This is a genomic window from Oceanobacillus kimchii X50, from assembly GCF_000340475.1.
GTDB classification, from domain to species: Bacteria; Bacillota; Bacilli; order Bacillales; family Amphibacillaceae; genus Oceanobacillus; species Oceanobacillus kimchii.
Map to the genome: position 1 here is coordinate 1,196,330 of NZ_CM001792.1, position 57,671 is coordinate 1,254,000.

The 57,671-nt window shown below is 34.1% G+C and carries 58 protein-coding genes and 1 other annotated feature (2 of these 59 running past the window's edge); of the genes, 38 read left to right on the top strand and 20 right to left on the bottom strand.

The window, feature by feature from the left end; genetic code table 11:
- Positions 1-333: the 3' portion of a thioredoxin family protein gene (locus C794_RS06375; protein WP_017796296.1), read on the top strand. Its footprint begins 138 nt before the window's first position; the window shows 333 of its 471 coding nt (coding positions 139-471); its start codon lies beyond the left edge, outside the window; it ends in the stop codon at positions 331-333.
- A gap of 417 nt (positions 334-750) precedes the next feature.
- Here C794_RS06375 and C794_RS06380 read toward each other — a convergent pair whose 3' ends face one another.
- Positions 751-1,248, bottom strand: coding sequence for an antibiotic biosynthesis monooxygenase family protein (locus C794_RS06380; RefSeq protein ID WP_017796297.1), 498 nt, complete (start codon positions 1,246-1,248; stop codon positions 751-753).
- Between the two features lie 164 nt (positions 1,249-1,412).
- On the opposite strand from C794_RS06380, the gene C794_RS06385 reads away from it, so the two are divergent.
- From C794_RS06385 to C794_RS06405, 5 genes are all read left to right on the top strand, one after another.
- Positions 1,413-3,578 (top strand): transglycosylase domain-containing protein, encoded by a 2,166-nt coding sequence (locus C794_RS06385; protein ID WP_017796298.1) that lies wholly within the window; start codon positions 1,413-1,415, stop codon positions 3,576-3,578.
- A 103-nt stretch (positions 3,579-3,681) separates the two neighbouring features.
- Positions 3,682-4,719 carry a uroporphyrinogen decarboxylase gene (gene hemE / locus C794_RS06390; RefSeq protein WP_017796299.1) on the top strand — a complete coding sequence of 346 codons (1,038 nt, stop codon included), beginning with the start codon at positions 3,682-3,684 and terminating at the stop codon, positions 4,717-4,719.
- Positions 4,720-4,742: 23 nt separating this feature from the next.
- Complete coding sequence (gene hemH, locus C794_RS06395; RefSeq protein WP_017796300.1) at positions 4,743-5,681, top strand: ferrochelatase; 939 nt, start codon at positions 4,743-4,745, stop codon at positions 5,679-5,681.
- Complete coding sequence (gene hemY / locus C794_RS06400) at positions 5,678-7,084, top strand: protoporphyrinogen oxidase (RefSeq protein WP_017796301.1); 1,407 nt, start codon at positions 5,678-5,680, stop codon at positions 7,082-7,084. The genes hemH and hemY overlap by 4 nt, the downstream gene beginning before the upstream one ends.
- 158 nt (positions 7,085-7,242) lie before the next feature.
- Positions 7,243-7,791, top strand: a complete 549-nt coding sequence (locus C794_RS06405) for a GNAT family N-acetyltransferase (protein WP_017796302.1) — start codon at positions 7,243-7,245, stop codon at positions 7,789-7,791.
- 82 nt (positions 7,792-7,873) lie between these two features.
- Here C794_RS06405 and pepF (C794_RS06410) read toward each other — a convergent pair whose 3' ends face one another.
- Positions 7,874-9,691, bottom strand: coding sequence for an oligoendopeptidase F (gene pepF / locus C794_RS06410; RefSeq protein WP_017796303.1), 1,818 nt, complete (start codon positions 9,689-9,691; stop codon positions 7,874-7,876).
- A 159-nt stretch (positions 9,692-9,850) separates the two neighbouring features.
- On the bottom strand, positions 9,851-9,982 hold the full coding sequence (yhfH, locus tag C794_RS20350; protein ID WP_017796304.1) for a protein YhfH: 132 nt from the start codon (positions 9,980-9,982) through the stop codon (positions 9,851-9,853).
- 117 nt (positions 9,983-10,099) lie between these two features.
- Here yhfH and C794_RS06420 point away from each other — a divergent pair, with 117 nt between their 5' ends.
- From C794_RS06420 to C794_RS06440, 5 genes are all read left to right on the top strand, one after another.
- Entirely contained in the window at positions 10,100-10,834 is a 735-nt protein-coding gene (locus tag C794_RS06420) for an MBL fold metallo-hydrolase (RefSeq protein WP_017796305.1), read from the top strand.
- A gap of 87 nt (positions 10,835-10,921) precedes the next feature.
- Positions 10,922-11,917, top strand: coding sequence for a lipoate--protein ligase (locus C794_RS06425; RefSeq protein WP_017796306.1), 996 nt, complete (start codon positions 10,922-10,924; stop codon positions 11,915-11,917).
- A 222-nt stretch (positions 11,918-12,139) separates the two neighbouring features.
- The gene (locus C794_RS06430; protein ID WP_017796307.1) at positions 12,140-13,081 is read left to right on the top strand and encodes an aminoglycoside phosphotransferase family protein; all 942 of its coding nucleotides are present in this window, start codon (positions 12,140-12,142) and stop codon (positions 13,079-13,081) included.
- Positions 13,082-13,264: 183 nt separating this feature from the next.
- On the top strand, positions 13,265-14,812 hold the full coding sequence (locus C794_RS06435; protein WP_017796308.1) for a fatty acid--CoA ligase family protein: 1,548 nt from the start codon (positions 13,265-13,267) through the stop codon (positions 14,810-14,812).
- Between the two features lie 154 nt (positions 14,813-14,966).
- Positions 14,967-15,473: a competence protein ComK gene (locus tag C794_RS06440; protein ID WP_017796309.1), complete on the top strand. Its 507-nt coding sequence runs from the start codon at positions 14,967-14,969 to the stop codon at positions 15,471-15,473.
- Here the strand turns inward: C794_RS06440 and C794_RS06445 are convergent.
- Entirely contained in the window at positions 15,424-15,816 is a 393-nt protein-coding gene (locus C794_RS06445; RefSeq protein WP_017796310.1) for a YhjD family protein, read from the bottom strand. The two genes, C794_RS06440 and C794_RS06445, sit on opposite strands and share 50 nt — an antisense overlap.
- A 184-nt stretch (positions 15,817-16,000) precedes the next feature.
- On the opposite strand from C794_RS06445, the gene C794_RS06450 reads away from it, so the two are divergent.
- From C794_RS06450 to C794_RS06480, 7 genes are all read left to right on the top strand, one after another.
- Positions 16,001-16,639, top strand: a complete 639-nt coding sequence (locus tag C794_RS06450; RefSeq protein ID WP_017796311.1) for a TVP38/TMEM64 family protein — start codon at positions 16,001-16,003, stop codon at positions 16,637-16,639.
- 72 nt (positions 16,640-16,711) lie between these two features.
- Complete coding sequence (lepB, locus tag C794_RS06455) at positions 16,712-17,254, top strand: signal peptidase I (protein ID WP_017796312.1); 543 nt, start codon at positions 16,712-16,714, stop codon at positions 17,252-17,254.
- A 91-nt stretch (positions 17,255-17,345) separates the two neighbouring features.
- The gene (gene addB, locus C794_RS06460; RefSeq protein WP_017796313.1) at positions 17,346-20,846 is read left to right on the top strand and encodes a helicase-exonuclease AddAB subunit AddB; all 3,501 of its coding nucleotides are present in this window, start codon (positions 17,346-17,348) and stop codon (positions 20,844-20,846) included.
- A complete protein-coding gene (gene addA, locus C794_RS06465; protein WP_017796314.1) occupies positions 20,839-24,570 on the top strand; it encodes a helicase-exonuclease AddAB subunit AddA in 3,732 nt (1,243 codons plus the stop codon). The genes addB and addA overlap by 8 nt, the downstream gene beginning before the upstream one ends.
- Positions 24,571-24,583: 13 nt before the next feature.
- The gene (locus tag C794_RS06470; protein ID WP_017796315.1) at positions 24,584-25,753 is read left to right on the top strand and encodes a DUF418 domain-containing protein; all 1,170 of its coding nucleotides are present in this window, start codon (positions 24,584-24,586) and stop codon (positions 25,751-25,753) included.
- A 101-nt stretch (positions 25,754-25,854) separates the two neighbouring features.
- A complete protein-coding gene (locus C794_RS06475) occupies positions 25,855-26,232 on the top strand; it encodes a YisL family protein (protein WP_017796316.1) in 378 nt (125 codons plus the stop codon).
- A gap of 372 nt (positions 26,233-26,604) precedes the next feature.
- Positions 26,605-28,104: an alpha-amylase family glycosyl hydrolase gene (locus C794_RS06480; protein ID WP_017796317.1), complete on the top strand. Its 1,500-nt coding sequence runs from the start codon at positions 26,605-26,607 to the stop codon at positions 28,102-28,104.
- A 101-nt stretch (positions 28,105-28,205) separates the two neighbouring features.
- Here C794_RS06480 and C794_RS06485 read toward each other — a convergent pair whose 3' ends face one another.
- From C794_RS06485 to C794_RS06495, 3 genes are all read right to left on the bottom strand, one after another.
- Positions 28,206-29,078: an SDR family oxidoreductase gene (locus C794_RS06485; RefSeq protein ID WP_017796318.1), complete on the bottom strand. Its 873-nt coding sequence runs from the start codon at positions 29,076-29,078 to the stop codon at positions 28,206-28,208.
- A gap of 224 nt (positions 29,079-29,302) precedes the next feature.
- Positions 29,303-29,491 carry a YppF family protein gene (locus tag C794_RS06490; RefSeq protein ID WP_017796319.1) on the bottom strand — a complete coding sequence of 63 codons (189 nt, stop codon included), beginning with the start codon at positions 29,489-29,491 and terminating at the stop codon, positions 29,303-29,305.
- Positions 29,492-29,671: 180 nt separating this feature from the next.
- Positions 29,672-30,538, bottom strand: a complete 867-nt coding sequence (locus C794_RS06495; protein ID WP_017796320.1) for a DegV family protein — start codon at positions 30,536-30,538, stop codon at positions 29,672-29,674.
- A gap of 107 nt (positions 30,539-30,645) precedes the next feature.
- On the opposite strand from C794_RS06495, the gene C794_RS06500 reads away from it, so the two are divergent.
- The 5 genes from C794_RS06500 to C794_RS06520 all read left to right on the top strand — a co-directional run bounded on the left by C794_RS06500 (position 30,646) and on the right by C794_RS06520 (position 33,332).
- Positions 30,646-31,488, top strand: coding sequence for a YitT family protein (locus tag C794_RS06500; RefSeq protein ID WP_017796321.1), 843 nt, complete (start codon positions 30,646-30,648; stop codon positions 31,486-31,488).
- Between the two features lie 17 nt (positions 31,489-31,505).
- Positions 31,506-31,925: a hypothetical protein gene (locus C794_RS06505; protein WP_017796322.1), complete on the top strand. Its 420-nt coding sequence runs from the start codon at positions 31,506-31,508 to the stop codon at positions 31,923-31,925.
- Between the two features lie 177 nt (positions 31,926-32,102).
- Positions 32,103-32,693 (top strand): TetR/AcrR family transcriptional regulator, encoded by a 591-nt coding sequence (locus C794_RS06510; RefSeq protein WP_017796323.1) that lies wholly within the window; start codon positions 32,103-32,105, stop codon positions 32,691-32,693.
- Positions 32,686-33,021, top strand: coding sequence for a DMT family transporter (locus C794_RS06515; protein WP_017796324.1), 336 nt, complete (start codon positions 32,686-32,688; stop codon positions 33,019-33,021). The genes C794_RS06510 and C794_RS06515 overlap by 8 nt, the downstream gene beginning before the upstream one ends.
- A complete protein-coding gene (locus tag C794_RS06520; RefSeq protein WP_017796325.1) occupies positions 33,021-33,332 on the top strand; it encodes a DMT family transporter in 312 nt (103 codons plus the stop codon). The genes C794_RS06515 and C794_RS06520 overlap by 1 nt, the downstream gene beginning before the upstream one ends.
- 317 nt (positions 33,333-33,649) lie before the next feature.
- Here C794_RS06520 and C794_RS06525 read toward each other — a convergent pair whose 3' ends face one another.
- From C794_RS06525 to C794_RS06540, 4 genes are all read right to left on the bottom strand, one after another.
- Complete coding sequence (locus C794_RS06525) at positions 33,650-33,913, bottom strand: NifU N-terminal domain-containing protein (RefSeq protein WP_017796326.1); 264 nt, start codon at positions 33,911-33,913, stop codon at positions 33,650-33,652.
- A gap of 128 nt (positions 33,914-34,041) precedes the next feature.
- Positions 34,042-34,233: a DUF3813 family protein gene (locus tag C794_RS06530; RefSeq protein WP_017796327.1), complete on the bottom strand. Its 192-nt coding sequence runs from the start codon at positions 34,231-34,233 to the stop codon at positions 34,042-34,044.
- Positions 34,234-34,383: a hypothetical protein gene (locus C794_RS20820; RefSeq protein WP_017796328.1), complete on the bottom strand. Its 150-nt coding sequence runs from the start codon at positions 34,381-34,383 to the stop codon at positions 34,234-34,236. It lies immediately after the preceding gene.
- Between the two features lie 121 nt (positions 34,384-34,504).
- On the bottom strand, positions 34,505-35,341 hold the full coding sequence (locus tag C794_RS06540; protein ID WP_017796329.1) for a Cof-type HAD-IIB family hydrolase: 837 nt from the start codon (positions 35,339-35,341) through the stop codon (positions 34,505-34,507).
- Between the two features lie 135 nt (positions 35,342-35,476).
- On the opposite strand from C794_RS06540, the gene C794_RS06545 reads away from it, so the two are divergent.
- Positions 35,477-36,241, top strand: a complete 765-nt coding sequence (locus C794_RS06545; RefSeq protein ID WP_017796330.1) for a prolyl oligopeptidase family serine peptidase — start codon at positions 35,477-35,479, stop codon at positions 36,239-36,241.
- Between the two features lie 62 nt (positions 36,242-36,303).
- Positions 36,304-36,615 carry a metal-sulfur cluster assembly factor gene (locus tag C794_RS06550; RefSeq protein ID WP_017796331.1) on the top strand — a complete coding sequence of 104 codons (312 nt, stop codon included), beginning with the start codon at positions 36,304-36,306 and terminating at the stop codon, positions 36,613-36,615.
- Positions 36,616-36,676: 61 nt separating this feature from the next.
- On the opposite strand, the gene C794_RS06555 is transcribed toward C794_RS06550, so the two are convergent.
- The 3 genes from C794_RS06555 to C794_RS06565 form a co-directional block, all read right to left on the bottom strand.
- Positions 36,677-37,867, bottom strand: a complete 1,191-nt coding sequence (locus C794_RS06555; RefSeq protein ID WP_017796332.1) for an MFS transporter — start codon at positions 37,865-37,867, stop codon at positions 36,677-36,679.
- A gap of 4 nt (positions 37,868-37,871) precedes the next feature.
- Complete coding sequence (locus C794_RS06560; RefSeq protein ID WP_017796333.1) at positions 37,872-38,291, bottom strand: MarR family winged helix-turn-helix transcriptional regulator; 420 nt, start codon at positions 38,289-38,291, stop codon at positions 37,872-37,874.
- 196 nt (positions 38,292-38,487) lie between these two features.
- Entirely contained in the window at positions 38,488-39,315 is an 828-nt protein-coding gene (locus C794_RS06565; RefSeq protein WP_017796334.1) for an undecaprenyl-diphosphate phosphatase, read from the bottom strand.
- A gap of 85 nt (positions 39,316-39,400) precedes the next feature.
- Here C794_RS06565 and C794_RS06570 point away from each other — a divergent pair, with 85 nt between their 5' ends.
- Positions 39,401-39,706 (top strand): hypothetical protein, encoded by a 306-nt coding sequence (locus C794_RS06570; RefSeq protein WP_017796335.1) that lies wholly within the window; start codon positions 39,401-39,403, stop codon positions 39,704-39,706.
- 49 nt (positions 39,707-39,755) lie between these two features.
- Here the strand turns inward: C794_RS06570 and C794_RS20355 are convergent, their stop codons facing one another.
- A complete protein-coding gene (locus tag C794_RS20355; protein ID WP_017796336.1) occupies positions 39,756-39,932 on the bottom strand; it encodes a YjzD family protein in 177 nt (58 codons plus the stop codon).
- Between the two features lie 150 nt (positions 39,933-40,082).
- On the opposite strand from C794_RS20355, the gene C794_RS06580 reads away from it, so the two are divergent.
- The 6 genes from C794_RS06580 (at position 40,083) to C794_RS06605 (ending at position 45,253) form a co-directional block, all read left to right on the top strand.
- Positions 40,083-40,688, top strand: a complete 606-nt coding sequence (locus tag C794_RS06580) for a hypothetical protein (RefSeq protein ID WP_017796337.1) — start codon at positions 40,083-40,085, stop codon at positions 40,686-40,688.
- A 28-nt stretch (positions 40,689-40,716) separates the two neighbouring features.
- Positions 40,717-41,682: a BMP family ABC transporter substrate-binding protein gene (locus tag C794_RS06585; RefSeq protein WP_230199321.1), complete on the top strand. Its 966-nt coding sequence runs from the start codon at positions 40,717-40,719 to the stop codon at positions 41,680-41,682.
- 178 nt (positions 41,683-41,860) lie between these two features.
- The gene (locus C794_RS06590) at positions 41,861-42,799 is read left to right on the top strand and encodes a beta-ketoacyl-ACP synthase III (protein ID WP_017796339.1); all 939 of its coding nucleotides are present in this window, start codon (positions 41,861-41,863) and stop codon (positions 42,797-42,799) included.
- A gap of 30 nt (positions 42,800-42,829) precedes the next feature.
- Entirely contained in the window at positions 42,830-44,068 is a 1,239-nt protein-coding gene (fabF, locus tag C794_RS06595; protein WP_017796340.1) for a beta-ketoacyl-ACP synthase II, read from the top strand.
- A gap of 142 nt (positions 44,069-44,210) precedes the next feature.
- Entirely contained in the window at positions 44,211-44,411 is a 201-nt protein-coding gene (locus tag C794_RS06600) for a YuzI family membrane protein (RefSeq protein ID WP_017796341.1), read from the top strand.
- A gap of 80 nt (positions 44,412-44,491) precedes the next feature.
- The gene (locus C794_RS06605; protein WP_017796342.1) at positions 44,492-45,253 is read left to right on the top strand and encodes a YjbA family protein; all 762 of its coding nucleotides are present in this window, start codon (positions 44,492-44,494) and stop codon (positions 45,251-45,253) included.
- Positions 45,254-45,337: 84 nt separating this feature from the next.
- Here C794_RS06605 and trpS read toward each other — a convergent pair whose 3' ends face one another.
- The gene (gene trpS, locus C794_RS06610; protein WP_026133742.1) at positions 45,338-46,321 is read right to left on the bottom strand and encodes a tryptophan--tRNA ligase; all 984 of its coding nucleotides are present in this window, start codon (positions 46,319-46,321) and stop codon (positions 45,338-45,340) included.
- A gap of 51 nt (positions 46,322-46,372) precedes the next feature.
- Positions 46,373-46,545, bottom strand: a binding site (T-box leader).
- Between the two features lie 347 nt (positions 46,546-46,892).
- Between trpS and C794_RS06615 the strand changes: the two genes are divergently transcribed.
- Both C794_RS06615 and C794_RS06620 read left to right on the top strand, forming a co-directional pair.
- A complete protein-coding gene (locus C794_RS06615; protein WP_017796344.1) occupies positions 46,893-48,116 on the top strand; it encodes a putative glycoside hydrolase in 1,224 nt (407 codons plus the stop codon).
- Positions 48,117-48,302: 186 nt separating this feature from the next.
- A complete protein-coding gene (locus tag C794_RS06620; RefSeq protein ID WP_017796345.1) occupies positions 48,303-48,896 on the top strand; it encodes a GNAT family N-acetyltransferase in 594 nt (197 codons plus the stop codon).
- A 66-nt stretch (positions 48,897-48,962) separates the two neighbouring features.
- Here the strand turns inward: C794_RS06620 and C794_RS06625 are convergent, their stop codons facing one another.
- Both C794_RS06625 and C794_RS06630 read right to left on the bottom strand, forming a co-directional pair.
- Entirely contained in the window at positions 48,963-50,333 is a 1,371-nt protein-coding gene (locus tag C794_RS06625) for an ammonium transporter (RefSeq protein WP_017796346.1), read from the bottom strand.
- Positions 50,334-50,357: 24 nt separating this feature from the next.
- The gene (locus C794_RS06630; RefSeq protein WP_017796347.1) at positions 50,358-50,699 is read right to left on the bottom strand and encodes a P-II family nitrogen regulator; all 342 of its coding nucleotides are present in this window, start codon (positions 50,697-50,699) and stop codon (positions 50,358-50,360) included.
- A gap of 362 nt (positions 50,700-51,061) precedes the next feature.
- On the opposite strand from C794_RS06630, the gene spxA reads away from it, so the two are divergent.
- From spxA to pepF (C794_RS06650), 4 genes are all read left to right on the top strand, one after another.
- Complete coding sequence (gene spxA, locus C794_RS06635; protein ID WP_011065612.1) at positions 51,062-51,457, top strand: transcriptional regulator SpxA; 396 nt, start codon at positions 51,062-51,064, stop codon at positions 51,455-51,457.
- A 786-nt stretch (positions 51,458-52,243) separates the two neighbouring features.
- A complete protein-coding gene (gene mecA, locus C794_RS06640; RefSeq protein WP_017796348.1) occupies positions 52,244-52,945 on the top strand; it encodes an adaptor protein MecA in 702 nt (233 codons plus the stop codon).
- A gap of 93 nt (positions 52,946-53,038) precedes the next feature.
- Positions 53,039-54,211, top strand: coding sequence for a competence protein CoiA family protein (locus C794_RS06645; protein WP_017796349.1), 1,173 nt, complete (start codon positions 53,039-53,041; stop codon positions 54,209-54,211).
- 69 nt (positions 54,212-54,280) lie between these two features.
- Positions 54,281-56,080 (top strand): oligoendopeptidase F, encoded by a 1,800-nt coding sequence (gene pepF / locus C794_RS06650; protein WP_017796350.1) that lies wholly within the window; start codon positions 54,281-54,283, stop codon positions 56,078-56,080.
- A 548-nt stretch (positions 56,081-56,628) separates the two neighbouring features.
- Here pepF (C794_RS06650) and C794_RS06655 read toward each other — a convergent pair.
- Together C794_RS06655 and C794_RS06660 are read right to left on the bottom strand one after the other, a co-directional pair.
- On the bottom strand, positions 56,629-57,534 hold the full coding sequence (locus C794_RS06655) for a ClpXP adapter SpxH family protein (RefSeq protein WP_017796351.1): 906 nt from the start codon (positions 57,532-57,534) through the stop codon (positions 56,629-56,631).
- A gap of 18 nt (positions 57,535-57,552) precedes the next feature.
- Positions 57,553-57,671, bottom strand: partial view of a globin domain-containing protein gene (locus C794_RS06660; RefSeq protein ID WP_017796352.1) — the 3' portion only. It continues 268 nt past the right edge of the window; only the last 119 of its 387 coding nucleotides appear in the window; the start codon falls outside the window, past its right edge — the gene reads right to left on this strand; it ends in the stop codon at positions 57,553-57,555.

Here is a 57,671-nt window from a genome sequence, read left to right on the forward strand (position 1 = left end):
GATCAATTAGATAATCCACTTTATCAAAATCAAATAATGCCGGATAATCTAAGTCAACAAATAGAGGACGGTGAATCAGTAACAGTTTATTTCTACAGTCCAGTTTGTGTTTATTGTCAAAATACAACTCCGTACTTAGTGCCATTAGCAGAAGATATGAATGTGGATATGAAGAAATTAAACTTGTATGAATTTGAAGCAGCTTGGGGAACTTTTTCTGTAGATTCCACTCCAACATTAGTACATTATGAGGATGGGGAAGAAGTTGCAAGGCTTATCGGACAAAAACCAGAAGAAGAATATAGAGCATTTTTCGAAGAATATGTAAATTAAAAACATACTAAGTGACAAGCGGGAAAGTCCAGTGCTAAATGATCTTTCCCGCTAAATCGTAGTATGTTTTTTAATGTGAGACAATCTCATAATTGCTAAGTTTTATTAAAAAGGAACGATTAGTAATAATATAGTTATTAATGTTCGAATTACAGGATTTTCTCGGCTTTGATTGTAATGGAAGACGGCGACTCCTACAGGAAGAGCACGAGCTGAAAATCCACTAGGAAAAGTGGTCTTTTTTTCCTAGTTAGTTGAAGCCGTGCCTGCGGAAAGCGTCGTCTGCAATGGAAATCAAACAACACAACATTCGGATTTTATACCAAATATATTGATTCATATATAAGAAATTATAAATCTTGTGTACTGACGCACGCGCTACGTTGATTAACGTAGATTGCGCCCTTTGTTATTGATTTAATTATCTTCTTCATACATTGTGCCTGTGATAATAAATGGTCGTTCCATAATATATCCGGGTTTTTTAGCTTGTTGCTCTTTATGTGCTTGTTTAAAATGATCGGATTGTGTCCAATTATTAAAGTCATCCTTTGATGCCCATTGGGTAAAAACAACAAACATATTACTATCCGTTTGTTTCAATAGTCGCATTGCTTGGAATCCAGACATAGTTTCGATTCCACTGCTACTATGTTTCATACGATATTCAAACGTTGCATGGCTATCTTCTGATACAGGGATATGGTTCATAATGACATAACCATGCTCTTGTATATTACCTACTGATTTTAAAACATCGAATTCTCTTCCAGAAGCAAATACTTTCTCACTAGTACCTTCATAAAATGCGATTGCACCTTCACTACTAATAATAAAAAAGAAATCAATTGCTTTATACTTCTCCTCCATCTTAAGTAAGTAATCTATTGTTCCGCTAGTCATATAGGCTTTCATATGAAATTCCCCCTTATTCGTAGTATATTACATATTACCCTGTAAAATTCAATTTTACACATATTAATTAAAATGATTATTAATTAATAGAGACTATATTCTTTAATATTGACGAATGATGACGTATAATGTAAATGTACACAGCTAGAGGTGAAGTTATGAGAATGGAAAAACGTAAGCAAAATAAGTTAGCTTACAAGAAGAGAACTCAATGGTTTTTCATTGCAATTGCCTCTCTTTTTATATTACTACTTCTTGGGTATGGTGTCGTTTTATTAGGTGGAAAAATTATAGCAAATGATGAAGACTTGATTCTCGACTTGAAAACGACAATACGAACCGAAGAAGGAGATGTAATCGGAACGCTATATAAAGAAAATAGGGAATTTATAGATGTAGACAGTCTACCCGAACATGTAAAAGAAGCCTTTATAGCAATTGAAGATAGGCGTTTTTATGAACATCAAGGGATTGATCTTAAATCAATTACTAGAGCAGTTTATCGGGATATTATTGCGATGAGCAAAGTTGAAGGTGGAAGTACTATTACACAACAACTTGCTAAAAACTTATTTTTGAGTAATGACAAAACATGGTCGAGGAAAATAAAAGAGACGATGGCTGCCTTATACTTGGAAAGGGAATTATCGAAGGATGAAATTCTCGAACTATATGTGAATGAAGTTTACTTCGGTCAAGGTATTTATGGTATTCAAACCGCCTCAAAGTATTTCTTTTCCAAACCAGCTGATGAATTAACAGTAGCTGAAGGAGCAATGCTTGCTGGATTAATGAAAGGTCCAAATGGATATTCTCCTATTAATCATCCAGATCGTGCTCTAGAACGTAGGAATGTTGTTTTGCGATCGATGGAAGATGCAGGATTTATTAGTACTGAACAACGAGTCACGGAAGAAGAAAAAACATTAGGACTTGATGTGGAAGAACCGAAAGCTTCCAATCCATGGGTGGACAGTTATATTGATCTTGTAATGAAAGAGGCTTCAGAAAAACATCAACTTTCTGTAGAGGCACTACAAACGGGTGGGTATGATATTACCGTTTATATGGATCCTGAAATTCAGCAGATTGCATATTCGGAAATGCGAAACGATGCATATTTCCCTGGAAATACGGAAGGGGTTGAAGGAGCGTTTGTAATGTTAGATGCTAATAACGCTCGTATAGTTTCTGTAATTGGTGGAAGAGATTATCAAATTGGAGATTTAAATCGAACAGTAGTTGATCGTCAACCTGGTTCCACTTTTAAGCCTATAGCTGTATATGGACCTGCATTAATGCAGGAAGATGTATATACTCCTTTCACATTGATTCCAGATAAAAAATCAGAAGAATATAATGTTGTCAATGCAAATGGTGAGTATAAAGATGAAATTACAATTTACCAAGCCATTATGGAGTCGACCAATACTTCTGCTGTTTGGTTATTGGATGAAATTGGGATTGACTATTCAAAAGGATATTTGGAAAAACTAGGAATTACGTTCGAAGACGATGGTTTATCTATTGCATTAGGTGGACTTACCTATGGAGTCACTCCTTTAAAAATGGCACAGAGTTATCAGGCTTTTGCCTCCGGTGGTGATATAACTTCTGCAACGTCGATTTCTAGTATTGAAAATCGAAACGAAGAAGTGATATATGAATCAAAGATAGAAACTGAGAATGTATTTACAAGTCAAGTGGCTTGGAATATGACTGAGATGTTATCTGGAACGGTACAATCTGGGACGGCTTCATCCGGTGATTTCAATAAAGCACTCGCAGGAAAGACAGGTTCTACACAGCATACAACAGTGGATGGTGCCACGAAAGATGCTTGGTTTGTTGGTTATACTCCAGAATACGTAACTGCTATGTGGATGGGCTATGATACCACAGATAAAGATCATTATTTAACTGGTGGCAGTTCCTATCCTACATCATTAACAAAGAAGATTTTGACGGAAATTGATAGGCAGACAGAACGAGAAATGTCGAGTGATTTTGAAATACCAGAGAATGTTGAACCACTTCCAGAACCAATTGAATTACCGACAATATCCGATATTTCCGCAAACTATGAATTTGGAGGATTCTCGATAATTAGAGGGAATCTTAACTGGAATGGTTCAACTGATGAGCGGGTTGTTTATCGTATTTATCAAGAAACAGACGGTGAAGATAAACTTATCGATGAAGTTAAAGGAGTAACACAATATACAATTGATAATGTTTGGTTCGAAAACAATAAATATTATGTTGTTCCTTATGATCCGAACACAAGAATGGAAGGAATGAAGTCTGATTCTGTGACATTTAGTTGGTAAAAATGAGGCAAATTGATGACAAACAACTTCCTTCCCTATACACTCAAGTATTAAATAGCTATAGTAGACTATGGAGATATATGAATATAAAAGGATGAATGAAATGTCTATAATTAAAAACGATACAATTATTAAAGCTTATCAAGGGGAAGAAACAGACTATACTCCTGCTTGGTTTATGCGACAAGCTGGAAGGTCCCAACCAGAATATCGTGCTTTGAAAGAAAAATATTCGCTTTTTGAAATTACACATCAACCAGAATTATGTGCTTATGTTACTCGCTTACCAGTAGAAAATTATGGAACGGATGCTGCTATTCTATATAAAGACATTATGTCCCCATTACCTTATATAGGTGTGGATGTAGAAATTAAAAGTGGAATTGGTCCTGTAATTCATAATCCAATACGAAATCTACAAGACGTAGAAAAACTCGGAGAAATTAATCCAGTCTCGGATGTCTCTTACGTACTAGATACGATTCGGTTATTGACAGAAGAGCAGTTGGAAGTTCCTTTGATTGGTTTTAGTGGTGCACCTTTTACATTAGCGAGCTATATGATAGAAGGTGGTCCATCAAAAAACTATTCTAGGACAAAAGCATTGATGTATCGTGAGCCAGAAACTTGGTTTGCATTAATGGATAAGTTAAGTGACATGATTATTAGTTATGTAGATGCTCAAGTAGAGGCAGGAGCTAAAGCGATACAAATATTTGATTCTTGGGTTGGATCGTTAAATGCAGAGGATTATCGTTTATTTATTAAACCAGTAATGACGAGGATTTTTTCTGAGTTAAGACGACATGAAGTACCACTAATTACATTTGGAGTAGGTGCAAGGCATTTGCTTATGGAATGGAATGATTTGCCTGTGGATGTAATTGGCTTAGATTGGAGAACCTCTATTACTGAGGCACGTGAGATGGGAATAACCAAAGTTGTTCAAGGGAATTTGGATCCAGCTATTTTATTAGCAGATTGGCAAACAATTGAGCAGCGTACGAAGCAAATTTTAGATCAAGGTATGGATTCAGGTAAATATGTGTTCAATCTTGGTCACGGAGTCACTCCAGATATTGAACCAGCTACACTAAAAAAATTAACTGAGTTGGTTCATAACTATAGTAAAGAGAAGTAAATTATTAAAGAGGTGTATGTAAGATGGAAAAGAAAAAAGTTGGATTATTAGTAATGGCATATGGAACTCCATACAAAGAGGAGGATATTGAACCGTACTATACACATATCCGTCATGGTCGAAAACCAGATCCAGAAGCCTTACAAGATTTAAAAGAACGCTATGAAGCAATTGGTGGCATTTCACCATTAGCAAAAATTACAGAAGAACAAACGAAAGCATTGGAGAAGAAACTAAATGAGAATCAGGGTGAGTATGAATTTAAAGCATACATTGGATTAAAACATATCCATCCATTTATCGAGGATACTGTTGAAGAAATGGCAAAGGATGGAATAAAAGAAGCCATTTCACTTGTATTAGCTCCACATTATTCTACGTTTAGTGTGAAATCATATAATAAGCGTGCAAATGAAACGGCTGAAAAGTATGGTATTCAGTTAGACTCTGTAGAAGATTGGTATACGGAGCCTGGATTTATTAAATTCTGGGCAGATGGAATTAAAGCAAGTTATGCAGAAATGACAGATGATGAGCGAAATAATTCTGTATTAATTGTATCTGCGCATAGTCTTCCTGAAAAAATTCTTAAAGATGGTGATCCATATAAGGATCAATTAGAAGAAACTGCAAAATTGATCGCTGAAGAAGCGGATGTAAAAAATTATGCAGTAGGGTGGCAAAGTGAAGGTAACACACCAGATCCTTGGCTAGGTCCAGATGTGCAAGATTTAACAAGAGAATTGTATGAAAGCGAAGGATATAAAGCATTTATTTATACTCCAGTAGGATTCGTAGCGGATCATTTAGAAGTTCTTTATGATAATGATTATGAGTGTAAAGTCGTATGTGATGAAATTGGTGCAAACTATTATCGCCCAGAAATGCCAAATGTTCATCCTGAGTTCATTGAGACATTAACAAATGTTGTAATGAAAAAAGCAAAGAGGGAAGTGAAATGACCCCTAACAAGAAGGTTGTCATTGTTGGCGGCGGGATTACAGGATTATCCGCTGCCTACTATCTTCACAAAGAAAAACAAGAGCAAGAAATACCAATCGATATCACTTTAGTAGAAGCATCAGACCGAGTTGGTGGCAGAATTCATACAGTAAAACGTGATGGATTTACGATTGAAAAGGGACCAGATTCATTATTATCTCGAAAGCCTGCCGCAATGGAATTGGTAGAGTCATTGAACATTAAAGGTAAAGTTGTAAGAAATTCTACCGGACAGTCGTATATATTAGTAAAAAATAAATTACATAAAATGCCAAAAGGAGCTTACATGGGGGTTCCAAAAGAAATAAAACCTTTACTAAATTCAAAAGTGATAACGACGCGTGGAAAGTTACGAGCATTAATGGATTTGGTGATGCCGAAATCAAAAGACACTGAAGATCAGTCTTTAGGTAGTTTTATGCGACGTAGATTTGGAGATGAGCTAGTTGACAACCAAATCGATCCGTTATTATCAGGAATTCATTCCGGTGATATTGATCAAATGAGTTTAAAAGCAATTTATCCAATTTTTGAAGAGATGGAACAAGAGTATGGTAGTGTTATGAGAGGCTTGCAGCAAACCATGCCAGTTTCAAAAAAGAAAAAAACTTCTAAACAGCCATCTGTTGGCATGTTTTACTCATTTGAGGATGGTTTACAAACACTTGTGGAAGCATTAAGCAATCATTTAAATGATATTATTAAATGTAATCGAGCTGTAGATCATATTGAAAAAAAGGAAGATGGATATCACTTATTACTAAACAACGGAGAGGTTCTTTTCGCTGATGTGGTTATTATGACTGCCCCTCATACAAATGTTCCGGAGATGTTAAGTAAGCACGAGCCAATGAAACAGCTGAACAAAATACCTGCTACATCAACAGCTAATGTTATATTAGCATTTGATGCAAAACAAATTAAACGTGATTTAGATGGAACGGGATTTTTAGTAACAAGGAATAGTGATTATCGCATAACCGCATGCACATGGACACATCGGAAGTGGGCGAATACGACACCAGACGGAAAAGCTCTATTACGTTGCTATGTAGGTAAGCCAGACGATCAGAACATTGTAGATCTAACGGATGAGGAGATTACAGCCATTGTTTTAAAAGATTTAAATAAAGTTATGAAAATAAAGGGAGAACCTTTGTTTCATGAAGTTACAAGGTTCAAAAATGCTCGCCCACAATATCATGTAGGGCATCTTGAAATAGTTCATGAAGTCCGTCACTATGTAGATCATTATTTACCTGGATTCATTTTAACTGGAAGTTCTTATGATGGAACAGGTATTCCAGATTGTATTGAACATGGAAAATATAGTGCGCATCAAGCATCGAATCTAATCAAGTAATTGGAAGTCACTGGAAAATAAAACTGTTTAATCCGACTAACATTTTTAACTTTAGTTAGTATGCCCTTTTTTGATTAAATCGTTTTTGACCAGTGTCTTTTTATATGTAAAGGTAGGTTAGAACTAGTGTATTATGATGTAGTAAATGGGGGGATGAGTTGTTCTATTTAAAAATTAGTAAAAACATATGTTTATCTATCTTTGAAAGAAAACATGCAACTGATTTATACTTATTAATAGATAGAAACCGAGAGCATTTAAGTAAATGGTTGTCGTTTCCTGTGTACACAAATAAGATTGAGGATACGATAGCGTTTATTGATAAGTCACAGAAAAGATACATTGACAATAATGGTTTCTGGGCGGGAATTTGGTATAAACAACAATTAGTCGGTGCGATTGGGTATTTATATATTGATTGGAAAGCCAAAAAAACAGAGATAGGTTATTGGCTAGGGGAAGAATTTCAAGGCAAAGGTTGTATTACAATTGCTACACAACAATTGTTAAACTATGCTTTTAAAACGTTAAAGTTAAATAAAGTGGAAATTAACGTGGCTAAGAAGAATTTAAAAAGCTTACAAATACCAAAACGATTAGGCTTTGTAGAAGAAGGGATTATTCGTGATTATGAATATTTACAGGGCAGGTATCATGATCGAATAGTTCATGGGTTACTGCGAACAGAGTGGGTAAACCAAAAATAAGTATACTTCAAAAAAATCGATCTATCATTCCGTAAATATTTTTACGTTATGATAGATCGATTTTGATTAATTATTTATTTTTTTATTCATAGCTGTCAATAAGTTGGTCAATAAGTGATCCAACATAATCAACTGCAATTTGAATATTTTCAGGTTTTGACATATCAATCCCAGCATCTTTAATTAAGTCGAGAGGCTTTTTCGTACCACCAGATTTTAATACATTCAACCAACTTTCTACAGCTGGCTGACCATCTTCTTTAATCCGTTTTGCAACTGCTGTAGAAACCGTCAGACCCGCAGAATACGTATATGGATATAATCCCATATAGTAATGAGGCTGACGCATCCAGGTAAGACCAGCACCTTCATCAAATACTACGGTATCTCCCCAGAAATTTTCAAGTGATTCTTGTTTTTCTTTACATAGCCTATCCGCAGTTAATGGTACGCCTTCTTCTGCTAGTTGATAAACTCTTCGTTGGAATTCCCCTTCTAATAAATGGGTGATGAAGTTATGATAATAAGTTCCTAGTAGTTGCGTAATAATCCAACGTTTCATACGAGGATCATCCTGATGTTGATTCATTAAATGTTCTGCTAATAATAATTCATTTAATGTTGAAGGTGCTTCTACAAAATAAGTAGAAGGACGTGTATTCAACAATGTCTGATGTTTTCCTGCTAAATAGAAATGTCCTGCATGACCTAATTCATGCGCGAGAATAAATGTACTTCTCATATTATCGGACCAAGTCACCATAATATAAGGATGAGCCCCATATGGACTAGAACAGAATGCGCCATTCGCTTTTCCTACGTTTTCTGAACGATCAATCCATCGGTTATTTATTCCTTGTTTTATAATTTCAATGTACTCTGGCCCCATGACTTCTAGTGCTTCTAAAATCGTATCTGTTCCTTCTTTATACGTTGTTTTAGGGTTGAAGTCCGGATCTAGCGGTGCTTTTAAGTCACAATATCGTAATTCATCAACATCTAGTTTTTCTTTCAATAACTTCGCATAGCGCCGCATATGTGGAGCTAACCCTTTTTGAATCACATTAAGTTGATTTTCATACATTTTTTCGGATACATCCTGCGAGGAAAGTAGCATATCTGTAACTGAGTTATAATTTCTTAACTTAGCAGTTTTTACTTGTTTTGTAACTTCTGTTGCATAGGTAGTCGCATAAGTGTTCTTATATTGCTGAAAAGTTTTCTTAAATGATTCATAAGCATTTCTACGTGCGACTGTGTCTTCACTATATTCATAGTTCTCTTCGTATAATGCCTCTGACATCGGTATTTCTTCGCCATCTTTGTTAAAAATTGATTCAAATTGCATATCTGATGCTTTACTAATACTAAAAATATTTCTAGGTGCTTCGAATAATTCACCAAATACAGCTAGTGCTTCCTCCACTTCTGGAGAAAGTTTATGTGGTTTTTCTTCTAAAATATCATTTAACCATTTACGGTAATTTTCTAATTCTGGTTGTTCAGCGATATAGTCGTTAATGTCTTTATTAGTAAGATGAAGTATTTCGGACTCTATAAAAGCAAGTTTTGATTCAATATTAGCTAATGCAGAAGATGCTTTCAAGTAAGCACTTTGATTAACTGGATCAGTTCCATCTGCACTTGTTAATAACGAGGTATAAACAATGACATGAAAGACACGTTGTTGGTAGGCCTCGAGCTCATGAATTGCTTGTAATAGTGTTTGGGCATCTTTTGTTAATTTACCTTTGAAATTAGTAACCAAATCAATATCTTCTTGAATAGATTGAAGTTCTTTCTCCCAATCAGAAAACGTAGGGAATAAGTCGCTTAAATTCCATGTTTCTTCTTTAGGTACTTCTGTACGTAATAAACGCGAAGTGCTGGTTGTTGTCATGAGTATCCCTCTTTCCATTAAATTATTTCGTAACTCAAAATAATTATAATATAAATAAAATAATAATAATAGATTTTAAACAGAAAAAAGGCAACTATAATATAATAGTTGCCGGGAAGAATTCCAATTACATTGCGAATAAAACATTTGGTATACTATTTACCGAGCAGGATGATCACATTCATCACAGATATTTCCGTAACAATCTGCTTTTTCAATGATCATATCCTGACCACACTGAACACATTTTTTCTTCGGTAGGTTTCTAAAGAATTCGACAATTCCAATCATAGTGAAGCCTCCTTAAATTGAATGTTCATTTCTTATAAAACATTGTATTATAACAGTATTCAAAAGTCAATGCTGTGTTACAACAAATTATAAAAATTTTTGAAAGGATGTAACAGAATGAAATTAACAGTTATTGGATGTTGGGGTGGATATCCCGCTGAAAATGGATCGACCTCGTCTTATTTACTTCAATCTGGAGATTTTCGTATGTTAATTGATTTAGGTAGTGGTGCCTTATCAAAACTACAAAATTATACTGATATAGAACAGATTGATGCTATTGTACTCTCCCATTATCATCATGATCATGTGGCTGATATTGGCGTTTTCCAATATGCAAAACTAATTAATTATTATGTAAATGGTAATGAAAATGTTGTACCTATATATGGTCATACAGAAGATGAAGAAGGATTTGCAAAATTAACTCATACGTATACAAAAGGAATAGAATACAATCCAGATAATAAGTTGATAATTGGTCCTTTTGAAATTGAATTTATTCAAACAAATCATCCAGTACCTTGTTATGGTATGCAAATAACAGATGGAAAAGAATCAATCGTATATACTGCCGATAGTGGTTTTATGAAAGAATGGACGAAATTTGCGGACAGATGTGACTTATTTATAACAGATTGTAACTACTATGCTGGACAAGATGGTTCCAAACCTGGACATATGAATAGCGAGCAAGTTGGAATGATAGCAAGAGATGCTAATGTAAACAAACTGCTTCTAAGTCATTTACCTCAGTTTGGAGATTTACAACAATTAAAAAAGGAAGCAGAAAGTTTTTATCAAGGACCAATAGAAATTGCAAGAGAAGGTTGGACATGGTCTGGGAATTAAGGTCTATTTCTTTTGATTACATGGAGAGATTGTTTTACAATAAAAGATAGCATATAAATAAATATGTGAATTATGGGAGGATGTACAATGAAATTTATTGATAATAAAGGCATTACTGATCCACGAATTAACTTAGCCATTGAAGAATACATCTTAGAAAACTTTGGTGAAAAAGATACATATCTTCTATTTTATGTGAATAGTCCGTCCATTATTATTGGACGTAATCAGAATACAATTGAAGAAATAAATACGGATTATGTAGATGAAAAAGGTATAAAGGTTGTTCGCCGCTTATCAGGTGGAGGAGCAGTATACCATGATGAACAAAATCTTAACTTTAGTTTTATTACAAAGGATGATGGCAATAGCTTTCAGAACTTCGCGAAGTTTACCCAGCCTGTTGTAGATGCGTTAAATAAAGTTGGTGTGCCAGCGGAATTACAAGGAAGAAATGATTTAGCAGCAGATGGACGTAAAATATCTGGTAATGCGATGTTCTCTACAAGAGGGCGTATGTTTAGTCACGGAACATTAATGTTAGATTCTGAACTAGAAGAATTAACAAAAGCATTAAAGGTGAAGAAAATTAAAATTGAATCAAAAGGTATTAAATCCATTCGTAGTCGTGTAGCTAATATTGCAGAATTCCTCGATGAAAAAATAACAATGGAGCAATTTAAAGAATTAATTTTAACTCATGTGTTTGACGTAGAAGATGTAAACGATGTACCACAATATGTATTAACAGATGAAGACTGGGAGAAAATCCATGAAATATCAGAAAGCCGTTATCAAAAATGGGAATGGAACTATGGGAAATCTCCTTCGTTTAATTACCAAGAATCACAAAAATTTCAAGGTGGGCTTGTTGATGTTCGCTTAGACGTTAAAAAAGGTATAATTGAAAACTGTAAGATATATGGTGACTTCTTTGGAATAGGTTTAATCAATGAATTAGAAGATCAATTAATTGGTATACGTCATAATCGACAAGCGATTGAAGAAGCTCTACATGATGTTGATGTGTCTTACTATCTAGGAAGGATTACAAAAGAAGAATTTATTTCTCTGCTTTATTAATAAAGACAACTTCTGTATGTTAATTTTAATAAATAAAATAGAAATCCGAGTTATATAACTGATACAAGGTTATGACTCGGTTTTTTTATCCGGCACTTCAAAGCTGTGAGGTTAAGCCGAGGATAGGTTGACGAATAACATACGTAGGGTAAAGGACAAAAGGCTCATTGAATGAAGTATCGCTTTATTAAAGATAAATTATGTTTAAGGAAGGAAATAGCTATGAAGTTTAATAAGATTTTAAATTTCCATTATGGTATAAATCCAATAAAAATAGATGCTATAAAAGGTGGATGGGCAGCATTAGCTTTCAAAATATCAGATGGTAATAATGTTTATTTTTTAAAAGTGTATGACAAGTCTAGACCTTCAACTTCAAAACTTATTGCTTTCATTAATCAATATGCTTCAATTTTGGTGTGGTTAGATAATCATACAAAATTGAAAGGAAAAACTCCTATACCAATATCTACGTTTGAAGGGGAATATAAATGTGAAGATGATAGTAATGTGTACTTACTTTATACATATATTGATGGAGATACAGTTGGAAATAAAAACATGTCTGACAAGCAAATTAAAGAATTAGCTGAAATTATATCTACACTTCATTCTTATGGAAGTCATCAAATTCCATTTTCAACTAACTTGATGGTAGAGGACTTTGAATTACCATATTTAAATGACTTTGAAATAATTTTACAGAAAAAAATAGAAGAAATACCACAGATTATCAAAGAACCTATTACCAAGTATAGACAAACATTAGTTAATCGTATAGGAGATATTAAAAATTTATCAAATCAATTAAAGTCCAGTAATCTAGATTTTTCCCTTTGTCATACTGACATACACAATTGGAATTTAATGCAAACAGATAGACTCATATTAATTGATTGGGAAGGATTAAAGTTAGCACCAGTAGAAGCTGATATCATGTTTTTAATAGATAAGCCATATTTTGATAAATTCATAAGTATTTATCAAAAGACCCACAGAAGATATGTTATTAATGAAGATGCTATAAAATATTACCGTTGTCAGCGAAATTTAGAAGATATTTGGGAGTTTATAGAACAGTTGTTATATGAGGATGTAAATAACGAGAAACAAGTAGAGACATTAAATTATATAAATGAATTAGTGACAGAATTTGAGCTGTAATAGTTGCATAGAGATATATTAACGACTTTTACTAAAATGTTAGCGCTTTCTATTGAAAATTAAATTCATATAATTTATAATTATTCTAAAATAACCGAAAAAAAAGAACTTACGATAGCGTAATTCTATTTTTTTACCCATAAATGAATGAATATTCATTCATAATAGGAAGGAGAGATAAGATTGAATATTACAGATAAGTTGGCACTAACTGCTAGGGAAAATCCAACAAAAACTGCATATATTTTTGCAGATAAGAAAACAACCTATGGTGAGTTAGAGGGCATGGTTCAAAAGTTTGCAGATGGTCTCCAAAAATTAGGATTCAGACAAGGCGATCATATCGCATTAGTATTAGGGAATAGTCCATATTACGTCATAGGATTGCATGGGGCATTGAGATTAGGATTAACTGTAATTCCAATGAATCCTTTATATACACCTAGTGAAATGGCTTATATGTTAAAAGATGGTGATGTAAAAGGAATTATTACAATGGATATTCTTATGGATAAATTTATTCCAATTGTTGATGATCTATCTACTCTAGAATATATTGTTAATTGTGAAAGTGGAAAAGAAGTTCCAGGATCTATTAAAAAAGAACAATTACCAACAAGTATATTACGTTTTCAAGAAGTAATTGCTAATGGTCAATTGCCTTTCACTGGTCCAAAATTAGTTGAAGAGGATTTAGCTGTTATCTTGTATACCTCAGGTACAACCGGAAAACCAAAAGGGGCAATGCTTACGCATAAAAACCTATACTCTAACGCACAAGATGTCGCTAATTATTTACATATTAGTCAAGATGACCGGGTAATTGCTGCCTTGCCAATGTTTCATGTTTTTTGCTTGACTGTATCATTAAATGCACCGCTGTTAAATGGAGGGACAATCATTATTTTACCTCAGTTCTCGCCAACAGAAGTATTCCGTGTAGCTAGTGACTATCAAGCAACAGTATTTGCAGGCGTTCCAACGATGTATAATTATTTACTACAAAGTGCAAAAGATAATGTGGATAGTTTTTCCTCTTTACGTTTATGTATTTCTGGAGGTGCAGCTATGCCGGTATCTTTACTAGAATCATTTGAGCAAGCTTTTAATGTAAAGGTTTCTGAAGGCTATGGGTTATCTGAAGCTGCTCCTGTAACGTGTTTTAATCCTTTAGATCGTCCGAGAAAAGCAGGTTCAATCGGCCAAAATATTGTAAATGTTATAAATAAAGTGGTTGATGAAACGGGTAATGAATTACCACCAGGTGAAGTAGGTGAATTAGTAGTTCAAGGGCCAAATGTGATGAAAGGTTATTATAAAATGGTAGACGAAACAGCTGCAACAATACGTGATGGTTGGCTCTATACAGGAGATATGGCAAGAATGGATGAAGACGGATATTTTTATATTGTTGATCGTAAAAAAGATATGATTTTAGTTGGTGGTTATAATGTTTATCCTAGGGAAGTAGAAGAAGTCTTTTATTCTAATCCTTCTGTTGTGGAAGTTGCTGTCATTGGAGTTCCAGACCCTCAAACAGGTGAGGCAGTTATTGCGTATGTTGTTGTTGATAATCCGGATGTGAAAGAAATAGATTTAATTGAGTTTAGTAAACAACATTTAGCCAAATATAAAGTTCCTCAATCGATTTATTTTCTTGATGAGCTTCCGAAAAATACGACAGGGAAAATTTTACGAAAGAGTCTTAAAGAACAAGTTACAAATTCATAGTATGGTTCCTAACGAAGTTGAAATTGTCGTTTATTATCAACTTCGTTTCTTTTTTTAACTATTTATTCAAAAAATTATGTAAAAATATATCATTTTAACTAATAATATGTTATATTAGGTATTAAGTCACACTAATTGGTAAAGGAGGTAAACAATGAAAAAGGAATTTTTAGAAATAACGCCATTTACGTTGGCGATTGTATCAGAGCAAGATGAAAATGGAAGGTACATTGCGAAAGTATTGGAAGAGGAAACGGAATATGTTTTGGAAGCGAAACCTACCAATGTCATTGATTATGCTTGCAAGTATTTTGGTGCTAGCTTGAAAGGACGTCAGGAGGGGACTAGAGAAATTAGCGGAATAACACATAAAGCACCAATTACAATTGATCCAGCAAGTGGAATGTATTTCTTTCCAACTAAGTCTCCTAGTAATGCGAACTGTTCTTGGATTGCACATAGTCATATTAAAGAAGTACGTAGAGGAGATGAAGGGACTACCAGTGTATTGTTTAAAAATGGCTCAAAAATTTCACTTGATATCTCCCATGGTTCTTTAATCAATCAACTACAACGTACTGCTCAAATAAGATTTCTTTTAGACGATCGAATTAAACGTTGGAGGAAGCCTCCTCGTTCTGAAGACGATAAAGACTCTTAAACATCAACTCCTTTAGCACTTTTTCAACTTTTTTACGAATAGCTGGGTTGAAATAACTTTTCTTTTCTTCTTTTCCTTGGCATATAAATAAAAAGTTTGAAAAAGAATCATCTTTTGTTAGTGGAAGAACCGATAATTGATTTATTCTCATTCTGCGAATGATCTGTTTACGTTCTCGGACAGCTTCCCTCTCCATTTCTGATAACATCTGAAGATATATCTCCTTGATTTTATATGGTCCTTCATCATGATATTTTATATCTTGACGAATTATAATAATCGCCATGGATATAAATAAATACCTTGAAGCTATTTTAGTATTTTCCTCATTGATATAACGCATGCACTCACACCTCTTATACAGATCGTATGTTCGTATATTTTATTATATGTTATAGATGAAAAAATATCTACCAATTAGAGTGACGATTCATTATTGGAATTAATTAGCTTTTTCTTTTAAAATACAATCTAATACCATATAATAATTTTAAAAGAATGTTGTCTAATGATAGGAGCTTACGTGGATGTATGTCATGAGTGTTTCTCTATCGAATTGGAGAAGTTTTATTAGAGAAGAAGGTTGGGAAGAATTTATTTCCCAGCTCCTAAATCAGTATGAAGGACTAGGACCGTTACCAGGGATTTTATTACCGTTCCTAGAAGCTTTCTTACCTTTTTTACCGTTAATCGTATTTGTTCTTGGTAATGCTGCTGCTTATGGATTATTTCAAGGCTTTCTGTATTCATGGATTGGCGCAACTGTTGGAGCAGTTGTTGTATTTTTACTTATAAGAAAGCTCTCTAATACACGTTTACTACAAAAAATTAGAAAGAATAATCAAGTGAAAAAAATTACTCAATGGGTAGATAGACATGGATTTGGTCCGCTATTTATATTGCTGTGTTTCCCTTTTTCTCCTTCGTCCATAATTAATGTTGTGGCAGGATTGTCGAAGATTAACATATATCAATTTATATTAGCTGTCTGCTTAGGTAAAACGGTAATGATATTCTCCATTTCATATGTCGGCTCGAGTATAATGGAATTTGCTCAAAATCCAGTAAGAACAATAATTGTAGGTATAGGCATAGTGATTTTTTGGATGTTTGGTAAATACTTAGAAAAACGATTGCAAAAAAAATCAGCTAAAAATAATATGTGAATCACGAAAAGGGTTAAAAACTTCCTTCAAGGGTATTATGTATAATAATTACTCGATGAAGGATGAAACAACGTGAAAAAATTCAATATTCGAAGAGTATTGTTACTTTTACTTCTCTTGATTGGGATTGCAGTTATTTTAAGAACAACTCTATTTGCCAATTATGTTGTAGATGGGAAGTCGATGGAACCTACACTATTTGACGGAAATTTATTGATGGTGAATAAATTTGTATATGAATTATCGGATGTAAATCGATTTGATGTTATTGTTTTTCGGGCTTCTAAAGAGGAAGACTATGTTAAACGTGTTATTGGAATACCTGGAGATAGGGTGGAGTATAAACATGATAAGCTTTATATTAATGGAGAATTTATTGAAGAAAGATTTTTAGAATCTTATAAGGAAGCAAGTTCGGTTGAAAAATTTACCAATGATTTTACGCTCCAACAAATTACTGGAGAAATTGAAGTTCCTAAGGGGAATTTATTTGTACTAGGAGACAATCGACAAGATAGCCTAGATAGTCGATCGTTCGGATTTATATCCAATGATCAAATTGTAGGAAAGGTTGATATAACGTATTGGCCATTGACAGAGAAAGTAAATAAATAATAAAAAGTTTTTCGATTAGGACCGAGCTTCTATCTTTGATAAAATAGATAGGAGCTCTATTTTAGTTATGGAAATTTAGGAGGGTTAATATATGGGAATGCGGTTCATACTAGGACGTTCTGGGACAAATAAAAGTGAGGTAATTTTAAAGGAAATAAAACAAAAAATTTCTACCAAACCCATAGGACCTTCTATATTTTACATTGTTCCAGATCAAATGACATTTCAACAAGAAGTTGCTCTATTTAGTGATTCTGAAACAAACGGTAGTATTCGAGCACAAGTTGTTAGTTTTTCACGCTTAGCCTGGAGAGTATTACAGGAAACCGGCGGAGGTACAAAACAGTTTATAAGCTCCGTGGGTATTCAAATGATGCTAAGGAAGATTATTGAAGAGAAGCAAGGGGACTGGAATGCTTTTCAAAAAGCTCTAAAAAAACAGGGATTTCTTGGTCAACTAGAGACGATGTTAACTGAATTAAAACGCTATGAAATAACACCAGATGATCTACGGATGCAACAATCTCATTTCACACAGTTTGTGCATCAGTCACCATCTGAGCAGGGTCTCACGCGTAAACTTAGTGATTTAATTTATATTTATGAAACGTTTATATATTCCTTACAGGGCACATATGTAGATAGTGAAGATCAACTACAGTTGTTAATTCAACAAATTAAACAATCTTCTATATTAAATAATGCGGATATTTACATAGATGGTTTTCATAGTTTCACACCTCAGGAACAATCAGTACTTACAGAGTTAATGAAAACGAGCAATTCTATCACAGTTGCTTTAACATTAGATGATCGGGAGAAAGAGGATACAACTGAGCTAGATTTATTTTACCAACCAAGCCAAACGTATCATGTATTGAAACAATTAGCATGGGATACAGGGATTCCGGTAGAAGATCCGATCATATTAGATTCTTTGAAAGGGAATTTTCAAAATCGACCTTACTTTGCTCATATGGAAAAATATTTTGATTCTAGACCAGCACCAGCGTATGAAGGCGAAGTCCCGATTGAAATATTTGAAGCTGTCCATCCACGCGCAGAAGTAGAAGGGGTAGCCCAGCAAGTACTGGAATTAATTAGAGATAAAGGATACCGCTATAGAGACATTGCATTGTTAATACGACAACCAGAAGTTTATCATAATTTAATTGAAACTATTTTCAATGATTATGAACTTCCTGTATTTATTGACGAGAAACGTCCAATGCTTCATCATCCATTAATCGAATTAATTCGTTCCATATTAGAGGTTGTACAAGGAAATTGGAGAAATGATGCCATTTTTCGGGTTTTAAAAACAGGACTTATACCAGCTACAGATGAAGAATTTCCTCTAACTATGGACAGTATCGATCAATTAGAGAATTATGTTATTGAGTTTGGGATTCGATCTAGACATCAGTGGATTGGTGAAAAAATATGGAAATACCAGCGTTTTCGAGGATTTGATAGTTCTGCTCAAACAGATAGAGAAAGAGAATTACAAGAAAGTATGAATCGATATCGAGATCAAGTTATATCTGCTATTGCAACAGTTGATGAACAATTAAGGGCAGCAACCACTGTTAAAGATCTTTGTATAGCCGTGTATCAGTGGTTAGAAGAACTGAAAATTCCTGATCAACTAGAAGTAACCAGAAATTATTATGATGATCAAGGGTTACCTGAAAAAGGTAGGGAACAAGAACAAGTATGGGACGCTGTTATTCAACTATTAGATGAAATGGTAGAAATTGCAGGTGAAGAGAAGATGGACTTATCTGTTTTCCAAGTTGCTTTGGATGCAGGTATTGAAACGCTGCAATTTTCCCACGTACCCCCGAGTATGGATCATATTATTGTAGGGACAATCGATCGATCCCGAATGAGTAATATTCGTTGTGCTTTTCTATTAGGAGTAAATGAGGGTGTTTGGCCAATGAAACCAACATCTGATGGAATGATTGATGAAGCAGAGCGTTTATTACTTGAACAAAATGGATTGAAGTTAGCTGATACAAGTGAACGCCAATTATTAGATGATTGGTTTTATATGTACTTAGCTTTTACTGTTGCGAAAGACAGACTGAAAATTAGTTATTTACTAAGTGATGAAGAAGGGAAAGCAAAAATGCCTTCTCAATTGATTCATCGAATAGAAGAGCTATTCCCTGCAACCAAAAATCATATATTATTACAGGATCCAGAAGATGAATCGAATACAAGAAGGTTTGTATCCACTGAGTTGAAATCAAGGTCAGCATTAACCGCACAGTTAGCGAAGTTTCGAAAAGGATATCCGATTGATCCAATTTGGTGGGAAGTATATCAATGGTATGTAGAACATCATCCAAAAGGTGGAACAACACATCGAGTATTACAAGGACTCTACTATGAAAATAAACCTGAATCACTACAACGAGATACAGTTGAACAACTATATCCGAAGCGCATTCAAGCGAGTGTAAGTAGAATAGAAACATATTACAGATGCTCTTATCAACATTTTGCTAAATATAGCTTGAATTTAGAGGAGAGAAGGACGTACAAATTAGATGCTCCAGATATTGGACAACTGTTTCATGAGGCACTTAAGAAAATAACAGAATGGATTCATGCTGAGGGAAATGATTTTGCTACATTGACAAAAAGTCAATCGTCTAAATATGCAAACCGTGCTGTAACTGAGTTATCTCCTGTGCTCCAACATCAAATATTGCATAGTTCCAATCGCTATGCGTATATTCAGAAGAAACTAGAAGAAGTCATTGCTCGAGCAGCATTTGTATTAGGTGAGCAAGCAAGATTAAGCCATTTTTCTCCAGTTGGATTGGAATTAGGATTTGGTGATGGCAATAATCAAATTCCTTCACTATCTATGCAATTAGAGAATGGTTATGAACTTGTATTACGAGGGAGAATTGATCGGGTAGACAAAGCCGAACTCGAAAACAATTTATATTTACGGATTATTGATTATAAATCAAGCTCTAAAGGATTGGACTTAACGGAAGTATACTACGGTATTGCATTACAAATGCTCGCTTACTTAGATGTTGTATTAACTCATTCGGAGAAATGGTTAGGCCAACAGGCAGACCCAGCTGGAGTATTATATTTCCATGTTCACAATCCAATGATCTCTGCTAAAGGTAGTATGACAGAAGCTGATATTGAAGAAGAATTATTTAAACAATATAAAATGCAAGGCTTACTTTTATCCAATGAAGAGATAGTGAAGATGATGGATTCATCATTAGAAACAGGTTCCAGTCAAATTATCCCGGCAGCATTAAAGAAAAATGGAGGATTCTATAGTTACTCTAAGATTGCAGATCAATCCACTTTTGAGACATTGCAAAAACACATTCATCAGTTGTTGAAATCGGCTGGAATCGATTTAACCAATGGTTTTGTTGATGTAAATCCTTATCAACATAAGCAACAGAAGGCATGCACCTATTGTCCATTTCATTCTGTGTGCCAATTTGATCCAGTATTAGAAGAAAATAATTATCGTAAGTTTGCGGATATAAAAGAGAATGATTTACTGCAATTGTTTGAGAGAGAGGGTGAAAATAATGGTTAATTGGACTAAAGAACAAGAAGAAGCAATATATACAAGTGGTTCGGATATACTAGTTGCTGCTGCAGCTGGATCTGGTAAGACAGCTGTATTGGTAGAACGAATTATACAAAAATTGTTAGCAGAGCATAATCCTACAAATATCGATTCATTATTAGTAGTTACCTTTACCAACGCTGCAGCTCAAGAAATGAGAAACCGAGTTGGAGCAGCTTTAGAACAAGCCTTGGCTGCAAACCCAAGCTCTATTCACTTGAAAAAGCAGTTGTCTTTACTGCAACGAGCATCTATTTCGACGCTTCATTCTTTCTGTCTGGATATTGTAAAGAAGAATGCATATATACTTGATATTGACCCTTCATTTAGAATTGCAGATGATATGGAAATGGATTTATTGAAACAAGAAGTGCTCGATGATTTATTAGAGGGGTGGTATGGAGATTCTAATCCAAATCAAGACGGTTTCTTTGAGGTTGTCAATCGATTTACTAGTGATCGTTCTGATCTAGAGATGGAAGAATTAATTCGAAGTTTGCATACATTTGCAATGCAAAGTCCATGGCCAAACCAATGGTTAGATAGGCTTGTACAAACTTATAATATACCAGAAGAATGGAAAGATGAAGAGTTACCATGGATGAATGTATTAAGAGAAGAAGTGTCACGACAATTGGATGCCGTTAGTCAAGAAATTGATATCGCTTATTCCATAACCCAAGAAGCAGATGGACCTTATCATTATGCTAAAACAATTGAAGAGGAGAAGGCTATCATCCAAGATGCATTGAAAAATATTGAATCCTGGAAGTATCTTCAACAATCTATGTTACAAGTAAAATTCGGTAAATTGTCCGGGAAAAAAATAGACTGTGATGAAGAGAAGAAAACAAAAGTAAAAAAATTACGTGATAGTTATAAGAAGCGATTCCAAAAAATGCAAGAAGTATGGTTTGCTAGAAATTTAGATGCACATGTAAATGATATGAGAGAGCTTGCACCGGTGATTAAGCATCTTGTCGAATTAGTAAAACATTTTCAGGATTCCTTTGCAAAAGTCAAGAAAGAAAAAGCAGTTGTTGATTTTTCAGATTTAGAACATTATTGTTTACAAATATTAATCGATGAATCATCAACCGAGGCCAAAGTGATTCCTTCAACTGTTGCGATGCAGTTACAGATGCAATTCACAGAAATACTTGTTGATGAATATCAAGATACAAATATGGTACAAGAAACAATACTACAATTAATTAGTGATCGTCAGGATAAAGGGAATATGTTTATGGTTGGCGATGTGAAACAAAGCATCTATCGTTTCCGTCATGCAGAACCATCATTATTTATAGATAAGTACAAACGTTTTTCTAAATCGGATGATCCATCGATTCGAATAGATTTAGCGAGAAATTTTCGTAGTAGAGAAAATGTACTCTTAGGTGCTAATTATATCTTTCGTCAATTATTTGATGAAGATCTTGGAGAAATTAGCTATGATGATGCAGCTGAACTTATATACGGAAATAAAATGTATGACGACTATCCATTAGAAGCAAAACCTGAACTACTACTTATTGATAGCAATAGTGAAGAGATGGAACAATCCAACAATGAAGAGGCGGTAGAAGATTTAGAGAAAGCTCAAATTGAAGCCCGTGCTTATGCAAAACAGATTAAAAATTGGATAGGTACATCTGAAGATGAATCGCCAATGCAAGTAGTAGATAAAGCAACAGGGAAACAAAGGGATTTACAATATAAGGATATCGTTATATTAATGCGATCCATGACATGGGCATCAACAATTGTTGATGAGTTGCAACAGCAGGGAATACCAACATATGCAGATATATCCACGGGTTACTTTGAAGCGATTGAAATCAAAGTAATGTTAAGTTTTCTAAAAGTTATAGATAACCCAAGACAAGATATTCCATTAGCTTCTATACTTCGTTCACCAATTATTGGGCTAGAAGAAGATCAACTTGCTTCCATTCGGCTAGCAGATCGAAAAGCAAGTTTTTATGAAGCTGTTCAACGCTATATGCAAAATGAAGAAGAGAATAATGACACTGTGAAGTCATTAACTCGTTTTATGGAAATGTTAAACGATTTTCGTCAGTCTGCCCGACAAGGTTCATTATCAGAATTAATTTGGGATATTTACCGGAAGACTGGTTATTATGATTTTGTTGGCGCTATTCCGGGTGGAAAACAACGCCAAGCCAACTTACGAGCTTTATATGATCGAGCTCGAGGTTACGAAGCAACATCTTTCCGTGGTTTATATCGCTTTTTACGGTTCATAGAACGAATGGAAGAAAGAGGGAAGGACTTAGGAGCTGCTCGTGCCTTAAGTGAGCAGGAAGATGTTGTACGGATTATGACCATTCATAAAAGTAAAGGATTGGAATTTCCAATAGTGATTCTCGGAGGAATGAATAAGGAATTTAATCAACGGGATTTGTCAGAGAAATATCTTCTTCATAAAGATTTAGGATTTGCCAGTAAATACATTGATCCTGTTAAACGAATTCAATATCCTACCCTGTATTATCATGCCGTTAGACAAGCTAAATTTCGTGATTTGTTATCTGAAGAAATACGTGTATTATATGTTGCATTAACACGTGCAAAAGAAAAACTATTGATGGTAGGAACGGTTCCTTCTCTAGACAAAAAACTTGAAAAATGGCAAAGGATTGCTGATCATCCAAGTTGGGTGTTACCAGCATATTTTCGTATGGAATCGAAAACGTATCTTGACTGGGTAGGACCTGCATTATTAAGGCATGTTGGATCTGAAAAACTTCGGACTGAAAATATAGGAAATCAAGTATTGGAATCAATTAATCAGGATCCATCGGATTGGCAAATTACAACAAATCATGCATTAGATTATATTGACATGAAAGAGTCTTCTGTGGATGACGAGGACAATTTGAAAGAAAAAGTATTTAATTGGGAAAGTTTAGATACGGAACAAGAAAATTTAAAGGACGATGTAGAAGCTCGTTTGTCATATGAATATGCTTATAAACAAGCAACAGTATTTCGTGCGAAACAATCAGTGACTGAATTAAAAAGGCAACAAGAGGTAAAGGATGACTATAGTGATCAACAAATTTTACCTCCATCGCAAGGGCCAATCGGAAAAAGACCTAATTTCTTACAAAAGAAAATGAAACTATCTCCAGCTGAAAAAGGTACAGCATTGCATACAGTTATGCAACATTTACCAATGACACACGTATTGTCAGAAATGGAGATAGAAGAAAACATAGAGAAAATGGTGCAAGAGGAAAAGCTAACTCGAATGGAAGCGGATAGTGTTAATATTCGAGCAATTGAGCGTTTCTATCACACAGAAATTGCGTCAAAGATTATGGATGGAAATGATATGCATAGGGAAGTTCCATTTAGTATCATGCTTCCAGCAAATGAAGTCTATGCTAACTGGAAAGATCAATCGAATGAAAAAGTACTTATACAGGGAGTAATCGATTGTTTACTTCCAACAGATACAGGCTGGATTATCTTAGACTACAAAACGGACTTTATTGAAGATAATCCTACTCCTCAGAAAGTACAGGAATTAACACATCGTTATCAAACACAAATGACGTTATATCGACGAGCGATTGAGCAAATTTGGAAACAGCCTGTAGAGCAAACTTACCTTTACTTCTTTTCACAACAGTTATTGATAGAAGTACCGTACAGAGATTGATAGGAGGAGCGCCATGTCTACTTATCCAATTAAAGATAGTCAACGTTTAAATTGGATTGATGCAGCACGAGGTTTTGCTATATTTGGCATCTTTATTGTTAATATTGGTGCCTTCTCTGCCCCATATTTCTTATATGGTGGAGATACAGAGGTTTGGACCTCAAAAATGGATACGTTGATTTTATTTATCATTGACGTGTTTTTCCAAGCGAGTTTTTATACGTTATTTTCAATTCTTTTTGGTTTTGGTATACAGCTTCAAAAAGATCGGCTAGTAGAAAAAGGAATTTCCGTTAATCGGTTTTTTATTCGACGATTAGCTTTCTTAACAATCATAGGTCTAATTCATGCAATAGGAATATGGCACGGGGATATTTTATTTACTTATGGTGTGGTTGGGTTTTTATTGTTAATCTACTTTAATGTAAAAGCCCGAACCATAAAGGTGAATATCATTAGTCTATTGGGAGTATTTGTTGGGTTATTCACGCTATTGATGTATCAGGTTAGAGATTATTTAGATACACCAAATCAGGGATTTATTATACAAGCTATTAACAACTATTCTAGTGCCTCATTTTCTCGAATTTGGGAACAAAATCTACATGATTGGCAATTATCAAATGGTGGGATAAATATTCTTTTCTTAGCAGGTGTCATACTTCCGATGTTCCTTATCGGTATGTATGCTGCTCGAAAAAAATGGTTCCATCAACCAGAGAAATATCAACAAAATTTAACAATGATTTGGATTAGTTCTTTCATCGGTTTTATTATATTAAAGTTAGGTCCATACCTATTTGGTAATCCTTCTTGGTTTTCATATGTACAAGACAATATTGGTGGCGCTGCTTCTGCAATATTTTATGTAACCAGTATTACGCTGTTATGGAAGCAAGGATGGTTTCGCCAGTTAATGGTTCCGTTACAAGCAGTAGGGAAAATGGCAATGACCAATTACTTATGTCAGTCTATTATAAGTTTTTGGCTCTTTTATGGTGTTGGGTTTGGTTTATACGGCAAAGTAGATCCTCTGATACAATTGATTCTTGTATTAGTTATATTTATTTTACAGATGATAGGTAGTATGTGGTGGATGAAAAACTTCCGTTTTGGGCCTTTTGAATGGTTATGGCGTACACTTACTTATGGAAAAAGACAACCATTCCGACGAGAAACTTGACGATTTATTGAAAAGAAGGGTTGTTCCATGTATTATTTTTCCATAAATGGTATGATACCCTTAGAACAAATAGGTTCGATTATTAAAAGGAGGAAGTTTTTATGACACATATGCATATTACATCATGGGCATTAGGGCTAATTTTGTTTATTATTGCACTTGTTATGTACAAAAAGGGAAACCAAAAACCAGCAAAAATTATTCATATGATTTTACGACTTATGTTTATTCTCATCATTATAACAGGTGGAATATTAACATGGGATTACATTCAAGGTCCTTTTGGTATGCCTATCCTTGGTGAAGTTATTGTTAAAGCACTGGCGGGATTATGGATAGTAGCGATGATGGAAATGATTCTTACTGGAAAAGCAAAAGGAAAACCAACTACAGCGAAGTGGGTACAATTTTGGATAGCATTAGTTCTAGTAATTGTATTAGGTTTCTTCCGCTTACCAATGGGCTTTCTATTTATTTAATTTAGAATAATATTCATAAAAAACCAACGGAGAAGTAACCGTTGGTTTTTTGTATAAGTCAATCTCATAATTGCTAAGTTTTATTAAAAAACGAATAATTAGTGGGAAAATTAAATCTTAATGTTCGGATTATAGAAAAACTTGATTTTGATTGTAGTTGAAGCCGTGCCTGCTAAAAGCATCCGGCTGCAATGGAAATCAAACAGCACAACTTTTGGATTTTATATCTAATATCTTAATTATGAAATTGTTCCTTATAGAAAAAATTTGAAGTCTTTTCAACAAATGTCAACGTGTAGTTGACTATTTTTTTTATTAAGGAATAATAGAAGGGGAGTCAATGGGATTATTTACAGATGGGGGCTATACATCATGCTAAAAGAAAATAAATTGCTTATATTGGTTACAGTGATTTTTGTCTTATTGCCTTTAACCAATGTAAACGCAGAAGAACCAAACAGTATACATAATGAAGTTATTTATGATATTTTAGTTGATCGTTTTAATAATGGAAATCCTGAGGAAACGATAGAAATTGACGTAGATGACCCGAATGCATATCATGGCGGAGATATTCAAGGTATAATCGATCAACTAGATCGACTAAAAGAAACGGGGATTACTACAATTTCATTATCGCCCTTAATGAATAATCAACAAAATGGTTATCACGGTTATTGGATCGTTGATTATTTTGAAATAGACGAGCAATTAGGAACAATGGAAGATCTTAATCAATTGATTGAAGAAGCACATCATCGTGATATGAAAGTAGTTATGGACATGGTAATCAATTATGCTGCAGAATCACATGAAGTGACAGAAGACAGTAGTAAAGCTAAATGGTGGGGTGAACCATCATACACAGCTGCCACTTGGTCTAATAATGCAATTCAGTGGAATTTAAACCAACCTGAAGTTGCGGAGACTATGATAGGTGTCGCAGATTACTGGATGGAAGAGACGGATATAGATGGATTCACATTACATGCTGTGGACCAAGCACCGATTGATTTTCTACAAGAATATACACAACATATAAAAGAAAAAGATGAAGACTTTTATTTAATAGGGGATATTTTAGATTCAGAAGCTGCTAACATACAAGAATTAGAAGAAACATCTTTGGATATTGTAGCTAACCCTATGCTACATGAAAGTTTAAAACAAGTATTCTCTAATGTGGATAATCCAGTTTCTGAGGTATACAATCAATGGGAGAATTTAGAGACAGATTCTCCGTTAATTACAATCGATGGTTTTACAGAAGAACGTTTTACAAATGCATATTCAAAAAATCAACGAAATTCACTTACAGCATGGACGTTGGCGTTGACATATATGTATACAACACCAGGTACACCACAAATTGTTCAAGGTACCGAGTTGCCAATGTATGGGGGAGATGAAGAGGAGTCTCAGCGACTTGTACCGTTTAATAGTGGCGATCCGGAATTGAAAGAGTTTCATACTAGAATAGCTTCTTTACGGAATGAATTTCCTGCACTACGTCAAGGTGATATTGAATTAGTCGATACAGTTGATTCGATGGTAGTGTTTAAAAGAAGTTATCAAGACCAAACGATGTATGTTGCCATTAATAATGGAAGTGAGTCTGCTTATGTAGACGTAACTGATATTGATGGAGATAAACAGTTACGTGGTTACTTGCAAGATAATTTGGTCCGTGAAAATCAGGAAGGAAATCATCGAATCGGAATACCACGTGAATCTGTAGAAGTGTATGAAGTAGAAGATGATGAAGGGCTTAACTGGTGGTTTATTAGATTTATTGTTATTGTTATTTTGGCATTTATTGCTGGAGTAATTTATTTAACATTAAAACAAAGAAAAAGAGAACGTAATAAATAGAGAAGAGAAGGTTGAGACAGAAAGATTAAAAGGACATATGAACGTGTAAAATATCGTTCTTCCTTTCCGTACTTTCATTATGTCTCAACCCCTGAATTGAACTAGCCATTTACAACTTTACCGCCATTTATATGAAGGGTTTGTCCGGACATATAGCTAGCGTCTTCACTAGCAAGATACACATATGCAGGCCCTAATTCACTAGGTTGTCCAGGGCGTTTCATTGGTGTATTGCCGCCAAATTCATCAACTTGCTGTTTATTAAAGGAAGCAGGAATAAGCGGTGTCCAAATTGGGCCAGGAGCAACTGCGTTGACTCTTATGCCTTTTTCTGCAAGTTCATTTGATAATGCACGAGTAAAGGACACAATAGCACCTTTGGTTGATGAATAATCGATAAGTACAGGGTTACCTTCATAGGCTGTTACTGAAGTTGTATTAATAATGGCACTACCTTTTTTTAAATTAGGTAGAATTGCTTTCGTCAGATAAAACATACTGAAGACATTGGTTTGAAATGTTTTTTCTAACTGTTCACTGGAAATATCCAATAATGTTTGTTGAGGATGCTGCTCAGCTGCGTTATTAACAAGAATATCTATTTTTCCAAAGTTATCTAACACTTCCGTGGCAGCTGCTTCGCAAAATGATTGATTACCAATATCACCATTGATAAGTAAGCATTTACGACCTTCTTGTTCAACTAATCGTTTTGTTTCCTCTGCATCTTCATGTTCATCCAAGTATATAATCGCAACATCTGCACCTTCTTTTGCGAAATGGACGCTAACAGATTTACCTATGCCACTATCTCCGCCGGTGATAACAGCTACTTTTCCTTTTAACTTATTACTACCTTCATAAGATTCGTGAATGAATTGAGGCGTTGGAGTCATCTTCGACTCTACACCAGGCTGCTTACTTTGAGATTGTGCAGGGGGAGTAATCTTCCCATTCTTTTTCTCCATTTTCATATGAACTGCCTCCTTAATATAAACTTATTATACTTTTACCCTATTTTTATAGAATCAATCCAAATAAATTTCTTTCTTTTATAAAAAACACCTCTTAAAAGTCGTTAAATAACCGACTTAAGAGGTGTTTTCATCTTCTTGATTATGTTCTTCTTAAAATAGCTGGATTGTTTTTATCTTTCATGTAACGGACAGTAATCCCTCTACTGCAACGAAGTAAAATTTTATGAATACAGATATTCGTGAGATGATACAGCACCTTGTTGATGTAAGCACTGATATATTTCATAGTAACGTCTAATATCAATTTTACCTTGAATGTATTTCTTTTGATAAAAATCCAATAAATGATCTAACGTGAGTGGTGCATATTTATGTTCTGTTTCGAAAGTATCTAATAATTTATTAAGCATGATTTAACCTCCATTGATAACTTATTGTTACACTATATGATTAGGCTTAGGCATTCATACACATAAATCATTTATTAAATTCAATATAGAACAAGTTTAAATGGTAAAAATAAACCCCCTATAGTAATAGAACGTTTAATTGTCTATATAAAAGGGGATAATTCCTCGTAAGAATGATTTCTATTTATTTTTTGTATTTAAGAAAAATAATGCCAGTGTACCTGGACCTGAATGAGAACCAATTGCAGATCCTACCATTTCAATTACAATATTTTCTTTTGTTACGTTAAATTTTTCTTGTATCATCTCTGATAATTGTTCAGCACGAGAAAGATCATCACCGTGGCTAATTCCAATTGTTTGATTTTCAAAATCTTGACCGCGGGATTCCATTACGTCAATCATGCGTTGAAGAACTTTTTTCGAGCCGCGAATTTTTTCTAAAGGTATAAGTTTTCCATCTTCAACATGAAGAAGTGGCTTTATTTTTAATAAACCTCCAACAAATGCTGCGGTTTTACTTACACGGCCACCGCGGTGTAAGTATTCCAAATCGTCAACGGTAAATATGTGTTCCATATGCTTGGCATGATGATTAGCTTTTTCAATGATCTCATTTACAGAAGCACCGTTGTTAGCTAACTTTGCAGCCTCTAGGACCACTAATCCATGACCGATTGATGCACATTTTGAATCGATTACATAGATATCCGCATCTGGATAGGTCTCTTTAACTTCTAGTTCCATCATTTTGGCAGCTTGATATGTTCCTGAAAGTTCTGAGGAAAACGCAATATAAACTAACGTTTTATTCTCTTCAGCATGTTTTGTAAATATTTTTTTAAAATCTTGTGCAGAAGCTTGTGATGTTTTTGGTGATTTGCCATTTCGCATCGCTTCATAAACCGTTTCTGGATTGATGGTAAGGCCATCTTCATACTCTTCGTTGTCTAGATGAACAGTTAATGGTATCATTTCAATGTTGTTTTCGTTATAATAATTCTTTGACAAGTCACAAGCACTATCAGCCAGTATTGTTATCGCCATCTTATTTCACCTACATTTCATATTTTTGACTTTATTTTAGTTTAAATGTATTTAAAATTTTAGTCAAAAAGTTATTATTTCTACACATAGTTAAAGGGGGGTACTCCATGTTTTTAATGGAAGCAAAAAGAATTGCTATAGTTATAATTGGTGCCTTATTAAATGCTGTATCATTAAATTTCTTTCTCATTGAGGCTAATGTATATGCAAGTGGATTTACTGGTGCTGCGCAGCTTTTGTCTAGTATATTTAATGATTTTCTAGGTGTTGGTTTATCTACAGGTATACTACTAGCTATCTTAAATATTCCAGTTTTAATAATGGGTTGGTATAAAGTTGGAAAAGGCTTTACAATATATAGCTTAATCTCTGTTTTTTTCTCTACTCTATTTCTTGAAATTATCCCATTAGTCGAGATATCCAGTGACATTATCTTAAATGCAGTATTTGGAGGTGTGATAGCAGGAATTGGTGTAGGTATTACACTTAAAATTGGTGCATCCACTGGTGGGATGGATATTGTAGCTATGATCCTATCGCGATTAAAAGATAAACCAATCGGAAATTATTTCTTAATTATGAATTCGATTATTATTGCAATTGCAGGTATCATGTATTTGCCAGAAAATGCGTTATACACTATGCTGACGCTGTATGTTACTACTCGCGTAATTGATGCAATCCATACTCGCTATGAGAAAGTTACAGCAATGATTGTTACGAAGAAAACAGATGAACTACAAGAGGCCATTCATAAAACGATGGTTCGTGGAATTACCATTCTTCCTGCAAAAGGAGCTTATACGAAAGCAGATAAAAGTTTAATGTATCTAGTTGTTACACGCTATGAATTATATGATCTAGAAAGAATTATCAATGAAGTAGATCCGAATGCATTTACAAATATAGTGGAAACTGCAGGAGTATACGGCTTCTTTAGAAGAGATTAAAAAAGGGTGTTCGTGTAATGAAAAAAATTGGAATCGTAATGTTGGTATTATTATTTTTGACAGCTTGTGGTAATAGAGATGAAGATGTCATCGAACCTATGGAGTCAGAATCAGAACTAGATCAACAAGCAACTTCTGTTCAATTTCGCAATGTGGATGTCAATATAGAAAGTGAACAGTTCCATATTATTGGTGAGGTTAATAGCTCTGGAGGTCTGTTCTATTATAAGGTTGAATTAAATGGTGAAATAATTCAGGAAGAAGCATATGAACAAGTTGAAAATTCAACTAATGAGTGGAGTGAATTTGAAATAGTCGAAACACTACCACGTGAAGTTTTAGAAGGTAATGATCCTCCGGTTGTCGTACTATATGGTAAAAACCAATCTGGAGAGCCAATTAATGAAAATTATGTCCCAATTGATACTCAAAATTAGCACTCAAAAATGATTAATACTCTGTGACCGCGAACAGCGGAAGCAGGGTATTTTTTATTGCATAGAAAATCATAAAATTTGTGTACTGAGATCTCTCACATCTCCAAAAGCCGAACTTTGACAAAAAAGTATATAATTGTTATATTTGACTTACGACCGTTAGGGAGGGTATTTTAAATGAAAAAAGAAATTTTTAATGCTGCTTTATCTGCATTTGCTAATAATGGGTATGAGGGTACATCATTGGCGCAAATAGCAGATAAAGTTGGAATAAAAAAACCTTCTATTTATGCACATTATAAAAGTAAACAGGATTTATTTCTTACCGTTATACGCCAATCGTTGGAAAGAGAAAAACAGCATATTGTTAGTTATTTTATAGAAGTGAAGAACAAACCGTTAGAATTTCAATTGCGTACATTTTTTGATTGGTTATGTTTAAAAATAAAAAAAGATAGCCATGTCGCATTTATTTTTCGAATGACTTATTTTCCTCCTGCACAATTAGAAAAAGAGATCGCAATTTTAGTTGCACCGTTCTTAAAGGATATGGAGAAATTGTTGAATAGATTATTACGTAATCATCCATATTTTAAAACTATTTCATTTAAGGGAGAGATAGAAACAATTTCAATTGCTTATATTACTATTGTCGATGGATGCGTACTGGAATTATTTTTTACTGGAGAGAAAGAATTTCAAAGACGTGTTAATGCGATATGGCCAATTTTTTGGCGAGGTTTTAGAGGAGGAAATCAACATGAGTAAACAGTGGATGTATGTTTTATTAGCTGGAATAGTGGAAATCATATGGGTTACTGGGTTGAATTATTCAACCACAATAATGGAATATACGGCTACAATTGTCGCTATTGTGTTTAGCTTTATTCTTTTAATTAAAGCAACTCAGTATTTACCTGTCGGCACAGTATATGCTGTTTTTGCTGGAATAGGAGCTGCAGGTACGGTAATTGTTGAAACAGTATTTTTTAGGGTACCCTTTAATCCTTTAAAGATTATTTTTATAGCGATTTTATTGCTTGGTGTAATCGGATTAAAACTGTTAAGTGATCAGCAAAATAGGAGTGAAGCCTAATGCATTGGGGAGCATTAATCATAGCGGGAGTATTTGAAGTATTTGGTGTGATGAGTTTGAAAAAAGTGGCCATGAAACAGTGGAGTGCATTATTACTGTTAGTGTTGTTCTTCGGCATAAGTTTTAGTTTATTAGGATATGCAATGGAAGGTATTACGATGGGAACAGCTTATGCAATTTGGACAGGAATTGGTACGGTAGGTTCAACCGTTGTGGGAATGTTTGTTTATGGTGAATCTAAAGAATGGAAGAGAATTCTTTGTATTGCTTTCATTATTTCTGGAGCAATAGGATTAAAACTTATTGGATAGAGGAGCTAGGTTAAATCAAATAGAAGATTGAGGTTGGGACAAAAATATTTACTCAAAAGGTAAATGCGAATGCTTCAGAAACATACTGTGCTTATCCAACGGCGGCTGGTGAGGCCCAGAATGCGGAGCATTCTGGGTCTCGCCTATACCTTATTTCCATAGGATAAGGAAGAACCTCGACAGCATTACATCGCACACAGAAAATCAATTTTTAATTTTCAAGGAGTCTCCGTATGATTTTTATGCTCAATCTAATCATCATCCGCCTTTTGGCATAATTTTGCTATGTCCCATCCTCTTTTACCAAGTAGTCTTGTTTAATAGCCGTATTTTACGAAAATCTCTTCCACTTTTGGATTAAGACTTTCCCAATCAGCATCAAACTGCTTATTCACTGTAATAAAATTTTGGTAACCAAAAACATTATCAACTTCTTCTAATTTCATAAGCTCATTTAAGATTTCATACTCACTCGTATTTCCTGGCATAACTGAAATACTATTAGTGCCTTCAAAAATTACTTTATCCGTTGTATATTTCATGGCATTTGGATTCGGTGTTGCTGAGATATGTACTCCCATTATAATTTCCTCCTAATATTACATATATATTTTATTTATATACTAACAGAAAAGAAATCAATACTAAAGCATAAAGAGCATCTAAACAATTCATTGTTTAAATGCTCTTTATATGCTCTGCTTAAGAGTTATTTTAATTGATTATGCTGTTGTAATTGCTGTTCAAGTTGTTGAAGTTGTTGTCTTTCTTCAGGAGAAGCTTCTTGATAGGCTGCTTCAATAGCTTGTTTTGCAGCTTGTTGCTGCTCAGCAGAAGCCCCTTGATTACTTATCATATTAGTGACAGCATTTTTTGCCTTTTGGTAAAGGTTATTTTCCAATTAAAACCCTCCTAGAGATTGGTCATCAGCATCTTGGTGCTTTCCCTTGGCCTGTGCCAATGTTGAACGATAGGTGAAAATCTCATCGTGTTTTTTAACTGCAGTAGCACCTTGATGGCTGAAACGTTTAGATTTACTTCGCTTGCTCAAAGTGAATACCCCCTTGAAGAGATACTTGCTTTAACCATATAGAAGTAAAAAGTGAACGTGTTATCACGCTCACTTCTAGTATGAAACGTATGAAGGATTTTATAGCAGGAAACAAATGGATTTATGATTGAATTACATTTTTAGATAATTGCAAGTACTCTTCAAGAAAAATACTTATCCCGTCTTCTTCATTGGAGACAGTTTGATGCTTTGATATAGATACAAGGGAGTCAATAGCATTGCCCATGGATACCCCAACACCTGCATAGTCAATCATTTCTAAATCATTGTCTTCATCACCAAAAGCGATGATACGTTCTTTCGGTATGTCATAATACTTAGCGATATTTTGTAATCCTACAGCTTTATTCATACCCTTACGAATAATTTCAATGATATTCCAAGGAGCTCCCCATTTACGATGTTCAATGATTTCGGCATGATAATCATCTAAATGGGATCTTAATTCTTTAATATGATCTTCTTTAGGATGAATGAGTACGGAGGTCGGATCTTCACTTAACTTGCTTTTTATATCTCCGATTATATAGCGTTCTTCATTATCTTGAAAAACTTCTAAAATTTCTTCATTATACACATCCATGTATACTTCATCTTGAACTTCAGCCAAAATATTTTTTACTTGTAATTCGTAGGAAGCATCGATTATTCTGTGGGCTGTTTTAATAGGCATAGGAGTGTGAAGTGTTTTCCATGATGCATCTAATGGGTGATGCACCAATGCTCCATTAAAATTAACCATCGGTGTTTTTAAACCGAGCTCATGATAATAGTTAATGCTTGCTCTGTGTGGACGGCCCGTTGCTATAACAACGATATGTCCATCATTCATTGCTTGATGTAAAGTATTTTTATTGCGAGAACTAATGGTTTTATTATCTTTTAATAACGTTCCATCTAAATCAACCGCAATTAAATGCTTTTGCTTTTTTGTCATTCTATCACCTCATCTGAACTAATCTTATCATTATTCAGTTAGATGTAAAGTGAAAAAGAGTTTACATTATTTGCATGAGTCGTTAAAGAAACCTTACAATAGAAGATAGGTGAATGATGAAAGGGAGTAGACATGATGATAGGGATATATGAGGAACAAATAAATCAAATTCCATACTTACATATTGTTAAAAGTGAAAACTATAATTTTGAATTACCGACAATTATTTATTTTCATGGTTTTACTAGCGCGAAAGAGCAAAATTTACCGATTGCATATATGTTAGCATCGAAAGGGTTTAGAGTACTTTTACCAGAGAGTCTTCATCATGGTGAAAGAAGTAAAGGTCTGACCGATAAGCAGATGCAAATTTCATTTTGGAATATTGTTATTCAAAATGTTCAAGAGTTAGAAGAATTAAGAAGTGTTTTATTAAAGAATCATTGGCTATTAGAAGGTAGACTAGGAATTGCAGGTACTAGCATGGGTGGTATTACAACAAGTGCAGCATTAGTAAAGTATGATTGGATTCAAGCAGCTGCTATTATGATGGGATCACCAAAGATCACAGATTATGCAAATGCCCTTATTGGTAATTTTAAAAAGTATGGAGAACTTCCAATATCAAATAATCAATTGCAACAGTTATTAAGGCAAATAGAAGCAATGGACTTATCTCATCATGTGGATACATTAGATCAACGTCCAGTAATGTTCTGGCATGGAGATAAAGATCCTGTCGTTCCTTTTGAGCATTCTTATCTTTTTTATCAAGAAGCGAAAGATACTTATATTGACGAACAGAATATTAAATTTATCAAAGAACCTGGGGTAGGACATAAGGTGAGCCGCAATGGTTACTTAGAAGCAACAGAGTGGTTTGCAAAACATCTATTGTAAATTAATTTTCTAAAATGATATAGTATGTTTAAATGGTATATAAGGGGAAGGAGGGAAATATTGTGGATGAAGCACTAAAAGAAAACTTAATGGGTGCATTAGAAAATGTAATTGACCCAGAATTAGGTATAGATATTGTAAATCTTGGTTTAATTTATGACGTAGATATGGAAGACGATGGATTATGTGTGGTGACAATGACATTAACAGCAATGGGATGTCCTTTATCTGCACATATTGAAGCAGATATCAAACATGCACTTTCCGATATACCTGAAGTAAAAGAAACAAAGGTAAGTATTGTATGGGATCCACCTTGGGGTAAAGACAAGATGTCACGCTATGCCAAAATTGCATTAGGTATTCCCGATTGATTAAAAAACACTGCTAAATTTTTAAATTTAGCAGTGTTTTTTTAATGTGTTGACTTATTGTTCATTGTGCGTTTGCATATTTTTCTTCTTTTTTGGAAGATCTTCTATAGTAAAATTCGAAAAGGAACAGAGCTACGACAACCATTGCTGCGGCAACTAAGTATACATTTGAAAAGCCAATTCCTGAAACAATTAACCCCCATACAAAAGATCCAATAGCTATGCCTAAATCATAAAGAATAAAAAAGGTTGATGTTGCATGAGAGCTTCGACTGTCGGGAGAAATTTGTATTGCGATGGTTTGGAAACCAGGTAGGATAGAACCATATCCTAAACCAATTAATCCTGCCGCAAATAGCAACATCCAGGAGCTATTCGTTACACTTAATGTAATTAAACCAATTGCAAAGAAAGTTAAACAAGGTAAAAGTACAAATCTAGGTCCTTTAAGGTCAAAACTTCTACCTATATAAGGTCTAGTTATCAGCATTACTGCTGCAAAAACTAAGAAAAAGAAACTTGCCGTTGATGCAAGACCTATAGAAGTAGCATATACAGATATAAATGACATTACACTGGCATAGGATAATGATGCTAAACTTGCAATTATAGCAATTGGCAATGCACGTATCTCAATAAAATCGTGAATAGATAGGCGTTTTTTATCATTATCTTTTAGTACAATTTTTTCTTCAACCTGAACCATCATGGAGTTAATTAGTGCAACTATCATTAAAACGCCTAAAATAAGGAATAATGTTTGAAAGCTTACATATTGAATCATCGTGAGACCGAGAAATGGTCCTAATACAACTGCTACATTCATTGCCATAGCAAAATAGCCTAACCCTGCACCTTTACGAGAAGCTGGAATGATATCAGCGGCAATCGCTCCTGTAGCAGTAGTGATAATTCCAAATGAGAAGCCATGGAAAAAACGTAAAGCTAATAGAGAAGTATAGGATTCAGTAAATAGGTATAAAAAAGAGGTAATCATAAATACAGCAACACTTATGACTAGTCCTCGTTTTTTCCCGATTTTGTCTAATAATTTTGCCGAAAAGAATCGAACAATGATAGCAGCGAGCAACATTGCTGTTACGATTAAACCACCTTCAGCCTCGTTACCTCCAAATTGATCAATTACATAAATAGGAAGAGTGGTTAATAACGCATAGAAAGATAAAAATATTAAAAGTTGTACGAGAGATATACTGATAAAACTTTTAGTCCAAATTTTTTCGAGATTCATTTTATTACACCTCTGATGTTAATTTACTAAGTAGTTGATATAATAATTTCCGCTCACCTTGATCTAAACGATGAAGCATATCATCATCAAATTGTTTCATTGTTCTTTTTATTTTTGGTAATTCTGTCTTGGCTTCTTCGGTTAAATAAATCATTTTTTCTCGTTTATCTTGACCAGGTAGTCGCTCCACCCATCCATTTTTTTCAAGTCTAGATAAAGTTCGAGTTACAGTAGGAGCTTCTATATTTAGATATTTCCATATATCTGTCTGAGTTATTGGTCCCGACTGATCAAGACAATACAAGATTGTCCATTGCGAGGCATACAAATCATATTTTCGAAGGCGCTGATTCATCTCTTTTTGGAAATAACGATATTTTTGATTATATAAGTGTAGAATATCTTTGCTCTCTATATTTCCCATGCTATCCCCCTAATTAATTACCTAGGTAAATAAAATCACTTGAACTATTCTATACCTCTTGCTATGTAATGTAAATAGCTTTTGTAAATAATTTATAAATACAAGTTTTTGCAAACGATAAAAATTTGCACCTTTTAGTTCCATAAAAAGACCTCAAAACAAGTATCATAAACTTGTTTTGAGGTCTTAAAGTATTTTATAGGAATATTAATACTAATAAACCGACAATCACACAGTAGTATGCGAAATACTTAAGGTTTCCATGTCGCATTATGTTCATAAACCATTTTAAGGCAAAATAAGATGCGATAAACGCAGTAATAAAAGCAATTAAATATGGTATCCATAATTCTTGGACATGAGGGTCTCGTACAATATTTGGAATCTCTAATACAGAAGATCCTAAACTAACAGGGATATATAATAGGAATGAAAACCGTAATGCTGTATCTTGTTTCATACCCATTAACATAGATGCTACTAATGTAGCTCCTGATCTACTTATACCAGGTGTAACTGCAACAGCTTGTGCTAGTCCTACTATAACAGCATCTTTTGTAGATAAATCTCCTTCTATCTTTCTTCCGCGTAAATTACGAATCATCCATATTGCGGCAGCGGTTATTAGCAATGTTATTCCAACCACAGTTGTACCATCTTCGCCAATAAATGCTCCAATTTCATCTCCAAATAGTACACCAACAATTCCAACTGGAATTGTTGCAATCACAAGATAAACTACAAACATAAAATCACTTTTTGATTCTTTTTCTTGCTTGAATATGAAGTTCCAACTATTTACTGCTAATCGAACAATGTCTTTACGATAAATGATTAATACGGCAAGTAGTGAGGCTAAGTTTACAAATATCTCAAACGATAAGCCTCGTGCTTCAATTCCAAATAACTCTCGAAAGATGATTATATGTCCACTAGAAGAGATTGGAATTGGCTCCGTGATACCTTGAACAAGACCAAGTATAAAATAATGCACGATTGTCCAAAAATTTTCAAACACATTCATGATTCTAACTCCTTCATTCAATTTTCTTGATTCTTTTCACCACTCCACATGAAAATGCATAGGCTATCATGGAGGAGGATAAAAAATGACTAATAAAACAATGTATGACCAATGTAACGAGCATATTCACTTATATGTATTAATACAAATGAATGATGGTTCTCAGATAGATGGTATTGTTACAGGTGTGGATAAAGAAAATGTCCACCTTGCAGTTCCAATTGATTACTCGCAAGAAAATAATTCGTATGACCATCGTGTTTTTTGGCCAGGATATGGTGGATTTGGGTATCCCGGTTTTGGATATCCTGGGTATGGAAGGAGAAGGTTTAATCGTTTGATTTTACCTCTCGCTGCATTGACGGCAATCAGTGTACTTCCTTGGTATTAATAAGGAAAACCCTTGCCAACTTTGCTGGAAGGCAAGGGTTTCTCCAATTTTATTCAGCTTTTTCTTTTAAAATGCCATCCCCAAGTACAAATACAACGATAGAAAAAATTGCTGTGAGTATGATCGCATTTTGAATCAAGAAAGGTTCTCCACCCATACTTGAAAGTACATAAGAAACAGCAGCGGCAATTAGAAATGACCAAAAGATTGTCATTATGTAGCGCATTATTAAACACCTCACTCAACTATAATCAAACTAGCTATAAACACATACACTTCATTAACAGTTATATTCTAACACGTATTCTATTATTTTGCTTATGAATTATTCAATAAATCTATAAATATTTGTGTTATATAGGAAGGAGAGGTAGTAATGAGATTATTGATTGTAAACTGTAATAGTTGGGTAGGATATCATATAGTAGATGCACTACTGATGGAAGGATTCCTGGTTGATGGCGTTATTGATCATGATGAACCAGGTGATTTAGAAATGTATTTTGGGAGAAATAGTTTATATGAGGAAGTTACCTTACAAACCAAGAAAGAGTACGAGATCGGTATCATCATAGATGATTTTATTACTGAATTGCCAAAAGGTGTGAAGCATTGGATAACTATATCAACAAACAATGACAAAAGAATTGAATCTGCCACGCAGACAATGACCTGCATCTATCCATCCTTATTGGTGGGTGAATGGATGAACATGAATGAACAAGGAGTTTACAGAAATGATGAGTTTATTCGATTTGATTCCAAATATTTTAAAGAACAAGCAATTTATATTGTTGATTTCGTAAATGCTTTATTACATTGGATACAAATGGATAATTTACCTATTTGTTTTCAAGTTTTTCCTAAACAGGAAAAGATTTCGAACAAGAAAGTTGAAAAAAAGATATTTCTCCGTAAAAATAGAAGTATAGACACAGTTATACAGTCATTAAAGAATCATTATGAGCAGTTTCAAAAATAGTTTATAAATTATAGTAAATTGGAATGGAGTGTGTTATTTGAAGAAATTATTCATAGCAATTTTATTTGTTTTTGTATGCACTCTTTCCGCTTGTTCTTATTTTGAATCTGGAAAAATACAAAATGTAGGTTTTCTTGTAGAGACGGATATTGATGCAAATCCTTGGACAAAAACTGGATATGAAGGCATGCAAGATATTGAAGATCAATATCAAATAGATGTTTTTTACAAAGAAAATATTCAATCAATGCAAGATGTTAGAGTTGCTGTAGATGAACTTGTCCAAGACGGTGTCAATCTTATTTTTGGACATAGTAACATGTATGGAGAGTATTTCATGGAATTGTCAGATAGTTACCCGGATGTTCATTTTGTTTATATGAATGGCGGGGAGGTAAAAAGTAATGTTACCTCCTTAAATTTTGATGGACATGCTATGGGGTTCTTCGCAGGTATGGTTGCTGGACAAATGTCTACAAATAATGAAGTTGGAATCATTGCTGCGCATTCTTGGCAGCCTGAAATAGAAGGATTTTACGAAGGAGTAAAACATGTTAATCCTATGACAGAGATTGAGTTAAGTTATCTTAATGACTGGAATAATACTGAACTCGCTTTAGAAGTCTATGGGGAAATGAAAGAAGCAGGTGTTGATGTTTTTTATCCGATCGGAGATTCGTTTAGTGAACCAATTATTAAGAAAGCAGAAGAAGATAGATTATTTGCAATTGGGTATCTGACCAACCAAATGAAACTTGCTCCTAATACTGTTCTTACAAGCACTTTGCAGCATATAGATCGGTTATATTTACATGTTACTGACCTTTTTGATAAATCTGAATTACAAGGTAAGATTTATAATTTTGATTTTCAGGACGAGTTTGTGGAGCTCGGGGAATTGAATGATTCAATACCAGAAGAATTCCAAGAGAAGATAAAAAATGATATTGAGCGATTTAAGGATACGGGAAATCTCCCTAATGAAGATAATTAAATGAAACGATTAATCACTAAATTTCAAAAAAGCTTACTAGCTGAGCTTTTTTGAGTTTTTAATTGATAACTATTGTATGACAAGCTATCCACTTGATTTTTTGTATTTTATACATTAAAATTAGTACCAAGTCATAATAATTGATAGTAATTATGAGTGTAAAGGGGAGAGCTGTCAAATGAATATCGGTATTCTAGGAACCGGACATTACTTGCCAACAAATGTTGTTACAAATAATGATTTAGAAAAAATCGTAGATACGAATGATGAATGGATTCGTACTCGAACTGGTATAAAAGAAAGAAGATTAGCAACAGATGAAGTGGACACTTCTGATATGGCTTTTCACGCAGCTCTTGGTGCATTAGAAGAAGCGAATTTAAAAGCAGAAGATATTGATTTAATATTAGTAGCGACGGTTACACCAAATACATCATTTCCATCTGTTGCCTGTATCATCCAAGATCAACTTGGAGCGAAGAATGCTGCGGCTATGGATGTTAGTGCTGCATGTGCTGGTTTTATGTATGGATTGATTACTGCTAAACAGTTTATCGATACAGGTGCGTACAAACATGTACTAGTAGTCGGTGCAGATAAACTCTCTAAAATTACTGACTGGTCCGATCGCACAACATGTGTACTATTTGGAGATGGTGCAGGTGCAGCTGTAGTCGGTGAAGTAAGTGATGGAAAAGGTATTCTGTCATTTGAATTAGGGGCCAATGGTGCTGGTGGAAAAGAACTTTACCTGAATCATGATGATCATATCATCATGAATGGTAGAGAAGTATATAAGTTTGCAGTCCGTCAAATGCCAGATTCTACAATAAAAGTTATTGAACAGTTAGGCTTATCACGTGACGATGTGGACTATCTAGTACCTCATCAAGCAAATATTCGTATAATGGAAGCTGCTAGAGAAAGGTTAGGTATATCAGAAGATAAAATGGCCAAATCCATAGAAAAGTTTGGAAACAATTCTTCTGCATCTATACCTATGGCTTTATCTGAGGCGGTGAAAGAGGGTAAAATAAAAGATAATGATTTAATAGTATTAGTAGGATTTGGTGGAGGCTTAACCTGGGGAGCAGTTGCGCTTCGATGGGGGAAGTAACCAGTTATTTTGGAAGGAGGATATAAAACATTGAATAATCGAGTTGTTATTACGGGATTAGGAGCATTAACCCCTGTAGGCAATACTGTAGATGAAATGTGGGAAAGTGTTACGACAGGAAAATCAGGAATAGATTTTGTGACGAAGGTAAATAAAGATTTATTTCCAGCGAAAGTAGCGGCAGAAGTTAAAAACTTTGATCCAACGAAGTACATGGATAAAAAGGATTCGCGTAAGATGGATCCATTTACACAATATGCAGTTGCTGCTGCTAAAATGGCTGTTGAAGATGCTAATTTAACAATTAATGAAGAGAATGCAGAACGAGTGGGTGTATGGATTGGTTCTGGAATTGGTGGAATGAAAACTTGGGAAGATCAACATACTAAGTTCATGGAGAAAGGAGCAAAACGTGTAAGTCCTTTCTTTGTACCAATGATGATTCCAGATATGGCTGCAGGCCAAGTTTCTATTCAATTAGGAGCAAAAGGAATTAATTCCTGCTCTGTCACAGCTTGTGCTTCAGGTGCCAATTCGATCGGAGATGCATTTAAAGCCATTCAGCGTGGAGATGCAGATATAATGATATCTGGTGGTACAGAGGCTCCAATATCAGATATGGCATTTGCTGGATTTTCTTCTTCAAAAGCATTATCCACAAATGAGGATCCGCAAAAAGCAAGTCGTCCATTTGATAAGAATCGTAATGGATTCGTTATGGGAGAAGGGGCAGGTATTTTGATACTAGAGTCTTTAGAATCTGCCCTGAAAAGAGACGCAACTATATATGGAGAGATAGTCGGATATGGTGCGACTGGAGATGCTTATCATATTACTGCACCTGCTGAGAATGGAGAAGGGGCAACTCGAGCAATGCAAATAGCATTAAAAGATGCCAATTTAGAACCTTCAGAAGTACAGTATGTGAATGCTCATGGAACGAGCACAGATCTAAATGACAAGTATGAAACTCAAGCTATTAAATCTGTATTTGGAGATCATGCAAATAGTTTAGCAATATCATCTACTAAGTCGATGACCGGTCACTTATTAGGAGCTGCAGGTGGGATAGAAGCCGTGATATCTATTAAAGCAATTCAAGATAGTATTATTCCGCCAACAATTAATTATGAAACACCAGATCCAGAATGTGATTTGGATTATGTTCCAAATGAAGCAAGAAAACAATCAGTAGATGCAGTAGTAAGTAATTCATTAGGATTTGGCGGACATAACGTAGCTTTGGTATTTAAAAAATTTGTGAAATAATCGTTCGTTATATTATTTTAAAAGGAGATTAGGGTATAAATTGCCCCGATCTCCTTTTTATTTTTGGGAAAATCTAGCATTCTTTTCTGTTTTCATTCATAGAATAAACTATATTTTGGACAAGCAGATGAGAGGCGATTAGATGGGGTATGTGTTCCTGTTCTTAGTAGGTTTTGGTATGGCGGTAACGGGCGGAGTTACGATGATTGCATATATGAATTTCTTGCCTGCTGGTTTATCGTGGGTAGATTATTTTGTTTTTGTCGCTGGTAGAGTTGAATGTTATTTTTTGCCTGTTGGTGTAAGTCTGATGTTAATTACTCTTCAACGTTATCCAAAATAAAATACATGCAGTTCTCGAATAAAATCTTACTCTGATGGTCATAATGTATCTTAAAACGGTATAAAAGTGAGGGCTGAGATATGTTGTACTTACATGATGTTTGGGTGAATTGGTTTGAGGGTGAAGAAAACGGATATAATGTTTGTCATTTCCATGAATGGAGAAAAGAAGATACGATTGAATTACTTGATCAGGTGCCATTGCTGTACATAAGTAAAGAGTTATTACACTACATTGAGAACGATATGCATGACCTGCCAAAGTCTTTATTAGATACGATTTATAAGCGAGGCTATACGAGAAAAGGGCAAAAGAGGACAGTTGTTGAATATGCTGCTGTTGTAACAGACGGTGATAATATTCTTGCATTTGACACAGTAGGTTACTATATCCCAATCCGTAAAAGTCGCTTAATTCCTCGTCAAGAACAATTGGTTTATGACATGATAGAAAATAACAAACCAGAAAACTTTGAATTCGATAATAAGATGCATGACAAAGAATACCATATGCTTTCGATGCCTCCGGAATATATTTTTGGTTTGACTAGAAAAGAAAGACAACTAAAGCAGTTATTGATGATTGGATTAGATCAATTAAGAACTACTAATAATAAAGAAGAATTACGTTATTGGTTAACAGAGTGGGATCCAAAGCAATATCCGTCTATACGATATATGGATGAAGAACAAGTATGGAATGCCTTATATGATGGAGTGAAGATTGGTTGGAGTAGTGCCCATGAAGATTTATGCAGTAAACTTATTCGTGGACAGGCATTTTTAGAAAGAATGTGGGAAGCGGAAATGGGTAATGAACAACATACTTCAAATCAAAAGTAAAAAACGGGTTTCCTCGTTCATGATTGTGTGAACGAAGAAACCCGTTTTGTTTATACCAAAACTTCGGCAGAATGAAGTTGCACTTTATTTTCGGCCTAACCCCATTGCCTTTTTAGCTTTTTTAATTGTTTTTCCAGCCGATAAGGATGCCTTATCTCTACCTTGATCAAGGATCGCGTCTAATTCATCTGATTGAATTAATTGTTCGTATTTCTCTTGAATAGGGCGGAGTGTGTCAATTACAGCATTCGCTACGCCTTGTTTGAAATCACCATAGCCTTTTCCTTCATATTTTTTTTCTAAATCAGCAATCGATTCACCAGTACAACTGGAATAAATCGTCAGTAGGTTAGATACTCCTGGTTTATTTTTCTTATCGAACTTTACAATTCCTTCTGAATCGGTTACAGCGCTTTTGATTTTCTTTTCTATTCGTTTGGGTTCATCTAGCATAGAGATAAATCCTTTTTGATTTGTATCCGATTTACTCATTTTTTTGCTAGGTTCTTGAAGAGACATAATCCGTGCACCGACTTTTGGAATTCGAACTTCTGGTACAGTAAAGATATCATTGAATCGATTGTTAAAACGTTGGGCAAGATTTCTAGTTAGCTCTAAGTGCTGTTTTTGATCATCACCAACTGGGACAACATCAGTATTATAGAGTAAGATATCAGCTGCCATAAGCGAAGGATAAGTTAAGAGAGCTGAAGAAATTGCTTCTTGACCTTGTGATTTATCTTTATACTGGGTCATTCTTTCCAATTCACCAACATAACTTATTGATTGTAACATCCAACCTAACTGGGTATGTTCTGGTACTTCAGATTGAATAAATAGCGTAGAAGAATCTGGGTCAATTCCCGATGCAATGTATAAAGCCGCTAATGATTTTATATTTTTACGTAACTCAAGTCGATCTTGTGGTACCGTTATAGCGTGTTCATCCACAATACAGAAATAGCAATTATAATTGTTTTGTAATTCCACAAATTGTTGGATTGCTCCTAAATAGTTTCCAATAGTTAATGTACCACTTGGTTGAATGCCGGAAAAAATTGTTTTCATTTTATTCACCTCAATAAATTTATTCATTAAAAAAAGCCCATTCTCCCCAAATCTAGGGACGAATGAACCGCGTTGCCACCCTTATTATCTTGAATTTACAAGATCACTTCATTAAATAAGCTCCGAAGCCCAATTCCTATTCACCTTGATGCTTGTTTTCACCAGACACAAGCTCTCTATTAATCAGTGGGCAAAGAGTACTACATCTTCTTCATCGCTTGAAATATTAATTTTTTACTATTATATCCATAGTTAAAAGAAAAAGCAAGAAGCAATCAAGTTTTAAAGTTCATATTTATAGAATCGATTTCTTAATTGTACATTTTTAAATCATTAGGTATTTATTCATGATCGGTTTTACATATGACCTTAGTATAAGAAAGTATTATAGAATTTTTAATGCTTAGGAGTTTTCGATAATCATAATAAGGGTATAGAAGGAAAAGCTAAGCAGAGTATATATACTAAAAGCTAACTAGGGAAAAATTTTAACGGATGTCACTTTTTTCATTTAAATGTAGTTTTTTTTCCTATATACTAAAATTATCATACATACAGGAGATTGATTTATATGCGGAATTGGCAAAAGAAATTTTTTGGGGTGTTCGTAGTAACATTATTTATTAGCATGATATTTGGAAATTCGACAAAAGCAGAAGAAGAAATTAATGTTGAAGCAAGTTTACATAAAGAACGATCGACCAACTTACAAATAATAGATACATCGCAAAAAATAGAGCGTTTTACTTTTGATTCCGGGTATAATTTCGAATATCCTGACGCAGTACGAGGAATTTATGTAACGGGTAATTCTGCTGGAGGCGAGAAGTTTAATTCATTAATTGATTTTGTGAATTCAACCGACTTAAATACAATGGTTATTGATGTAAAAGAAGATCATGGGAATTTAACTTTTATACCTGAAGAAGGATCTCCATATGAAGATATGGCTACTAATGTTATTTCTAACCCTGAACAAATGATGGAACGATTAGAAGAAGAGGAAATATATCCGATAGCTCGTGTAGTTGTATTTAAAGATAATGTACTAGCTAATAAACGTCCGGATCTGTCCTTTACTCAAAATGGAGAAGTATGGGAGAACGGAAAAGGTGAGTCTTTTGTAAATCCTTTTGAGCAAGAAGTGTGGGAATATAATATAGAAGTTGCAAAAATGGCAGCTGAGATGGGCTTTAAAGAGATTCAATTTGATTATGTACGTTTCCCTGAAGGATTTGAAAACAAAGATGAGGAATTAAGTTACTCTCTTGGTGATTATAAAGACTTGGATATGAATAACATAAAGAAACGTGTAGAAGCAGTATCGGATTTCGTGGCTTATGCAAAAGAAGAACTAAGTGATTATGATGTAGATGTTTCTGTAGATATATTTGGGTATGCTGCAACGATAGAAGAGGCACCAGGAATTGGACAAAACTTCTCTCGTATTTCTGAAAATGTCGATATTATTTCTTCTATGATTTACCCGAGTCATTGGTCATCATACTTCGGAATAGAAAAACCAGATACTGAACCATATAATCTTATTAATGAGTATTCAAAAGTGGAGAATCAGGTCTTAGGAGCATTAGAAAACCCTCCGTTATCTCGACCGTGGTTGCAAGATTTTGAAGCACCGTGGTTATATAGTGGTTCTACATTCCAATATGGCAAAGATGAAGTAGAAGCGCAGATACAAGCACTGTATGACAATGGTATTAATGAATTCTTACTATGGAACTCAGGTAACACATACACGGAAGGTGTAGACTACATGATTGGGAAAGATGAATAAATAAAATAAAACTCTCCTCTGATACCAAAACAGAGGGGAGATTTTGATTTTAGCAAGCGGGTATATATTAATAGATAAGGTGTAAATAAATAATTGGATATAGTATATAAGAAACTGGGTATCATTTAACATCTTGAATGAACTTAGCTATAATGAGAGATAATAATCAAAAAAAGGGGTAAATTAATGAATTGGTATGAGAAATTAAACGATTATTTTCCAGTTGAAGAAATGAAATCAAAAAAGCATATGGAATTATTACTTGAGGAAAAGGGCGACGTATATTTTAAAGATGAAAGTCCGCAGCATGTGATGATGTATGCGGAGTTCAATACATTTATTTTTATTGACTATGTATGGGTATCTGCTCAGACAAGAGGTCAGGGAGTAGGGCATAAGTTAATAGATAAGCTAAAGAACAAACGAAAACCAATTATACTTGAAGTAGAGCCGGTCGATTATGAGGATTCCGATTCAGAAAAACGACTTCATTTTTATCATCGCGAAGGATTTAAGCATGCGCAGTCAATTGGTTATAATCGACGTTCCTTAGCAACAAACGAAGAAACTCCAATGGAAATTTTATATTGGTCTCCAAATGATGATTCTGAAGAAGTGATTTATGGGCAGATGAAGCAAATGTATGAAGACATTCATACATACAAAGATAAGGAAATTTACGGAAAAGAATACCAATCATCTGAAGAAGTGTTGAGTTATGATGAGAATCGTGAAGCAGTTAATCTATTAGATGAACTAACGAAGAGGTCTTCACAATAATATAAATAAAAATCCGAGCTATCATCCTGATTTCTAGGAAATAACTCGGATTTTTTAATAACGACATTAAGAACTTTGGTTACTTGTTTCTCCAATCGTAATATTATTATTTAAACGTTCAGCTAGGCCGCTTGAAGAATTATTATCCGTTCCTTCTAATATACTTTCTTTAAAGTTATATGCACTAGAACCGTGTTCTGCAAAATCAAGTCCAGAAATTTCTTCTTCCTCTGAAACGCGAATTGGAGAAAATTTATTCATTACATATGCGAATCCACCGGTTGTAATTGCTACCCAAGCAATTACTGCAAGCACTCCAATGGCTTGGATACCTAATTGTGAAATACCATTTCCGTAGAAAAGTCCGGTATTAACAGAAAATAAACCAATTGCCAACGTACCCCATATACCACAGATTCCATGTACCGCAATAGCTCCAACTGGATCATCTATACGTAATTTTGTATCTAAGAAACGAATCCCTTCTACAAGTACTACACCAGAAATTAGTCCGACAATAATTGATCCCCCAAGAGAAATTTCTGCAGCACCTGCAGTAATACCTACTAATCCACCAAGTACACCATTCATTGATAATGATGCATCTACCTTCTTAAATCGGATTTTTGTATATAAAGAAGATGACACTAATGCGGCAGAAGTAGATAATAAAGTTGTTCCTATTACATACGGTACAAGTGATGGATCTGCTGCTAATGTACTACCTCCATTAAAACCGAACCAACCTAACCAAAGGATGAAAACTCCTAGAGCACCTAAAGGTAAATTATGCCCTTGGATAACATTGACTTTCTTTCCTTTGTACTTTCCGATACGTGGTCCAAGTATAAGTACTACTACAAACGCTCCTACAGCTCCAGTTAAGTGAACAACAGTAGAACCAGCGAAGTCACTAAATCCTATCGCAGTTAACCATCCATCTCCTTGCCAAACCCAATGTCCAACAACTGGATAAATGATTGTTGTCATTGCTGCTACAATCAGGATATAACTGCCTAGTTTAATTCTTTCCGCAACTGCTCCGGAAATAATCGTTGCACAAGTAGCAACAAACATAGCTTGGAATACGAAAAAGTCTATTTCGCTAACTCCGCTAAGTAAGAATCCATCGCTACCTATAATAGAGCCGGAAGAAGAACCAAACATAATGCCATAACCAACTAAGAAAAATAAGATAGCAGCGACACTTATCGTTAAGAAATTCTTCATAAGGATATTTAATGTATTCTTCGATCTCGTAAATCCAGATTCTACCATAGCAAATCCTGCATGCATAAAAAATACTAAGAATGCACCTAACATTACCCAAATTAAGTTAACGGATAATTCTAATGATTCGGGAGTGGGTGTTGCAGCATATACAGGAGTAGATAAAAGTAAGAGTATTATAAATAAAAGTGAAATTTTCTTTATCATGTTTTTGTGATCCCCCTTCATAATTTATATAACAGCTTCTACACCACGTTCACCTGTACGAATTCGAATGACTTCTTCCACTGGTGAAACAAAAATTTTTCCGTCGCCTATATTACCTGTCTTACAACTTTTAATAATAATATCAACAATTTCTTCTAATTGGCTTTCTTCGACCACCATCTCTACTTTTAATTTGGATAGCAATTGAATTTGAAATTCTGTTGACCGATAAACTCCTGTCTGGCCCTTTTGCTTTCCTGTACCTGCTACTTCAGTAACAGTTAATCCACCAATTCCTATTGAAGATAACTCATCGCGTAGAGACTGGAATTTTTCTGGACGTATAATTGCTTCCAATTTTTTCATTACTCCACCCCTTTAATATTAATGTTAGATTTCCTAACATGTTTAGTTATGTAAATTATCATAAATGTTTTATATTTGTTTTGCAAGTGTTTTTTACTGTTTTTTTAGAAAATTTAGAAGAAAACGTTTTCAACATTTTTGTTAAATTAATTGGAAAAAAGGTTTAATTTTAACATGCATCGGGAATGTTACTTGTAAGTGAAAAGAATCATAAATAAATAAATGAATTTTTGTTGTACCCCCCTACCTTTTGGTAGCTAATTGTAGTATAATAACTACATATGAGTTATTTAGACTTATTTTAATTTAATAAGTTGATTAAAAAGCTCGAAAATATATATTAGATTGAGGAGTGAAGTTACATGGTAACACTTTATACCTCACCAAGCTGTACTTCCTGCAGGAAAGCAAGAGCGTGGCTGGAAGAACACAACATACCTTTTACAGAACGTAATATTTTTTCTGAGCCATTAAGTCTCGATGAAATAAAAGAAATATTGCGGATGACAGAGGATGGCACGGATGAGATTATTTCCACAAGATCAAAAGTCTTCCAAAAGTTGGATGTAAATATTGATCAACTGCCAATGAAAAACTTATTCAATCTAATCCAGAAAAATCCTGGGTTGTTGCGTAGGCCGATTATATTAGATGAAAAGCGACTTCAAGTTGGTTATAATGAAGATGAGATTCGTCGGTTTTTACCAAGAACAGTTCGCACATTCCAATTGCGTGAAGCACAACGTATGGTTAATTAAATATAAATTAATAAAACTAGAAAAGATGCGGAGTATTCCTGCGTCTTTTCTTTTTTTAACAGTTATACATATTTATAATAGCGCAACTTCAAGATTTAACTTGGTAAAAATAACCAGCGGAGACTTGATAGCAGCTAAAGCTCCATATGAATAAGCTTTTCTTTCTGTGAAAATAAAGCCTTGTCTGATAAAAAATGCCCGTAAGTAATGAAAATCGAATAAGTAGCCGTATTGGCAATCTTTATTATTGATGAAATTGATTCAGTTAGATAAAATGACAAACAAGCCGAAATACGTTAGAATAACTAACTAGCAATTAATTCTAAAATAGCATTTATCTGTATCATTAAAGCAAATATTTATCGATAATGTGAAACTGTATTTATTATGGATATAGATAGATTGGTTATCCTTCACTATATGTTAATATCAGCACAAGGGTATGATTTAAAGCCCTTGAATTAAATTGAGAATTTACGGATACTTGACTACCCTTTAGTTAAGCGTCATCGCTAGAAGTGGGCATCACTCTATCCGTTGCATGCGGGTTAGAAAAATGGAAAATAAAAATCAAAAAAGATAGGCATATTAATTTCCAACGTTCCGTACACTATCATACAATAGAGGTATGAGATCAACTAAAGATTAAAATATATAGTTAACGGGTACATGCATTATAGGATAGGAAGTATGGAGGATATTATTATTTACTTTAAAGCACGCTTGATGCACATGTGGGAAGGTAGGTAGCGGATGCTTCTATAATCAAGAAGGGAGAGCGTGAATATGGAGATAGAAAGAATAAACGAAAATACAATTAAGTTTTACATTTCGTATTTAGATATAGAAGAGCTTGGCTTTGAAAGAGAAGAAATTTGGTACAATCGCGAGAGAAGTGAACAGCTTTTTTGGCAAATGATGGATGAGGTAAATTATCGAGAAGACTTTAATCCTGAAGGACCACTTTGGATTCAGGTGCAAGCGATGGAAAAAGGTTTAGAAATTATCGTTACAAAAGCGAAAGTATCTAAGAATGGTGAACATCTTGAATTAGATACGGAAGATGGCAGTGTAGATATTCCTGTCGATGAAAAAATAGAAAGTATTCTTGGTGAAAAATTCGGTAAAAACCCTAGTGAATCTGAAGAATCTGATAGTGAAGATGGTGACTTAACGGAAGATAATTTATGGATTATTGTTGAGTTTGATGATTTTGAAGATTTAATTCAATTAAGTCATCAATTCGTAGATATATCGAATTTTGGAGAAGAGACGTTATATTTCTATAACGGTAAATATTACTTGTATATGGAATTCTCCTATGATGTATTAGATGATAATCGACAAGAAGATGTCATCAGTCAAGTGCTTGAGTATGCGTCCGATTCATCTGTTTCTATTCATGTTTTAGAAGAATACGGAAAGAAAGTAATGGAAAACGATACCTTCAGTAGTATTAGGGAACATTTTCCATTACATTTGAAATAAACATTCTCTATTAAAAGAGGATGTTTATTTTTTTGGAAGGATTTTTTTTATAACTGTCGAAATAGGTCTATAGACGGGAGGTGAATTAATTTAGTGCAAAAAGCAATGAATAAACATGGTAATTTCATTATACTGTTTCAAGAATCAGAAAGAAATATCATACAATGGAAACAGAATAAAGAACCTTTTTATTGTCCAACCTGTAATTCTAAAGTAATTATTCGATCAGGTCGAAAAGTAATTGCTCATTTTTCACACTTACCACATTCATTTTGTAGATATGGTAACGGAGAGGGAATGTATCATGAAATGGGTAAATATTTGCTTTATCAATGGTTAACTGACCAAAATATTGAAGTTGATTTAGAAGTATATTTTCCACAAATCAATCGAAGAGCTGATTTGGTAATAAAAGTATTAAATAAGATAATTATTATTGAATTTCAATGCGCGAAAATATCTGCAGAAGAAATTGCGGAAAGAACAAGTGCTTACAATCAAATTAATCTGCATGTTATCTGGATTGTTGGGATGAATCAATTTCGAAGGTTGAGTAATAATCAATTTAAATTAAGTTCTTTTCTTCAATCTTGTATTCACTTATTTCCACAACAAAAAGTTCCTGTTCTATATTTCTTCGATCCAACTACTCGGCATTTTGCCTCACTATCACATATTTACCCATATCAATTTACTAAAGCTTTTGCTACGATTAATATAGCCCCAATACAAACCATCCCATTCCAAAGAATCTTTAAAGATATACCTATTTCTTTAAGATTTCCTCAAGTTTGGATTGAACAACTTCAACAAATACGTAATAAACCGATTATTCATCCAGGTAAGGAAATGAACTGGAGAAGGAAATTATATGAGCAAGGCATAATTTTTCATCATTTACCCAGTATTTGCTTTTTGCCAAATAAATGGCAAATCCATATGAATACTCCTTTTTGGATGTGGCAAACCGAAATAATTATAAATCTAATACAAGATCTTTCCATATCTGCTACATTAACCATTTCAAGATGTGCAAAGATATTAGATGAAAATATTATAAAACAATTGCCAAATATTCATCAGAAATACTCTGCAATACATTCTTTTTTAACAAATCTTGAAATCCTCGGTTATTTAAAAAAGACCTCAAATTCTACGTATGTTAAATTAAAGAATGTAGAAATGTATGTTCATCTAGAAGATGCGCTTAAAGGAGATGAAAAAATAATAACTCAATTATTTTTGGAAAAAAAGGGCAAAATGTGAGCATGATTCTATATTATTTCGTTATACTAAGTAATATACTATGTTGAGAGAAGATAAGGAGGAGTGCACATGAGTAAAGAATTACCTAAAAGAGATGAAATACCGACAGATCTTACTTGGAAATTAGAGGATATTTTCCCTAGTGATGATGCTTGGAAAGAGGAGCTTAAATCATTAAGAGCATCGTTCCCTGAAATAACTGAATTTAAAGGAAGATTACATGAGTCTGCAGATACATTATTTTCTTTATTTAAAAAGCAAGATGAGCTTTCTCAACGTTTAGGCATGCTATACACGTATGCACATATGCGTTATGATCAGGATACGACAAACTCTTTTTATCAAGGGTTAAATGCGCAAGCTGAGAATTTAATAACTATTGCCTCCAGTAATTTAAGTTATATTGTACCTGAGATTCTTACCATTGAAGAAAATAAGTTACAACAATTTTTAGAGGAACATGAAGGATTGCAAGAATATAAGAAGGTACTTGAAGATATTAATCGACAACGCCCACACGTATTAAGTGAAAAAGAAGAGGCGTTACTAGCAGAAGCATCTGAACCAATGTCTACAGGATCACAAACTTTTGGTATGCTAAATAACGCAGATTTAACATTCCCATCAATCACCAATGAAGATGGGGAAGAGGTAGCAGTAACGCACGGAAGATATTCTACATTTTTAGAATCAAAGGATAGAGACGTTAGAAAAAGCGCGTTTGATGCTGTGTACCAAACATATGAAAACTTTAAAAATACATTCGCTTCAACGTTAAGTGGTACAGTAAAGTCTCATAACTTCAGCGCAAAAGTACGTAATTATGATAGTGCTAGACAATCTGCGCTAGATGATAATAACATTCCAGAAAAGGTTTACGATAACTTAGTAGAAGCAGTAAATGAACGATTACCATTATTGCATCGTTATACAAAGTTGCGTAAAAAAGTATTGGACCTAGATGAATTGCATATGTATGATCTTTATACTCCGTTGGTGAAAGATGTGAAAATGAAGGTAACATATGAAGAAGCAAAAGAATATGTAATAAAAGGTCTGAAACCACTCGGTGATGACTATAAAAAAGTATTAGAATCTGCCTTTGAGAATCGTTGGATTGATGTTGAAGAGAATAAAGGGAAGCGAAGTGGTGCTTATTCATCCGGTGCTTATGGAACAAATCCATATATCTTGATGAATTGGCAGGATGACATTAATAATACATTCACGCTAGCACATGAATTAGGTCACTCCGTGCATAGTTATTACTCAAGAAAGCATCAACCATTCAGGTATGGTAATTATTCTATCTTTGTTGCAGAAGTTGCTTCTACGACAAACGAAGCATTGTTAAATGATTATTTATTAAATCATTTAGAAGATGAAAAAGAAAAATTATATATTTTAAACCATTTCTTAGAAGGGTTTAGAGGTACCGTGTTCCGTCAAACGATGTTTGCTGAATTTGAACATGAAATTCACAAACAAGATCAAGAGGGAGAGGCATTAACAGCTGAAAAATTCACTCAAATCTACTATGAACTAAATAAAAAATATTTTGGTGAAGATGTGGTTTCCGATGAATATATCGGATTAGAGTGGGCCAGAATACCTCACTTCTATTACAATTATTATGTGTACCAATATGCCACAGGTTACTCTGCTGCTACTGCGCTTGCACATAATATATTAGAAGGAAAAGAAGGTGCCAATGATCGCTATTTACAATTCTTGCAATCAGGAAGTAGTGAAGATCCAATCGATGTATTGAAAAAAGCTGGTGTTGATATGATATCTAAACAACCCATTTTAGATGCATTGGATGTCTTTGAAGAAAAATTAGCAGAGATGGAACAATTATTGGGCTAATAAAAAAGAGTTCGAGTTTCTACTCGAACTCTTTTTTTCTTCCCGTTACATGTGGGATATAAAAAAAGATATCCTTTTTATCGATATGAGGTATTCATTTTACTGATAGATTGTAATGTTAAATAGATACAAATGATAAAAAGGGGAGCTGTAAAATATATCGGCATCATTTCTAACATGGCAAGTAAATTTAAGAAGAAGGCTAACACGGTAAGTATAAAAAATAGAAATGGGAAATAGTTTTTGCGCCTACGCATCTTTGCCAACTTCCTCCTTTCATGAAATGTAATGAACTAGCTATTTGAGTCTATGTATTTCATAAATAAATTAGAAGTGAACTTTTTGTGAAAACATGAACATAAGTGTTGCATCTATAGAAATGAATTGTTAATATTAAAATGTAAGTTGAATACAAACAAATACCCCTTTTGTTTGATCATGAAACTTTCTCCCATCCCCCTTTGTAGATATACAAAGACGGAAATAGGATATACGCTGCCCCGTATATCCTATATTTTTGTTCAAAAAAGCTAAGACTTAAATTTGTCTTAGCTTTTTTTAGTGTCTATATATTTCCAGAATGAACCGTACTTTGCTGGAATTCGTTCCACAATTTGTTGAAACTGGAGTTTTTTCATTTCTTTTTCTGTTTTATCTAAAGACCAATCATATACGACGGAAATTTCTTTTGTACCCAAAACTTGATAATGTTTTAAAAAATCAATTAAAGGTGGTGTGGATGATGGAATTGGTGTCTTCTGCAATATTTCTTTTAGTACGAGTTCGTAAATTTCGTACGGATATAGTCCAGAAATTTTCACACCTTCATCCTCTACAGATTGATTAAAAAAAACGATTGTTGGAATATAATCAACTTCCATTTCTCTCGTTAGTTTTAAATCACACTGCAATGCTTTCTTTGCACTGGAAGAAAATAAATCACGTTCAAATTCTTCAATATCCAATTTCGCTTCGGTGGCACATTTTAACAATATTTTTTCATCAGAAATATTCTCTTTATTAATAAATAAGTTCTCTTGAAGCTTACGTACAAACATTTTTCCAGCTTTTTTACCTTGTAGTTCTGCAGCTTTTATTGCTAGGGACGGTACATAAGGATAATCAATTGGATTTTCATCCCATATATTACCATCACAACTCATTCCTGTTCGTTTTGCAGTCCGTTCCCAAATATCTTTTAATTTTTTTGGTTTTTCAAATACATCAACATTAAGATTAGATAATTGTCCACTTACAATTTGCCTAATGGTAAAAAAACGTCCATATTCAACAGAAAGTTTTTTAATATATGGTTCTAATGACCAGCATTCTGCACATAAAGGATCAATAAAAACATACATTTCTATTGGCTTCTGAACATAATCAATATAGTTATAATTGGGCGATGTGTTTGTATGATTGGAGCTGGTAAGCTCTTGTTGATTCCAACTCACATCGGATTCTCCTTTCTCTCATTCAGGCGTATTCATCATGTGATTAGCAGTTAGTGTTAATCGTTCCATCATAGCTGTACGATAAGGTTCTTTAATTTCAGCTTCTTCTAAAGCTGCTGCCATACATGTTAACCAAG

What these genes read in the sequence shown, in the direction of transcription:
- C794_RS06380 (WP_017796297.1), bottom strand. Translation starts at nt 1,248, where the DNA reads ATGAAAGCCTATATGACTAGCGGAACAATAGATTACTTACTTAAGATG.
- C794_RS06385 (WP_017796298.1), top strand. Translation starts at nt 1,413, where the DNA reads ATGGAAAAACGTAAGCAAAATAAGTTAGCTTACAAGAAGAGAACTCAA.
- hemE (WP_017796299.1), top strand. Translation starts at nt 3,682, where the DNA reads ATGTCTATAATTAAAAACGATACAATTATTAAAGCTTATCAAGGGGAA.
- hemH (WP_017796300.1), top strand. Translation starts at nt 4,743, where the DNA reads ATGGAAAAGAAAAAAGTTGGATTATTAGTAATGGCATATGGAACTCCA.
- hemY (WP_017796301.1), top strand. Translation starts at nt 5,678, where the DNA reads ATGACCCCTAACAAGAAGGTTGTCATTGTTGGCGGCGGGATTACAGGA.
- pepF (WP_017796303.1), bottom strand. Translation starts at nt 9,691, where the DNA reads ATGACAACAACCAGCACTTCGCGTTTATTACGTACAGAAGTACCTAAA.
- yhfH (WP_017796304.1), bottom strand. Translation starts at nt 9,982, where the DNA reads ATGATTGGAATTGTCGAATTCTTTAGAAACCTACCGAAGAAAAAATGT.
- C794_RS06420 (WP_017796305.1), top strand. Translation starts at nt 10,100, where the DNA reads ATGAAATTAACAGTTATTGGATGTTGGGGTGGATATCCCGCTGAAAAT.
- C794_RS06425 (WP_017796306.1), top strand. Translation starts at nt 10,922, where the DNA reads ATGAAATTTATTGATAATAAAGGCATTACTGATCCACGAATTAACTTA.
- C794_RS06430 (WP_017796307.1), top strand. Translation starts at nt 12,140, where the DNA reads ATGAAGTTTAATAAGATTTTAAATTTCCATTATGGTATAAATCCAATA.
- C794_RS06440 (WP_017796309.1), top strand. Translation starts at nt 14,967, where the DNA reads ATGAAAAAGGAATTTTTAGAAATAACGCCATTTACGTTGGCGATTGTA.
- C794_RS06445 (WP_017796310.1), bottom strand. Translation starts at nt 15,816, where the DNA reads ATGCGTTATATCAATGAGGAAAATACTAAAATAGCTTCAAGGTATTTA.
- C794_RS06450 (WP_017796311.1), top strand. Translation starts at nt 16,001, where the DNA reads ATGTATGTCATGAGTGTTTCTCTATCGAATTGGAGAAGTTTTATTAGA.
- addB (WP_017796313.1), top strand. Translation starts at nt 17,346, where the DNA reads ATGGGAATGCGGTTCATACTAGGACGTTCTGGGACAAATAAAAGTGAG.
- addA (WP_017796314.1), top strand. Translation starts at nt 20,839, where the DNA reads ATGGTTAATTGGACTAAAGAACAAGAAGAAGCAATATATACAAGTGGT.
- C794_RS06470 (WP_017796315.1), top strand. Translation starts at nt 24,584, where the DNA reads ATGTCTACTTATCCAATTAAAGATAGTCAACGTTTAAATTGGATTGAT.
- C794_RS06475 (WP_017796316.1), top strand. Translation starts at nt 25,855, where the DNA reads ATGACACATATGCATATTACATCATGGGCATTAGGGCTAATTTTGTTT.
- C794_RS06480 (WP_017796317.1), top strand. Translation starts at nt 26,605, where the DNA reads ATGCTAAAAGAAAATAAATTGCTTATATTGGTTACAGTGATTTTTGTC.
- C794_RS06485 (WP_017796318.1), bottom strand. Translation starts at nt 29,078, where the DNA reads ATGAAAATGGAGAAAAAGAATGGGAAGATTACTCCCCCTGCACAATCT.
- C794_RS06490 (WP_017796319.1), bottom strand. Translation starts at nt 29,491, where the DNA reads ATGCTTAATAAATTATTAGATACTTTCGAAACAGAACATAAATATGCA.
- C794_RS06495 (WP_017796320.1), bottom strand. Translation starts at nt 30,538, where the DNA reads ATGGCGATAACAATACTGGCTGATAGTGCTTGTGACTTGTCAAAGAAT.
- C794_RS06500 (WP_017796321.1), top strand. Translation starts at nt 30,646, where the DNA reads ATGTTTTTAATGGAAGCAAAAAGAATTGCTATAGTTATAATTGGTGCC.
- C794_RS06505 (WP_017796322.1), top strand. Translation starts at nt 31,506, where the DNA reads ATGAAAAAAATTGGAATCGTAATGTTGGTATTATTATTTTTGACAGCT.
- C794_RS06510 (WP_017796323.1), top strand. Translation starts at nt 32,103, where the DNA reads ATGAAAAAAGAAATTTTTAATGCTGCTTTATCTGCATTTGCTAATAAT.
- C794_RS06515 (WP_017796324.1), top strand. Translation starts at nt 32,686, where the DNA reads ATGAGTAAACAGTGGATGTATGTTTTATTAGCTGGAATAGTGGAAATC.
- C794_RS06520 (WP_017796325.1), top strand. Translation starts at nt 33,021, where the DNA reads ATGCATTGGGGAGCATTAATCATAGCGGGAGTATTTGAAGTATTTGGT.
- C794_RS06525 (WP_017796326.1), bottom strand. Translation starts at nt 33,913, where the DNA reads ATGGGAGTACATATCTCAGCAACACCGAATCCAAATGCCATGAAATAT.
- C794_RS06540 (WP_017796329.1), bottom strand. Translation starts at nt 35,341, where the DNA reads ATGACAAAAAAGCAAAAGCATTTAATTGCGGTTGATTTAGATGGAACG.
- C794_RS06545 (WP_017796330.1), top strand. Translation starts at nt 35,477, where the DNA reads ATGATAGGGATATATGAGGAACAAATAAATCAAATTCCATACTTACAT.
- C794_RS06555 (WP_017796332.1), bottom strand. Translation starts at nt 37,867, where the DNA reads ATGAATCTCGAAAAAATTTGGACTAAAAGTTTTATCAGTATATCTCTC.
- C794_RS06560 (WP_017796333.1), bottom strand. Translation starts at nt 38,291, where the DNA reads ATGGGAAATATAGAGAGCAAAGATATTCTACACTTATATAATCAAAAA.
- C794_RS06565 (WP_017796334.1), bottom strand. Translation starts at nt 39,315, where the DNA reads ATGAATGTGTTTGAAAATTTTTGGACAATCGTGCATTATTTTATACTT.
- C794_RS06570 (WP_017796335.1), top strand. Translation starts at nt 39,401, where the DNA reads ATGACTAATAAAACAATGTATGACCAATGTAACGAGCATATTCACTTA.
- C794_RS20355 (WP_017796336.1), bottom strand. Translation starts at nt 39,932, where the DNA reads ATGCGCTACATAATGACAATCTTTTGGTCATTTCTAATTGCCGCTGCT.
- C794_RS06580 (WP_017796337.1), top strand. Translation starts at nt 40,083, where the DNA reads ATGAGATTATTGATTGTAAACTGTAATAGTTGGGTAGGATATCATATA.
- C794_RS06590 (WP_017796339.1), top strand. Translation starts at nt 41,861, where the DNA reads ATGAATATCGGTATTCTAGGAACCGGACATTACTTGCCAACAAATGTT.
- C794_RS06600 (WP_017796341.1), top strand. Translation starts at nt 44,211, where the DNA reads ATGGGGTATGTGTTCCTGTTCTTAGTAGGTTTTGGTATGGCGGTAACG.
- C794_RS06605 (WP_017796342.1), top strand. Translation starts at nt 44,492, where the DNA reads ATGTTGTACTTACATGATGTTTGGGTGAATTGGTTTGAGGGTGAAGAA.
- trpS (WP_026133742.1), bottom strand. Translation starts at nt 46,321, where the DNA reads ATGAAAACAATTTTTTCCGGCATTCAACCAAGTGGTACATTAACTATT.
- C794_RS06615 (WP_017796344.1), top strand. Translation starts at nt 46,893, where the DNA reads ATGCGGAATTGGCAAAAGAAATTTTTTGGGGTGTTCGTAGTAACATTA.
- C794_RS06620 (WP_017796345.1), top strand. Translation starts at nt 48,303, where the DNA reads ATGAATTGGTATGAGAAATTAAACGATTATTTTCCAGTTGAAGAAATG.
- C794_RS06625 (WP_017796346.1), bottom strand. Translation starts at nt 50,333, where the DNA reads ATGATAAAGAAAATTTCACTTTTATTTATAATACTCTTACTTTTATCT.
- C794_RS06630 (WP_017796347.1), bottom strand. Translation starts at nt 50,699, where the DNA reads ATGAAAAAATTGGAAGCAATTATACGTCCAGAAAAATTCCAGTCTCTA.
- spxA (WP_011065612.1), top strand. Translation starts at nt 51,062, where the DNA reads ATGGTAACACTTTATACCTCACCAAGCTGTACTTCCTGCAGGAAAGCA.
- mecA (WP_017796348.1), top strand. Translation starts at nt 52,244, where the DNA reads ATGGAGATAGAAAGAATAAACGAAAATACAATTAAGTTTTACATTTCG.
- pepF (WP_017796350.1), top strand. Translation starts at nt 54,281, where the DNA reads ATGAGTAAAGAATTACCTAAAAGAGATGAAATACCGACAGATCTTACT.